Source organism: Actibacterium sp. MT2.3-13A (genome assembly GCF_018139985.1).
Lineage (GTDB): Bacteria > Pseudomonadota > Alphaproteobacteria > Rhodobacterales > Rhodobacteraceae > JAGSOU01.
The window spans coordinates 114,154-169,114 of record NZ_JAGSOU010000006.1 but is presented as its reverse complement, the minus strand read 5'-3'; the positions used below and the strand labels follow the sequence as shown (position 1 = coordinate 169,114).

General features: G+C 66.1%; 57 protein-coding genes, 1 pseudogene and 1 riboswitch (2 of these 59 running past the window's edge). Of the genes and pseudogenes, 34 read left to right on the top strand and 24 right to left on the bottom strand.

Features of this window, described 5'->3' with window-relative positions; translation table 11 throughout:
• From KCI33_RS07820 to KCI33_RS18035, 10 genes and pseudogenes are all read left to right on the top strand, one after another.
• A protein-coding gene (locus KCI33_RS07820) for a cobalamin biosynthesis protein (protein WP_212524210.1) crosses the window boundary here: on the top strand, positions 1–109 show its end. The gene continues 254 nt to the left of window position 1, outside the view; 109 of the gene's 363 nt are visible here — the last part of the coding sequence; its start codon lies beyond the left edge, outside the window; the stop codon is at positions 107–109.
• Positions 106–891, top strand: a complete 786-nt coding sequence (gene cobM / locus KCI33_RS07815; RefSeq protein WP_212524209.1) for a precorrin-4 C(11)-methyltransferase — start codon at positions 106–108, stop codon at positions 889–891. Before KCI33_RS07820 ends, cobM begins: the two co-directional genes overlap by 4 nt.
• On the top strand, positions 888–2,201 hold the full coding sequence (locus KCI33_RS07810; protein WP_249138965.1) for a cobyrinate a,c-diamide synthase: 1,314 nt from the start codon (positions 888–890) through the stop codon (positions 2,199–2,201). Before cobM ends, KCI33_RS07810 begins: the two co-directional genes overlap by 4 nt.
• Positions 2,198–2,923 carry a uroporphyrinogen-III C-methyltransferase gene (gene cobA / locus KCI33_RS07805; protein WP_212524208.1) on the top strand — a complete coding sequence of 242 codons (726 nt, stop codon included), beginning with the start codon at positions 2,198–2,200 and terminating at the stop codon, positions 2,921–2,923. The genes KCI33_RS07810 and cobA overlap by 4 nt, the downstream gene beginning before the upstream one ends.
• 18 nt (positions 2,924–2,941) lie before the next feature.
• Positions 2,942–3,161: riboswitch (cobalamin riboswitch) on the top strand.
• A 78-nt stretch (positions 3,162–3,239) separates the two neighbouring features.
• Entirely contained in the window at positions 3,240–3,917 is a 678-nt protein-coding gene (locus KCI33_RS07800; protein WP_212524207.1) for an energy-coupling factor ABC transporter permease, read from the top strand.
• A gap of 63 nt (positions 3,918–3,980) precedes the next feature.
• Positions 3,981–4,742, top strand: coding sequence for a precorrin-6A synthase (deacetylating) (gene cobF / locus KCI33_RS07795; protein WP_212524206.1), 762 nt, complete (start codon positions 3,981–3,983; stop codon positions 4,740–4,742).
• 634 nt (positions 4,743–5,376) lie between these two features.
• Positions 5,377–6,816 (top strand): PAS domain-containing protein, encoded by a 1,440-nt coding sequence (locus tag KCI33_RS18095; RefSeq protein WP_212524205.1) that lies wholly within the window; start codon positions 5,377–5,379, stop codon positions 6,814–6,816.
• A gap of 25 nt (positions 6,817–6,841) precedes the next feature.
• On the top strand, positions 6,842–7,198 hold the full coding sequence (locus KCI33_RS07785; RefSeq protein ID WP_212524204.1) for a hypothetical protein: 357 nt from the start codon (positions 6,842–6,844) through the stop codon (positions 7,196–7,198).
• Between the two features lie 265 nt (positions 7,199–7,463).
• Positions 7,464–9,905 carry an FAD-dependent oxidoreductase gene (locus tag KCI33_RS07780; RefSeq protein WP_212524203.1) on the top strand — a complete coding sequence of 814 codons (2,442 nt, stop codon included), beginning with the start codon at positions 7,464–7,466 and terminating at the stop codon, positions 9,903–9,905.
• A gap of 115 nt (positions 9,906–10,020) precedes the next feature.
• Positions 10,021–10,209: pseudogene (locus KCI33_RS18035) on the top strand (integrase core domain-containing protein); the annotation flags it as partial.
• A gap of 209 nt (positions 10,210–10,418) precedes the next feature.
• Here KCI33_RS18035 and lpdA read toward each other — a convergent pair.
• The 9 genes from lpdA to KCI33_RS07730 form a co-directional block, all read right to left on the bottom strand.
• A complete protein-coding gene (lpdA, locus tag KCI33_RS07770) occupies positions 10,419–11,798 on the bottom strand; it encodes a dihydrolipoyl dehydrogenase (protein ID WP_212524201.1) in 1,380 nt (459 codons plus the stop codon).
• A gap of 10 nt (positions 11,799–11,808) precedes the next feature.
• Positions 11,809–12,687, bottom strand: a complete 879-nt coding sequence (locus KCI33_RS07765) for a 2-oxo acid dehydrogenase subunit E2 (RefSeq protein ID WP_212524200.1) — start codon at positions 12,685–12,687, stop codon at positions 11,809–11,811.
• 10 nt (positions 12,688–12,697) lie between these two features.
• Positions 12,698–14,128, bottom strand: a complete 1,431-nt coding sequence (locus tag KCI33_RS07760) for an NAD-dependent succinate-semialdehyde dehydrogenase (protein WP_212524199.1) — start codon at positions 14,126–14,128, stop codon at positions 12,698–12,700.
• 15 nt (positions 14,129–14,143) lie between these two features.
• Complete coding sequence (locus KCI33_RS07755; protein WP_212524198.1) at positions 14,144–15,439, bottom strand: biotin/lipoyl-containing protein; 1,296 nt, start codon at positions 15,437–15,439, stop codon at positions 14,144–14,146.
• The gene (locus KCI33_RS07750) at positions 15,429–16,424 is read right to left on the bottom strand and encodes an alpha-ketoacid dehydrogenase subunit beta (protein WP_212524197.1); all 996 of its coding nucleotides are present in this window, start codon (positions 16,422–16,424) and stop codon (positions 15,429–15,431) included. The genes KCI33_RS07755 and KCI33_RS07750 overlap by 11 nt, the downstream gene beginning before the upstream one ends.
• Before the next feature lie 11 nt (positions 16,425–16,435).
• On the bottom strand, positions 16,436–17,437 hold the full coding sequence (locus KCI33_RS07745; protein ID WP_212524196.1) for a thiamine pyrophosphate-dependent dehydrogenase E1 component subunit alpha: 1,002 nt from the start codon (positions 17,435–17,437) through the stop codon (positions 16,436–16,438).
• Positions 17,438–17,494: 57 nt separating this feature from the next.
• On the bottom strand, positions 17,495–18,793 hold the full coding sequence (locus tag KCI33_RS07740) for a Xaa-Pro peptidase family protein (protein ID WP_212524195.1): 1,299 nt from the start codon (positions 18,791–18,793) through the stop codon (positions 17,495–17,497).
• A gap of 64 nt (positions 18,794–18,857) precedes the next feature.
• Positions 18,858–19,667, bottom strand: a complete 810-nt coding sequence (locus KCI33_RS07735) for an SDR family oxidoreductase (RefSeq protein WP_212524194.1) — start codon at positions 19,665–19,667, stop codon at positions 18,858–18,860.
• An 18-nt stretch (positions 19,668–19,685) separates the two neighbouring features.
• The gene (locus tag KCI33_RS07730) at positions 19,686–21,434 is read right to left on the bottom strand and encodes an extracellular solute-binding protein (RefSeq protein WP_212524193.1); all 1,749 of its coding nucleotides are present in this window, start codon (positions 21,432–21,434) and stop codon (positions 19,686–19,688) included.
• A 303-nt stretch (positions 21,435–21,737) separates the two neighbouring features.
• On the opposite strand from KCI33_RS07730, the gene KCI33_RS07725 reads away from it, so the two are divergent.
• From KCI33_RS07725 to KCI33_RS07685, 9 genes are all read left to right on the top strand, one after another.
• Complete coding sequence (locus KCI33_RS07725; RefSeq protein WP_212524192.1) at positions 21,738–22,691, top strand: sugar ABC transporter substrate-binding protein; 954 nt, start codon at positions 21,738–21,740, stop codon at positions 22,689–22,691.
• Positions 22,692–22,775: 84 nt separating this feature from the next.
• Positions 22,776–23,573 (top strand): SDR family oxidoreductase, encoded by a 798-nt coding sequence (locus KCI33_RS07720; RefSeq protein ID WP_212524191.1) that lies wholly within the window; start codon positions 22,776–22,778, stop codon positions 23,571–23,573.
• An 85-nt stretch (positions 23,574–23,658) separates the two neighbouring features.
• Complete coding sequence (locus tag KCI33_RS07715) at positions 23,659–24,633, top strand: ABC transporter permease (RefSeq protein ID WP_212524238.1); 975 nt, start codon at positions 23,659–23,661, stop codon at positions 24,631–24,633.
• A gap of 14 nt (positions 24,634–24,647) precedes the next feature.
• A complete protein-coding gene (locus KCI33_RS07710) occupies positions 24,648–25,649 on the top strand; it encodes an ABC transporter permease (RefSeq protein WP_212524190.1) in 1,002 nt (333 codons plus the stop codon).
• Positions 25,646–27,157 carry a sugar ABC transporter ATP-binding protein gene (locus KCI33_RS07705; RefSeq protein WP_212524189.1) on the top strand — a complete coding sequence of 504 codons (1,512 nt, stop codon included), beginning with the start codon at positions 25,646–25,648 and terminating at the stop codon, positions 27,155–27,157. Before KCI33_RS07710 ends, KCI33_RS07705 begins: the two co-directional genes overlap by 4 nt.
• A 666-nt stretch (positions 27,158–27,823) precedes the next feature.
• The gene (locus KCI33_RS07700) at positions 27,824–28,030 is read left to right on the top strand and encodes a cold-shock protein (RefSeq protein WP_212524188.1); all 207 of its coding nucleotides are present in this window, start codon (positions 27,824–27,826) and stop codon (positions 28,028–28,030) included.
• A 145-nt stretch (positions 28,031–28,175) separates the two neighbouring features.
• Positions 28,176–28,421 (top strand): DUF982 domain-containing protein, encoded by a 246-nt coding sequence (locus tag KCI33_RS07695; RefSeq protein WP_212524187.1) that lies wholly within the window; start codon positions 28,176–28,178, stop codon positions 28,419–28,421.
• 138 nt (positions 28,422–28,559) lie between these two features.
• The gene (locus KCI33_RS07690) at positions 28,560–28,895 is read left to right on the top strand and encodes a hypothetical protein (RefSeq protein ID WP_212524186.1); all 336 of its coding nucleotides are present in this window, start codon (positions 28,560–28,562) and stop codon (positions 28,893–28,895) included.
• On the top strand, positions 28,882–29,877 hold the full coding sequence (locus tag KCI33_RS07685; protein WP_212524185.1) for a fatty acid desaturase: 996 nt from the start codon (positions 28,882–28,884) through the stop codon (positions 29,875–29,877). The genes KCI33_RS07690 and KCI33_RS07685 overlap by 14 nt, the downstream gene beginning before the upstream one ends.
• 344 nt (positions 29,878–30,221) lie before the next feature.
• On the opposite strand, the gene KCI33_RS07680 is transcribed toward KCI33_RS07685, so the two are convergent.
• The gene (locus tag KCI33_RS07680) at positions 30,222–31,544 is read right to left on the bottom strand and encodes an MFS transporter (RefSeq protein WP_212524184.1); all 1,323 of its coding nucleotides are present in this window, start codon (positions 31,542–31,544) and stop codon (positions 30,222–30,224) included.
• An 8-nt stretch (positions 31,545–31,552) separates the two neighbouring features.
• Entirely contained in the window at positions 31,553–31,810 is a 258-nt protein-coding gene (locus tag KCI33_RS07675) for a metal-sensing transcriptional repressor (RefSeq protein ID WP_212524183.1), read from the bottom strand.
• A 253-nt stretch (positions 31,811–32,063) separates the two neighbouring features.
• Here KCI33_RS07675 and arsB point away from each other — a divergent pair, with 253 nt between their 5' ends.
• The 4 genes from arsB (at position 32,064) to KCI33_RS07655 (ending at position 36,250) form a co-directional block, all read left to right on the top strand.
• Entirely contained in the window at positions 32,064–33,083 is a 1,020-nt protein-coding gene (arsB, locus tag KCI33_RS07670) for an ACR3 family arsenite efflux transporter (RefSeq protein WP_349252190.1), read from the top strand.
• Positions 33,084–33,253: 170 nt separating this feature from the next.
• Positions 33,254–33,595, top strand: coding sequence for a metalloregulator ArsR/SmtB family transcription factor (locus tag KCI33_RS07665; RefSeq protein ID WP_212524181.1), 342 nt, complete (start codon positions 33,254–33,256; stop codon positions 33,593–33,595).
• 49 nt (positions 33,596–33,644) lie between these two features.
• Positions 33,645–34,982 (top strand): NAD(P)-binding protein, encoded by a 1,338-nt coding sequence (locus KCI33_RS07660; RefSeq protein ID WP_212524180.1) that lies wholly within the window; start codon positions 33,645–33,647, stop codon positions 34,980–34,982.
• Positions 34,983–35,059: 77 nt separating this feature from the next.
• Positions 35,060–36,250 (top strand): MFS transporter, encoded by a 1,191-nt coding sequence (locus tag KCI33_RS07655; protein WP_212524179.1) that lies wholly within the window; start codon positions 35,060–35,062, stop codon positions 36,248–36,250.
• Between the two features lie 42 nt (positions 36,251–36,292).
• On the opposite strand, the gene KCI33_RS07650 is transcribed toward KCI33_RS07655, so the two are convergent.
• Both KCI33_RS07650 and KCI33_RS07645 read right to left on the bottom strand, forming a co-directional pair.
• The gene (locus KCI33_RS07650) at positions 36,293–36,520 is read right to left on the bottom strand and encodes a DUF1150 family protein (protein ID WP_212524178.1); all 228 of its coding nucleotides are present in this window, start codon (positions 36,518–36,520) and stop codon (positions 36,293–36,295) included.
• Between the two features lie 16 nt (positions 36,521–36,536).
• On the bottom strand, positions 36,537–36,950 hold the full coding sequence (locus KCI33_RS07645; RefSeq protein WP_212524177.1) for an Hsp20 family protein: 414 nt from the start codon (positions 36,948–36,950) through the stop codon (positions 36,537–36,539).
• Positions 36,951–37,124: 174 nt separating this feature from the next.
• On the opposite strand from KCI33_RS07645, the gene KCI33_RS07640 reads away from it, so the two are divergent.
• Genes KCI33_RS07640 through KCI33_RS07625 form a run of 4 tightly spaced genes read left to right on the top strand, consistent with a single transcriptional unit; the run spans position 37,125 to position 39,414 of the window.
• Positions 37,125–37,346, top strand: coding sequence for a YdcH family protein (locus KCI33_RS07640; protein ID WP_212524176.1), 222 nt, complete (start codon positions 37,125–37,127; stop codon positions 37,344–37,346).
• Positions 37,347–37,398: 52 nt separating this feature from the next.
• Positions 37,399–37,887 (top strand): 5-(carboxyamino)imidazole ribonucleotide mutase, encoded by a 489-nt coding sequence (gene purE / locus KCI33_RS07635; RefSeq protein ID WP_212524175.1) that lies wholly within the window; start codon positions 37,399–37,401, stop codon positions 37,885–37,887.
• Complete coding sequence (locus tag KCI33_RS07630; protein WP_212524174.1) at positions 37,880–38,959, top strand: 5-(carboxyamino)imidazole ribonucleotide synthase; 1,080 nt, start codon at positions 37,880–37,882, stop codon at positions 38,957–38,959. Before purE ends, KCI33_RS07630 begins: the two co-directional genes overlap by 8 nt.
• A gap of 5 nt (positions 38,960–38,964) precedes the next feature.
• Positions 38,965–39,414 (top strand): NUDIX hydrolase, encoded by a 450-nt coding sequence (locus tag KCI33_RS07625; RefSeq protein ID WP_212524173.1) that lies wholly within the window; start codon positions 38,965–38,967, stop codon positions 39,412–39,414.
• Here the strand turns inward: KCI33_RS07625 and KCI33_RS07620 are convergent.
• From KCI33_RS07620 to KCI33_RS07595, 6 genes are all read right to left on the bottom strand, one after another.
• A complete protein-coding gene (locus KCI33_RS07620) occupies positions 39,384–40,232 on the bottom strand; it encodes a DMT family transporter (RefSeq protein ID WP_249138964.1) in 849 nt (282 codons plus the stop codon). The genes KCI33_RS07625 and KCI33_RS07620 overlap by 31 nt on opposite strands.
• Before the next feature lie 66 nt (positions 40,233–40,298).
• Positions 40,299–41,435, bottom strand: a complete 1,137-nt coding sequence (locus KCI33_RS07615) for an alpha-D-ribose 1-methylphosphonate 5-triphosphate diphosphatase (RefSeq protein WP_212524172.1) — start codon at positions 41,433–41,435, stop codon at positions 40,299–40,301.
• Positions 41,436–41,482: 47 nt separating this feature from the next.
• Positions 41,483–42,598, bottom strand: a complete 1,116-nt coding sequence (locus KCI33_RS07610) for a hypothetical protein (RefSeq protein WP_212524171.1) — start codon at positions 42,596–42,598, stop codon at positions 41,483–41,485.
• Between the two features lie 119 nt (positions 42,599–42,717).
• The gene (groL, locus tag KCI33_RS07605; RefSeq protein ID WP_212524170.1) at positions 42,718–44,364 is read right to left on the bottom strand and encodes a chaperonin GroEL; all 1,647 of its coding nucleotides are present in this window, start codon (positions 44,362–44,364) and stop codon (positions 42,718–42,720) included.
• A 48-nt stretch (positions 44,365–44,412) separates the two neighbouring features.
• Positions 44,413–44,700 (bottom strand): co-chaperone GroES, encoded by a 288-nt coding sequence (locus KCI33_RS07600; protein WP_212524169.1) that lies wholly within the window; start codon positions 44,698–44,700, stop codon positions 44,413–44,415.
• A gap of 129 nt (positions 44,701–44,829) precedes the next feature.
• On the bottom strand, positions 44,830–45,510 hold the full coding sequence (locus KCI33_RS07595) for a DUF2161 family putative PD-(D/E)XK-type phosphodiesterase (protein ID WP_212524168.1): 681 nt from the start codon (positions 45,508–45,510) through the stop codon (positions 44,830–44,832).
• 151 nt (positions 45,511–45,661) lie between these two features.
• Here KCI33_RS07595 and KCI33_RS07590 point away from each other — a divergent pair, with 151 nt between their 5' ends.
• The 6 genes from KCI33_RS07590 (at position 45,662) to KCI33_RS07565 (ending at position 50,868) form a co-directional block, all read left to right on the top strand.
• Entirely contained in the window at positions 45,662–46,582 is a 921-nt protein-coding gene (locus tag KCI33_RS07590; protein ID WP_212524167.1) for a manganese-dependent inorganic pyrophosphatase, read from the top strand.
• 288 nt (positions 46,583–46,870) lie between these two features.
• Positions 46,871–47,740, top strand: coding sequence for a TIGR01459 family HAD-type hydrolase (locus tag KCI33_RS07585; RefSeq protein ID WP_212524166.1), 870 nt, complete (start codon positions 46,871–46,873; stop codon positions 47,738–47,740).
• A gap of 150 nt (positions 47,741–47,890) precedes the next feature.
• Entirely contained in the window at positions 47,891–48,334 is a 444-nt protein-coding gene (locus KCI33_RS07580) for a MaoC family dehydratase (protein WP_212524236.1), read from the top strand.
• A 30-nt stretch (positions 48,335–48,364) separates the two neighbouring features.
• Positions 48,365–49,303 carry a bifunctional riboflavin kinase/FAD synthetase gene (locus tag KCI33_RS07575; protein WP_212524165.1) on the top strand — a complete coding sequence of 313 codons (939 nt, stop codon included), beginning with the start codon at positions 48,365–48,367 and terminating at the stop codon, positions 49,301–49,303.
• Positions 49,304–49,344: 41 nt separating this feature from the next.
• Positions 49,345–49,815: a YcgN family cysteine cluster protein gene (locus KCI33_RS07570; RefSeq protein WP_212524164.1), complete on the top strand. Its 471-nt coding sequence runs from the start codon at positions 49,345–49,347 to the stop codon at positions 49,813–49,815.
• 3 nt (positions 49,816–49,818) lie between these two features.
• The gene (locus tag KCI33_RS07565; protein WP_212524163.1) at positions 49,819–50,868 is read left to right on the top strand and encodes a beta-eliminating lyase-related protein; all 1,050 of its coding nucleotides are present in this window, start codon (positions 49,819–49,821) and stop codon (positions 50,866–50,868) included.
• Here KCI33_RS07565 and KCI33_RS07560 read toward each other — a convergent pair.
• The gene (locus KCI33_RS07560; RefSeq protein WP_212524162.1) at positions 50,865–51,461 is read right to left on the bottom strand and encodes a 2-hydroxychromene-2-carboxylate isomerase; all 597 of its coding nucleotides are present in this window, start codon (positions 51,459–51,461) and stop codon (positions 50,865–50,867) included. The two genes, KCI33_RS07565 and KCI33_RS07560, sit on opposite strands and share 4 nt — an antisense overlap.
• A gap of 107 nt (positions 51,462–51,568) precedes the next feature.
• On the opposite strand from KCI33_RS07560, the gene KCI33_RS07555 reads away from it, so the two are divergent.
• Complete coding sequence (locus tag KCI33_RS07555; protein ID WP_212524161.1) at positions 51,569–52,591, top strand: ribose-phosphate pyrophosphokinase; 1,023 nt, start codon at positions 51,569–51,571, stop codon at positions 52,589–52,591.
• Positions 52,592–52,597: 6 nt separating this feature from the next.
• On the opposite strand, the gene KCI33_RS07550 is transcribed toward KCI33_RS07555, so the two are convergent.
• From KCI33_RS07550 to KCI33_RS07535, 4 genes are all read right to left on the bottom strand, one after another.
• Positions 52,598–52,948, bottom strand: a complete 351-nt coding sequence (locus KCI33_RS07550; protein ID WP_212524160.1) for an H-type lectin domain-containing protein — start codon at positions 52,946–52,948, stop codon at positions 52,598–52,600.
• Positions 52,949–53,069: 121 nt separating this feature from the next.
• A complete protein-coding gene (locus KCI33_RS07545; RefSeq protein WP_212524159.1) occupies positions 53,070–53,489 on the bottom strand; it encodes a F0F1 ATP synthase subunit epsilon in 420 nt (139 codons plus the stop codon).
• Positions 53,490–53,498: 9 nt separating this feature from the next.
• A complete protein-coding gene (gene atpD / locus KCI33_RS07540; protein WP_212524158.1) occupies positions 53,499–54,923 on the bottom strand; it encodes a F0F1 ATP synthase subunit beta in 1,425 nt (474 codons plus the stop codon).
• Between the two features lie 18 nt (positions 54,924–54,941).
• Positions 54,942–54,961, bottom strand: partial view of a F0F1 ATP synthase subunit gamma gene (locus KCI33_RS07535; protein WP_212524157.1) — the 3' portion only. It continues 850 nt past the right edge of the window; the window shows 20 of its 870 coding nt (coding positions 851–870); the start codon falls outside the window, past its right edge — the gene reads right to left on this strand; its stop codon occupies positions 54,942–54,944.

Below are 54,961 nucleotides of genomic sequence, written 5' to 3'. Positions count from 1 at the left end.
GGCCGCCGCGCTGGCCGCCGCCGGACCCGGCGCGCGGCTGCTGGCGCCGCGCATGGCCTCGGCCGACGGAATGGCCACCGCGGCAATCGCAGAAGGACCCGACACATGACCGTGCATTTCATCGGCGCAGGCCCCGGCGCCGCCGACCTGATCACCCTGCGCGGGCGCGACCTGATAGCCGCCTGCCCGGTCTGCCTCTATGCCGGCTCGCTGGTGCCCGAGGCGCTGCTCGAACATTGCCCGCCGGGCGCGCGGATCGTGAACACCGCGCCGCTGTCGCTGGACGAGATCATGGCCGAGATCGAGGCCGCCCACGTGGCAGGCCATGACGTGGCGCGGCTGCATTCGGGGGACCTCTCGGTCTGGTCGGCCATGGGCGAACAGCTGCGCCGGCTGCGCGCGATGGCCATCCCTTATGACGTGACCCCTGGCGTGCCCTCTTTTGCCGCCGCGGCCGCCGCGCTTGGGGCCGAACTGACCCTGCCGGGCATCGCACAATCGCTGGTGCTGACCCGCACCTCGGGCCGCGCCAGCGCCATGCCCGAGGGCGAGACCCTGGCTAATTTCGCCGCCACCGGCGCCACGCTGGCCATTCACCTCTCGGTGCATGTGCTGGAGCGGGTGGTGGCCGAACTGACCCCGCATTACAGCCCCGACTGCCCTGTCGCCGTGGTCTGGCGCGCCACATGGCCCGACCAGCGGGTTGTCAAGGCCACGCTGGCCACTCTGATAGAGGCTACCGGCGGGGAGCGCGGGCGCACCGCGCTGATATTGGTGGGCCCCACCCTTCGCACCGAGGATTTCGACGAAAGCTGCCTCTACGCGGGCGATTACGACCGCCGCTTCCGCCCCGTGGGCACCGATCCGCGCTTCCCCGAGGGGTCCGAATGATGCTGCCCCCCGGCCTTCTCATCTCGGCCCCCGCCTCGGGGGCGGGGAAGACCACGCTGACGCTGGGGCTTTTGCGGGCGCTCGGCGATCAGGGATTGAAGGTGCAGCCGTTCAAGAGCGGCCCCGACTATATCGACCCCGGCTTTCACCACGCCGCCTCTGGCCGGGCCTCGGTCAACCTCGACAGCTGGGCCATGGGGCCGGGGCTGATCGGCCAGCTGATCGGGGCCGCCGAAGGGGCCGACCTGGTGCTGGCCGAGGGCTCGATGGGGCTCTTCGACGGCGTGGCCTGCCCGGGCGAGACCGGTAGCGGGGCCAGCGCCGACATCGCGGCGCTGACCGGCTGGCCTGTGGTGCTGGTGCTGGATGTCTCGGGTCAGGCGCAGTCGGCGGCGGCGGTGGCGGCGGGCTTTGCCGCGCTGCGCGAGGATGTGCACCTGGCGGGCGTGGTTCTGAACCGGGTGGCCAGCCCGCGGCACGAGGCGCTGGTGCGCGCTGGCATGCAGGCCGCGGGCATCCCCGTTCTCGGCGCCCTGCCCCGGCTGAAATCGGTCGAGATGCCCGAGCGTCATCTAGGCCTCGTGCAGGCCGAGGAACATGCCGCGCTGGAGCGCATCCTGTCCGAGGCCGGGCGCTTCGTCGCCGACCATATCGACCTGCGCCGCCTGCGTGCCTCCGCCCGGCCCACGGCCCGGCCTGGAAACGCCGCGCGCAGGACACCGCCCCCGGGCCAACGCATCGCGCTGGCCCGCGATGCGGCCTTTTCCTTCGTCTACCCGCATCTGCTGGAGGGCTGGCGCGCGGCGGGGGCCGAGATTCTGCCCTTCTCGCCGCTCGCCGATCAGGCCCCCGACCCGAGCGCTGATGTCTGCTGGCTTCCCGGCGGCTATCCTGAACTTCACGCAGGCCGGCTGGCCGAGGCCGAAAATTTCCGCGCTGCGCTCCGGGCTTTTGCCGAAACCCGCCCCGTCCATGGCGAATGCGGGGGCTACATGGCCATGGGCGCGGGGCTGATCGACAAGGACGGCCAGCGCCACCGGATGGCGGGGCTGCTGGGCCTCGTGACCTCCTACGAGAAACGCAAGATGCATCTGGGCTACCGCCTGGCCGAGCTTTCCGCCCCCCTGCCCGGCCACACCCCCGGCGCACGGCTGAGGGGGCATGAGTTCCACTACTCCACCATCCTCGACCAGCCCGACCCGCCGCTGGCGCGCGTCACCGATGCCAATGGCGCCGAGGTGGCCGAGACGGGCTCCTGCCGGGGACGGGCCAGCGGCACCTTCTTCCACCTGATCGCGGAGGCCACATGAGCGGTTTCGTCAGTTTCGTCTCTTCCGGGCCGGGCGATCCCGAGCTTTTGACGCTGAAGGCGGTCAAGCGGCTGCAGGAGGCCGACGCGGTGCTGTTCGACGACCTGTCCTCCGGGCCGATCCTGAGCCACGCGCGCGAGGGCGCCGATCTGGTGGGCGTGGGCAAGCGCGCCGGGCGGCCCTCGCCCAGGCAGGACCATGTCAGCCGGTTGCTGGTCGATTACGCCGCCAGCGGCGCGCGGGTGGTGCGGCTGAAGTCGGGCGACGCGGGCATTTTCGGGCGGCTGGAGGAGGAGCTGACCGCCCTGCGCGCCGCCGGGATCGCATACGAAATCATCCCCGGCATCACCGCCGCCTCGGCCGCGGCCGCCGCGGCGGGGCTTCCGCTGACCCGGCGCCTGACCGCGCGGAGGCTGCAATTCATCACTGGCCATGACGTGACCGGCGCGCTGCCCGAAGAAATGAACATGGCCGCGCTGGCCGATCCCGACGCCACCACCGTGATCTATATGGGCCGGCGCACCTTCGCCGGGCTGGCCGCGCAGCTGATCGAGGCAGGCCTGCCCGCGGATACACCGGCCCTGCTGGCCGAGGGGGTATCGACGCCTGAACAGGCGCTCAGCCACCACACCGTCGGCAGCCTTGCCGCATACTTGATCGAGCATTCCGGCGCGGCCCCCGCGCTGATCCTCTATGGCGCTCTGGCGGTGCCCGATGCTTGACAGCGCATCGGCCCGCATGGGATGCCAGACCATGACGGTTCCCAGCGGCCAGAAGCGCCAAGGGATGAATAGGGAACACGGTGCGGTGTAGCCATCAGGCGCCAATTCCGTGACTGCCCCCGCAACTGTAAGCGGCGAGCGTGCCCGGAACATGCCACTGACCTGCGACCAGGTCGGGAAGGCCCGGGAGAGCGACGACCCGCAAGTCAGGAGACCTGCCGTCAGGGACCGCAACGCGCGGCTCATCCCAACGCCGGCGCCCGCGCCGGTGCAACCTTCAACACGCCGTCGGGTGAGACGGCAGGGAGACACGACCATGCATATCGAACCCGGCCTCGTCGCCGGCGCCAAGATCGCGCTGAGCTATGCCACCGCCGCAGGGGCGGCCACTTACGCAGTGAAACGCACCTGGGAAACCCTGCGCCAGAGCGGACTGGCCTCTCTGGCGCTGCGCAGCGCCGCCACGACCGCGCTGGTCTTCACCTTCTTCGAGATCTTGCCGCATTACCCGGTGGGCGTTTCCGAGGTGCATTTCATCCTCGGCTCCACCCTGTTCCTGATCTTCGGCGCAGCACCCGCCGCCATCGGCCTGGCGCTGGGCGTGTTGATCCAGGGGCTGTTCTTCGCGCCCTTCGACCTGCCGCAATACGGCATGAACGTCACCACCCTGCTGGTGCCCCTCTACGTCCTGCAGGCGCTGGCGAAGAAGATCATCGCGCCCGATACCCCTTACGTCGATCTGCGCTACGGCCAGGCACTGGCGCTGTCCACCGCCTATCAGGGCGGCGTGGTGGCCTGGGTGGCGTTCTGGGCTCTCTATGGTCAGGGCTTTACGGCCGACAACCTGGCCTCGGTCGTGACCTTCGGCGGGGCCTACATGCTGGTTGTGATCGTCGAGCCGCTGGCCGACCTGGGCATGCTGGCCCTGGCCAAGGCGCTGCGTGGCCTGCGCGGCAGCGGTCTGCTGGAGCCGCGCCTCTACGACGCGGGCTGAGCGCCCCTTGTCCCCGCATCGCACGGCCTCTCACGGGGCCGTGCTGCATTTGAGGGCCACCACATGATCAAACTTGACCTTGTCGGTATCGGCACCGGCAATCCCCGGCACCTGACGCTTGAGGCAATCGACGCGCTGAACGCCGCCGATCTGATCCTCATTCCGCGCAAGGGGGCCGGCAAGGACGATCTGGCCGCGCTGCGCCACCGCATCTGCCGCGAGGTGCTGGACACCCCCGCCCCCCGCCTTCATGAATTCGACCTGCCCCTGCGCGATGCCGCCAACCCCGACTACCGCGCTGGCGTCGAGGACTGGCACGATGCCATCGCACAGGTCTGGGCGCGGGAAATCCGCGGCCAGCTGGGCGTTTCCGGCCGGGTGGCCTTTCTGGTCTGGGGCGACCCCTCGCTCTACGACAGCACCCTGCGCATCGCACAAAGGGTGACGCGCGAGCTACCGCTGATCATCAACGTCGTCCCCGGCATCACCTCCATCCAGGCGCTGACCGCGGGCCACGCGATCCCGGTGAACGAGATCGGCGAGCCCTTCACCGTCACCACCGGCCGCCGCCTGCGCGACAAGGGATGGCCCGCCGGGGCGCAGACGGTGGTGGTGATGCTCGACCACGGCGGCGCTTTCAAAGCGCTGCCGCCGGAGGGTATAACGATTTGGTGGTCGGCTTACGCCGGAATGCCAGAAGAGATCCGGATATCCGGGCCACTGAAAAAGGTCAGCCCGCAGATCATGGATACCCGCGAAAAGCTCCGTGCCCGGCACGGCTGGATCATGGATATCTACCTGTTGCGCCGTAGCAGCCCGAAGTGATGCGGCGCGCTGGCATTTTTTCGCCTCCGCGAACCGCGCGAGGACGGCCCGAACCAACTCAAAAAAGACCAAACGACATCACGACCGGCGGAAGACACGACCTTCGGCTCGGTGCCTGCCAAAGATGCCATGGCAAGAAGCGCGAAGGGCCGGACCGTGCAAATCATGGACACGTCCCTTGAGTGAGAGCAGCTCAGCGACAACTGAAATTGAAAAAGCAAAATGAGAACTTCCAGGATGAAAGCATCTGTCTGCTCGACACTGATCGCCCCGCCTCCCGCCACAACACCTCCCCGCATGACATAAGGTATAACGTCCATGGATCGCGACCTGCCACGGCATCGCTCTTCTTATTGAAAAAGATCGGCTCAGGTCAGTTTTCAGGCCTTCGCCACAAACTGAGCATCGGAATTCTCACTTAGCGAGCTGGCAGCCAGGCTATCTGGGGTAGAATGGCCACATTCGTTCTAGCGCCCGGTTGGCCCAGCTCCCATCGGCGATGCTGTTGACGTTTCGCGCGGCAATACCACCTTTCTGTTCAGAGAAAAGAGCCTCTTTCTTGCCGAAATATCGTCCTCGACAAGTGTAACATAGGGGATCGTGACAATTGGTCTTGTGATTAGGAGAATTTGCGGTGGCGGAGGAACGCAGGGAAACTCTTGGTAACAAATCGGATCGGCACGTCGAAGCCAAACAGTCAGAATGGGAGCAGGCGACTCCTTTGGCCTCGAAGGGCGCGGCATCGCATCCCGACGCCTCGTTAGAGCTTGCCCTCCTGAGCATAGCCTCGATCTCGGGAGCCGACCGTGTGACCCTCTATCGCCTCACCAGCGACACCATCGCTGAAAGGGCCGGCCAGTGGACGCACAAGGTCCGCCCGAGGGGAAAGGACGCCTGGCTGCGCCTTTCCGAGGATGACCGGCTGGTCTGGCTCCGTGCTCTGCGGAAAAACAAACCCGCCCAGGCACCACCGGCGAGCGGCGAGCAGCCGTCGGGAGAAGGCACAGACACCACCGCGCGGAACTTCGCCCTTCCAATCGGAACTCAGACCGATTTGCGCGGCTTCGTTCTTCTTGAATCCTTCTCGGGTGTCGCTACGCTCAGCAAGGGCCTTGTGGAGGAGTTGGCGCCAATCCTCACGCGCCTGCTTCCGGTCATGGAGAGACAGAAGCCGACCGCCGCAGCACCTGAACTTTCCTTACTGACGCAAGAGCACGCGCAGGCGGATAGCAGCCCCAATGCCATTCCCGACATCGTTTTCGAGATCTCGGAAGACGGCCGCTTGCTCTTCGCCAGTATGGGCGGAGCTGGAGAGTGGCTCTGCCTGGGCGAAGAGGACTGGCTTGGCCAGCGGCTGGAAAATGCCCTTCCGGCCGATATTGCGGCGCTCGCGCGGGAGATTATGGAAGCGGTTCGTCAGAATGGACAGGCCGTTTCGAAAATCTTTCCTCGGACCATCGAGGACGATCCGAGATGGTTCAGGGTAACAGCGGTCTGCCGGGAACAGGGAAAAGACAAGCGCAAGCCAACCTTTATCTTCACATTCCAGGACGTGACGGCCGAGTACTGGAACAAACGCCTGCTGGAACGGCTGAGAAACACGGCATTGCGTACGGGAATTCTCCTCATCATAACGGACCGCCAGCGCCACATCACTTGGTGCAACGAGGCCTTTGAGGCGCGCAGCGGTTACACGCTGGAGGAGGCGCGAGGCAAGACCCCGGCGCAATTGCTGCATGACGAGCAGACCGATCCTGAAACCACGGCCCGCATCCGCGCCGCGCTGGATGCCGGAGCGCCAGTCGAGGCGGAAATCCAGAACCGCGCCAAGGACGGCAGACATTACTGGGTGTCAACACCGTCTGCGGATGCGCCACAAGGACGGACACTGGGTCTGGATTCTGTCGCGAGGCCGCGTTTCCGAGCGCGACAAGGCCGGCAAACCGCAAAGTCTGTCCGGCATCCATCTCGACGTCAGCAAGCAGATGAAGCGAGAGGCAGATCTCGAGCACGCGCTGGCGGAGCGGGACGCGGCGGAGCGCCGGTTCTTCGACATCGCGGAAGTCAGCAGTGACTGGTTTTGGGAGCAGGACAGCGAGTTGCGTTTCACCTACGTCTCCGAGAGCTACTCAACGCATACGGGCCTGCCGACATCGGAGATCATTGGAAAGACACGCAACGAAATGAGGGCCGGCAAGCCCGCGGTAGAGCGCAGCGCCGACTGGGCCTGGCTGCATGAGAAGATCGCAGCGCGCGAGCCCTTCGAGGATTTCATCTTCCTGTCCTACGGCTGTCAGGATGAAGACGACCCCGTGTGGGTGCGGATCGCCTTAACCGCCAACGCCATGTCCCATCAGGTCAGCGAATACATCATGAACGGCTTTGACACCTATGTGTCCAAGCCGTTCCGCATGGACGAACTGATCCGAGCCATCGGAGCGCTTGCGGGTAGGTAGCGTTGTTGGGCCTTCGTCACGGACGCCAGCGGCTCGAGCAGTGGACACAAAGCCTGCGCTGGCTCGCCTGGAGGGGTACTTGCGTGTTCGGATCGGCGTATCTTGGCGACCCCATTTTTCCGAAGTCACGGATGGGCCGGGGCGCTTAATCGAAACACAAGCCAAGCCCGCGCTCCCGCGTGTGAAATCCTGCGAAAAAATTCATTGTTCTTATTGCGTTGTCGGTGCCACGTTATTGATGGGAATAATGCATGGAGATGGTCTGATGTCCGCAATTCCGTCCTCAGCACGCGTTGTGATTATCGGCGGCGGCGTGATCGGTGCTTCGGCTCTTTACCATCTGGCAAAGGCAGGCTGGCGCGATTGCGTGCTGCTGGACAAGAATGAATTGACCGCGGGATCGACCTGGCATGCGGCGGGCAATGTCCCAACCTTTTCCTCCAGTTGGTCGATCATGAACATGCAGCGCTATTCGACTGAACTCTACCGGCAGTTGGGCGACGCGGTAGACTACCCGATGAATTACCATGTCACCGGCTCCGTGCGCATCGGTCACAGCGCCGAGCGGTTGCAGGAATTCCAACGGGTCAAGGCGATGGGGCGTCACCAGGGCATGGATCTGGAGGTAATGACGCCGGAAGAGTTGCGCGAAGTCTATCCCTTCCTGGAAACCCACGGTCTCAGCGGCGGGCTTTACGATCCCTACGACGGTGATATCGACCCGGCACAGTTGACCCAGGCGCTGGCCAAGGGGGCGCGTATGGAAGGGGCGCATATCGAACGGTTCTGCCCTGTTACCGGCGTGCGCCGCGAGGGTGGCGAATGGATTCTCGAAACGCCAAAGGGCGAAATCCGCTGCGAATGTGTCGTGAACGCGGCGGGGTATTACGCGCAACAGGTCGGGCGATTGTTTGGCCGCGAGGTGCCGATGGTGGTGATGAGCCATCAATATCTGCTTTTCGATACGATCCCCGAGTTGGAAACGTGGTCGCGAGATGCCGGGCACAAGCTGCCGCTGCTGCGCGACGTGGACAGCTCCTATTACCTGCGGCAGGAAAAATACGGGCTCAACCTCGGTCCGTACGAGGGAAATTGCAGAGCGCACTGGGCGACGCCCGACGATCCGTTCCCCGAGGATTTCAGCTTCCAGCTCTACCCGGACGATCTGGACCGTCTGGAATGGCATATCGGCGACGCCATGGCCCGCGTGCCGCTTCTGGAAAAGGCCAATCTGGCCCGGGTGATCAATGGCCCGATTCCCTACACGCCCGACGGCAATCCCCTGATTGGTCCAATGCCGGGGGTTCCGAATGCGTTCGAAGCCTGCGTCTTCACCTTCGGAATCTGCCAGGGCGGTGGCGCCGGCAAGGTGCTGGCCGAATGGATCACCGAAGGGGCGACCGAATGGGACATGTGGTCCTGCGACCCGCGCCGTTTTACCGGCTTCGAGGACCACGAGTATTGTATCGCCAAGGGCATGGAGGTCTATGGCCACGAATACGCCATGCATTTCCCGCATCATTTCTGGCCGGAAGGGCGCGATAAGAAACACGGTCCCCTGCATGACCGGATGGCGGCCGCTGGCGCGGTCTTCGGCGCGTGGAACGGCTGGGAAAGAGCGGCCTGGTTCGCCCGCCCCGGCGACGACACCAGCGAAGAAGGCACCCAGACCTGGCGGCGCGACGGTCCATGGGAAGGGGCCGTTGCCGAAGAATGCGCGGCGGTGCGCGACGCGGCGGGCGTTCTCGACCTGCCGGGATTTTCACGTTTCCGGCTGCGCGGCGCGGGGACGGCGGCCTGGCTTGAGCGGCAGATTACCGGGCGGGCACCCAAGATCGGGCGCGTCGGCCTTGGCTATTTCGCAGACGTAAAGGGGCGGATCGTAACCGAGATGTCGCTGGCTCGGCTGGACGAGGATGAGTTCTGGCTGATCACCGCCGCAACGGCACAGCTGCATGACAAGGAATGGCTGCTGGCACAGCTGGATGCTGGGCTGGAGCTGAGCGACGAAACCGATGATTGGTCGTGCCTGATCGTCACCGGCCCCAAGAGCCGTGAGATCCTCGCCCCACTGACGGATGCCGATCTCACCCGCCCCTGGCTGAGCGTGCAGAATGCCCGGATCGCAGGCGCCGAGGCGAAGTTGATGCGGGTGAGCTACGCCGGTGAACTGGGCTGGGAAATCCACGCGCGGCTTGACGACATGCCAGCCATCCACGACGCGTTGACGCAGGCTGGCGCGCCGCTGGGACTGCGGCCCTTCGGCATGTTCGCGCTCGATTCCCTGCGGATCGAAAAGGGCTACCGTGCCTGGAAGCAGGACCTTTCGACCGATTACACGGTGCTCGAAGCGGGGCTGGACCGCTTCGTGGACTTCGGCAAGCCCGATTTCCGAGGCAAAGGGGCGCTGGAAGCGCAGGCCGCCAGCGGAGTGAGCAAACGCTTCGTCACGCTGAAAATCGAAGCGGGGGAGTTCGATCCGCCCTACATGGCTTCCCTGTTTCACAATGGCGAGGTCGTGGGAGAGCTGACATCGTCTGGCTGGGGGCACAGGGTCCAGGCCTGTCTCGGCCTGGGTATGCTTCGTGCCGATCTGGCCGAACCGGGCACCGAACTTGAGGTCTCCGGCTACGGACGAACGAGCCCTGCGATGGTCCTTCCCGAAGAACCTGCATGGGACCCGGACAACAGCCGCCTCCGGTCATGAGCCGGCGGCCTTGTGCCTTTACAACTCGGCTGCGCATTAACGCAAAGGAGCAAGTGTCGCTGAGGGCAAGTAGCATCAGCCCTTCGCATGCCAGCCATTGCCAATATAGGTCGCCGTGCCGTTGACGAAGCTCGCGTCGTCGGAAGCGAGGAAGGCGACGGTATTGGCGACTTCTGCGGGGTGGCAGACGCAGAACGGCCTCGTCGAGTGCTTCAACGGCAGCTACCGCGAAGAGCCCTTGAACAAGACGCTGTTCCCGTCGCTCGACGAGGCACGCGCCAAGATCACCGCATGGAAGGAGGATCACAGCCGGATCGAACCCACTCTTCCCCGGGCAATCTCACGCCCGAGGAATTCACCAGGAAAACGAGACTGGAAATGAAGGCCGCACGAGGCCAGAAACACACTGACGGATTCTCCCCATGGCTGGAGGAACGTCGGGTCTCAGATCATGACCTGTGCCATCTCACAGTGAAATGCCACAGGAGGAATTGGATCACTTCCAAGGCAGGGCTAAAGGTCAGTCAACGTGCCCATCGCCCGCTCTGCCGCAAACGCGACCGTTTCGGATACCGTCGGGTGCGCATGAACCGAGAAGGCGATGTCCTCAAGGGTCGCCCCCATTTCCATCGCGACCACGCATTCGGCCAACAACTCCCCGGCGTTATTGCCGATCAATGTCGCGCCGAGCAGCCGGTGAGTGTCGGGACAATAGACCAGTTTGGTCAGCCCGTCGCCGCCGCCGGAGCTGAGATTGCGCCCGCTGGCGGCCCAGGGGAAGCTCGTCACCTTATGCTTTATGCCGCGCGCCTCGGCCTGTGCCTGGGTCATGCCGGCCCAGGCGAGTTCGGGCGAGGTGTAGGCGACCGAAGGGATCAGATCGGTATCCAGCGCGGCGGCATGGCCCGTGGCCACCTCGGCCGCGACATGCCCCTGATGCGTGGCCCGGTGGGCGAGCATCGGGTTGCCGGTCACATCGCCGATGGCGAAGATATGCGGCCGGTTGGTTCGGCACGAGGGATCGACCGGTATGATGCCGCGCTCATCGGCCTCGACGCCGGCGGCCTCGGGCTTGACACGCGGTCCGTTCGAACGCCGCCCGACAGCCTGGATCGCGGCATCGGCCTTGATCTCTCCCTCGAAGGCGCCCTCGCAGGTCAGGGTCAGCGCCGCTTTCATTGCCTTGACCGAGACGACCCTGGTGGCGGTGTGCAGGGTGATGCCCTGCTGTTCCAGCGCCGCATGCAGGATGCGCACCGCCTCTGCATCCGCGCCCGGGGCGATCTGGTCGGCCAGTTCGATCACCGTTACCTGGGCGCCCAGCGCCGAGTAGACCGTGGCCATTTCCAACCCGATGATGCCGCCGCCGACGATGGTCAGCCGCTTGGGGATCTCGCGCAATTCCAGCGCGGCGGTGGAATCCCAGATGCGGTCATCCTCGGGCCAGCCGGGCAGTTGGATCGGGGCCGAGCCGACGGCGATCACCGCCTGGTCGAAGCTCCAGGCCGCGCCGTCGATGTCGAGACTGTTCTCTCCGGTGAACACGGCGGTGCCGCGCACCACCTCGACCTTGCGGCGCCGGGCCAGCCCGCTGAGCCCGCCGGTCAGCTGCGCAACGATGCCGTCTTTCTTGGCGCGCAGCGCATCAAGGTCGACCTTGGGCTTGCTCAGCGCAATCCCCCACGCGCCGATCTCCTGAGATTCACGGATCACTTCGGCGGCATGCAGCAGGGCCTTGGACGGGATGCAGCCCTCGTTCAGGCAGACGCCGCCCAAGGTGGTGCGGGGATCGACCAACACCACCTTGCGCCCCAGATCGGCGGCGCGGAAAGCGGAGGCGTAGCCACCGGGGCCTGCGCCGAGCACGATGAAATCAGCATGATTTTCGGCCATCTTCGCCTCCTCAGACCATCATCCGGCGCGGATCGGCCAGCAGGCCGCAGAGATAGGTCATGAACCGCGCTGCGTCGGCGCCGTTGATCACCCGGTGATCGTAGGACAGGTCAAGCGGCAGCATCGGCACCGGGCGCGGGGCGTCGCCGTCCCACACCGTGACGGTCTCAGTGCGGGTGATGCCGAGGATCGCCACTTCGGGCGGGTTGACGATCGGGGTAAAGGCCGTCCCCCCGATCCCGCCGAGCGACGAAATGGTCATCGAGGCGCCTCCCATTTCGTCAGGCCCGACCTTGCGGTCCTGCGCCCGCGAGGCGAGGTCCGCGATCTCGGCGGCGACCTGCCACAGACCCTTTTTGTCGACGTCGCGGATGACCGGAACCATCAGGCCATGGGCGGTGTCCACGGCGATGCCGACATGGACATAATTCTTGAGGATCAGGGTTTTGCCATCCGGCGACAGCGAGGCGTTCAAGCGCGGAAACTCGCGCAAGGCCCGCGCCAGCGCCTTCACATGGAAGGCCAGCGCGGTCAGCTTGACGCCTCGCGCCCGCGCCTCGGACTTGAGCTCTTGGCGCAGCGCCTCGATGGCCGTGACATCGGCGCGGTCGTGGTGCGTCACCTGCGGGATCAGCGCGTTGGCGGCCGCGAGGTTCGCGGCGGCGACCTGCGCGAAACGGCTCATCGGCTCTTCGCTGACCGGGCCGTAGACCGAATGATCCACATCCCAGTATGAAGTGTTGCCCGCGCGTCCTGCGGCGGGCTTGCTGCCCTCCAGATCCTCGCGCGCGATCGAGCTGCGGCCCAGGTCGCGGGCCAGTTTCTCAAGGTCGATGCCCTTTTGCAGGGCCAGCGCCCGGACCGAGGGCGGTGCGATGACGTCGCTCATGTCCGCCCCCTTACCAACTAGCCGAGATATATTGGGTTTCCATGAACTCGAGCATGCCCTCATGCCCGCCCTCACGGCCCAGACCCGACTGTTTCACCCCGCCGAATGGGGCCGCCGGGTCGCTGACAAGCCCACGGTTCAGGCCCACCATGCCGTACTCCAGCCGTTCGCAGACCTGCAGCGCGCGCTTCATGTCCTCGGAGAAGACATAGGCCACCAGGCCGTATTCGGTGTCATTGGCGCGGCGGATGACGTCCTCCTGATCGGTGAAGGTCTGGATCGCTGCGACCGGGCCGAATATCTCGTCATGCACGCAGTCGGCGGTCTCGGGCACATTCGACAGCACCGTGGGCGGGTAGAAGAAACCCTTGCCGTTCGGGGTCTGACCGCCGATCTCCACATTGGCGCCCTTGGCCACGGCATCGGCCACGAAGGCCGCCACCTTGTCGCGGGTGTCGGCATTGACCAGCGGGCCAACGTCGACGCTCGGATCGACGCCATCGCCGACCTTGAGCGCGCCCATGGCATCGGCGAGGCGGCGGGTGAACTCCTCGGCAACGTCCATGTGCACATAGATGCGGTTGGCCGCGGTGCAGGCCTCACCCAGGTTGCGCATCTTGGCCAGCATGGCGCCTTCGACCGCGACATCGAGATCAGCGTCTTCGAAGACGATCAGCGGCGCGTTGCCCCCCAGTTCCATCGCCGGTTTGAGCACCTGATCGGCGGCCGAATGCAGCAGTTTGCGGCCCACGCCGGTCGAGCCGGTGAAGGACACCACCCGCACGCGCGGATCATGCAGCATGTGATCGACCAGCGCGCCGGTGCGTTTCGACGGCAGCACGTTGACCAGACCCGGCGGAACACCGGCCTCTTCCAGCAGCGGCATCAGCGCCAACATGGTCAGGGGCGTTTCGGAGGCGGGCTTGATGATCACCGCGCAGCCGGCGGCCAGAGCCGGGGCGATCTTGCGGGTGCCCATGGCGGCGGGGTAGTTCCACGGCGTGACCAGCACGGCGAGACCTGCGGGTTTGTGCTGCACCATGATCCGCGCCCCCGAGCTGGGCGCATGGGTGATCAGCCCGTCGGCGCGCACCGCTTCTTCGGCGAACCAGCGGAAGAACTCGGCGGCATAGGTAGCCTCGCCCATCGCATCGGCGCGCGCCTTGCCGTTTTCCAATGTAATGAGGCGTGCGAAGTCCTCCAGCCGCGCGGTCATCAGCTCCCACGCCTTGCGCAGCACCTCGGAACGTTCGCGCGGGGTGCGCGCGGCCCAGTTGGCCATCGCGGCCTCGGCGGCGTCCAGCGCGGCATCGGCGTCGGCGATCTCGGCCGAGGCGACCGAGGCCAGAACCTCTTCGGTGGCGGGGTTCAGAACGTCGAAGCGCACGCCTGCCGCGCCCTTGCGCCATTCGCCGTTGATGTAGAGATCGGTGTATTCCATGTTGTGCTCCATGGCTCAAAGCAGGTGGCGGAGCGGCTGCTCCATCCGGCCTGCGAAATTGGAAAGAAGGCTGACGGCCTCGCCGGCGGACAACTGGTGGGCGGCGCATTCCAGCGTCAGCCGCAGCCCCGCGCCCGACGCGGCGACCGAGAGGACCGGGCTGTCCTCGGCCCCCAGCCGCACGGCCGTGATGCGGCTGAAGCGCAGGTCGCGCAGGCGCAGGTCAGGGGGCGTGCCGGGTTCGGCCTCGGCGATCGCGCCGAAGGGGCCGGCGGGCACGGTGTAGATCCGCGTCTCGCCGAAGCCTTCCACGGCCACCGCGGCGCGCTGGCGGCCAAGACTGGCCGCGGCCAGCCCGGCGAGCAGCGCATCGGCGTCCTTCAGCCCTGCGGTCTCGGCCGCCCACGCGGCGAAGGCGGTGAATCCTTCGCCCGGCAGGTCGGCCACGAGGTGACGCGCCGCCGCGGCCTGCGCGGTGCCGGCCCCCTCGTCAGGCAGGGATTTCAGAACCTCGATGTCGCTCACATGGTAGGGCTGCGGATGACCGGCCACGACCAGCCGGGCCAGGTCCAACCCCTGTTCAAGCGCCAGCCGTCGGGCCTTGGGCGAGGCCAGAATGCGCCCGGTTTCGGACTTTGCCGCAGGCTTGGCGGCCCCGGCCGGTTTTTCCGGGACAGGATCCGCTGCCGGTTGCGGCGGCGCCTCGGCGGCCGGTGCCGGCGCTGCTGCGGCGGGCTGGCCCTTGCGGCTCAGCTGCACCGGCGCGTCGGGTTTTGCGGCCGAGATGATCGCGATCAGATCGCCGACCGGGGCGTCTTCGCCGGCTTCGGCCAGAAGCGCGGCGACATAGCCGTCGTGCCCCGCCTCGACCTCCATGGTGGCTTTGTCGGTTTCGACCTCGAACAGGATATCGTCCGCGGCCACCGCGTCGCCGGGCGCCTTGTGCCAGGCCACGATCAGGCCGGTGTCCTGCGCCATGCCGAGGGCCGGCATGATGACCTCATTGCCGTCCGGCAGCGCCGCCGTGGCCGCGGCGCTGCCTGCGGGCGATTCCGCGGTGTGCACCGCCTCGGTCGTGTCGCCGATCAGGGCTATGACGTCCCCCACCGGGACCTCGTCGCCGGCGTGGGCGCGCACCTGGGTGAGGAAGCCGTCGGCCTGGGCCTCGACCTCCATCGTCGCCTTGTCGGTTTCCACTTCGAACAGCACGTCGCCGGTTGCGACCTCGTCGCCGGGGCTCTTGTGCCAGGCGACGATCAGGCCGGTATCCTGCGCCATGCCCAAGGCGGGCATGATCACCTCATGCGGCATGGATCATCTCCCCGCTCATCAATTTGCGTGCGTTCTCGGCCACGCCTTCGGGCGTGGGCACGGTGATGTCCTCAAGCGCCGGGCTGAAGGGCACGGGCACGTCCATCGCGCCCATGCGCAGCACCGGCGCGTCGAGGTGATAGAACGCCTTCTCGTTGATCCGGCTGGCGATCTCGCCGGTGATGCCGTAGCTCTGGTGGCCTTCGTCCACCACGATCACGCGCGAGGTTTTCCTGGCGGATTTCAGCAGCGTTTCCTCGTCCAGCGGCACGATCGTGCGCGGGTCGATGACCTCGGCGCTGATCCCCTCGGCGGCCAGGATGTCCGCGGCTTTCTCGCAGACCTGCACCATGGACGAGGTGCCGATGAGCGTGACGTCGTGGCCTTCGCGCTTGATGTTCGCCTCGCCGAAGGGGATCAGGAATTCCTCTTCCGGCACCGGCGCCTTGTCGTTGTACATTAGCTTGTCTTCGAAGATCACCACCGGGTTGTTATCGCGGATCGCGGTCTTCATCAGGCCCTTGGCCTCGTAGGCCGACGAGGGCAAGGCGACCTTGAGCCCCGGGATATGGGCCACCAGCGCGTGCAGGGATTGCGAATGTTGCGCGGCCGAGCGCCGGGTGGCGCCGAGATTGGTGCGCAGCACCAGCGGCACGTTCAGCTTGCCGCCCGACATGTAATGGGTCTTGGCCGCCTGGTTGCACAGCTGATCCATCACCAGAAAGATGAAGTCGCCGAACATCAGGTCGACCACGGGCCGCGTGCCGGTCATGGCCGCGCCGACGGCAAGCCCCATGAAGCCGGGCTCGGCGATCGGGGTGTCGACCACACGATCGGTTCCGAATTCCTCGACCAGCCCGCTGAGCACCTTGAAGGGGGTGCCGGCCTCGGCGACATCCTCGCCGATGATGAACACGGTCTCGTCGCGGCGCATTTCCTCGGCGAGGGCCTCGTTGACGGCCTGGGACAGGGTAATCTCTCTCATCTCTCTTCTCCTCAGGCCAGCGCGTGCTCGACGTCAGTGAACACATGCATGTCGACCTCGTTCGCGCCGGGGTATTTGGCATGCAGGGCGTATTCGACGGCGGCGGCGGCATCCTCCTTGATCTCGGCGTTCATCGCCTCGATCTCCTCCTCGCTGGCGATGCCCTGCTCGACCAGCCACGACCGGAACCGGATGATGGGGTCGCGGTTCACCTTCCAGTCCTGCTCTTCTTCCTTGGAGCGGTAGTACTCGCGGTTGATGTCGCCCACGTGGTGGCCGTGATAGCGATAGGTCATCAGCTCGATGAAGAAGGGGCCCTCGCCCTTGCGGGCGCGCTCGACCAGTTTCTGGGTCAGGGCGTTGACGGCCAGCACGTCCTGCCCGTCGACCTGGTGGCTTTCGATGCCGAAGGCCTCGGCCCGGGCGACGATCGAGCCGGCGGCGATCTCATCGGTCTTGGTGTATTCGGAATAGCCGTTGTTCTCGCAGGCGTAGATCACCGGCAGCTTCCACAGGGCGGCCATGTTCATGACCTCGTACCACAGGCCCTGGGCCGTGGCCCCGTCGCCAAAGAAACAGACGGTCACGTCATCGCGGCCCAGAAGCCTGGCGGTGAAGGCCGAGCCGGTCGCGATGCCCATCGACCCGCCGACAATGGCATTGGCGCCGAGGTTGCCGTTCGACTGGTCCGCGATATGCATCGAGCCACCCTTGCCGCGGCAATAGCCCTCTTCCTTGCCCAGAAGTTCGCAGAACATCTCTTTGAAATCGGCGCCCTTGGCGACGCAATGGCCGTGGCCGCGATGGGTCGACGTGATCTTGTCGGTGACACGGAGCGCCTCGCAGATGCCCACGGCGACAGCCTCCTCGCCGGAATACATGTGGGTCAGCCCCGGCATCTTGGCCGAGAGGTAGAGCTGGTTGGCGTTGTCCTCAAAGGTCCGGATGCGGACCATCTGGCGGTACATGCGCAGATAGTCCTCAGTGTTGGTTTTGGTCTTGGCGGGGCTCATTGGCGTCATCTCTACGAAAAGAGCCCGGCCCCGGGAGGCCGGGCAGTTTCAGGGAGGTTAGTAGCGGTTCGCGATCGGCAGTTCCTGCGCCGGGAAGAGCGAGATGACCTCGCAGCCGGTGTCGGTCACGACCACCTCTTCCTCGATCCGGGCGGCCGAATAGCCGTCGGCGGCAGGGCAGTAGGTTTCCAGCGCGAAAACCATGCCGGTCTGGATTTCCATCGGGTTTTCCAGCGATACCGCGCGGCTGATGATCGGGCGCTCATGCAGCGCGAGGCCGAGGCCGTGGCCGAATTGCAAGCCAAAGGCGCTGAGTTCGTCGGGGAAACCGAATTCCTCGGCTTTCGGCCAGGCCTGCGCCACGACATCGGTGGTCACGCCGGGACGGATCAGGTCGATCGAGGCGTCGATCCACTCGCGCGCCTTGGTGTAGGCATCCACCTGCGCCGAGGTCGAAGTGCCGATGTTGAAGGTCCGGTAGTAGCAGGTCCGGTAGCCCTGGTAGGACTGCAGGATGTCGAAGAACGCCTGGTCGCCCGGTCGGAACAGCCGGTCGGTGAAGTTGTGCGGGTGCGGGTTGCATCGCTCGCCCGAGATGGCGTTGATCGCCTCGACATCGTCCGAGCCCATTTCGTAGAGCATCTTGTTCGACAGCGCGACGATCTCGTTCTCGCGCACGCCCGGCTTCAGCTCTTCGTAGATCATGTGGTAGACGCCATCGACCATGCTGGCGGCCTGGGTCAGCAACTGGATCTCGTCCCAGTTCTTGATCTCGCGGGCCGACAACATGATCTGCTGCCCGTCGACGATGTTCAGGCCCGCTTCCTTCAGTGCCTCGAACATCGCGGTCTCGGCATAGTCAACGCCGACGGGCATGTCGGCCATGCCGGCGTCGCGGATCAGGCCCGCGATTTCTTCGGCATATTTCTTCATCAGGCCAAAGGACGGCGGGATGGTGCCGCGCATGCCGACGACCCCTGCGTGGCAGTTCTCCGGCAGCAGCCAATCGGAATACTTGCGATGGTGCACGGCGGCCGATCCGAAGTCCCAGACATGCGGCGCGTCATCGCCGGTCAGCAGGCAGAAACGGCACATCTTGTCCCGTTCCCATTCGCCGATCTTCGTGGCCGAGACATAGCGGATGTTGTTCACGTCGAAGAGCAGCAACGAACCGGCGCTGCTCTTCTTCAGCGCTTCGCGGGCACGGCTGAGGCGATAGCGGCGCAGGCGATCGTGATCGACCCGGCGCTCGAAATCGACCGAGGTGTGGCCCCAGGCAGGCAGGCGGCCCTCCCATTTCCAGTTGGGGTCGAGGTCCTGAGGGGTTAGGACGTTGGGGGTCAGTGCGCGAGACATGGCTTTCTCCTTCGGGCGCGAAGGGGTGCGCCCGTTTATTGATGAAATTCAATTTGTTAGGTCGTTACTGCATGATCATGCCGCCATCGATCATGATGAGCTGGCCGGTCATGTAGTCGCTTTCGTTCGAACACAGGAAGGCGGCTGTGCCCTTCACGTCGTCCGGGGTGGAAAGCTTTTTCATCAGGATCATGGTCTGGGCTAGGTGATCCATCGACTGGCCCTCTTCCTCGAACATTCCGATCTCGACCAGATCCTTGTCGAGTTGTTCCCAAAGCTCGGTCTTGACCACGCCGGGTCCATAACCGTTCACCGTGATCTTGTGTTCCCACAGCGCCTTGGCGCCGCCGATGATCATGGCCAGCGTCGCGTATTTCGAGCAGCTGTAGGGCACGACGTCGAGGAAGGCGGTGCGCGACACGATCGAGCCCACGTTGATGATCTTGTAGGGGTGATCCTCCATCGGCCCCTGCTTGATCATCTGCTTGGCCGCCTCCTGCATGCCAAAGAGCTGGCCCTTGGCGTTCACGTTCATGATCATGTCCCAGTTTTCCTCGTCGATATCGAGGAACATCTTGGGCTTGTTGATGCCGGCATTCAGCAGGGCGACGTTGATCGAGCCGAATTCTTCGGCGGTGGCGGCCACGGCGGCGGCGTTGTCTGCCCGCTTGGTCACGTCCAGTTTGACGGCGATTGCCTTGCCGTTGCCGGCGGCGTTGATCCGCGCGGCCACCTCCTTGACCCCATCGACATTGATGTCGCCAAGGCAGACATTCGCGCCCTGAGCGGCGAAATACTCTGCGTTGGCCGCACCCATGCCCTGAGCGGCACCGGTGATAAGGATGTTCTTACCTTTCAGGCGATTGGGGTCCATCGTGTTCTCCTCCTGATGTCATGTAAACCCGTTTGCTCGCATCACTGCGTCCGCCCGTTCCTGGGCCTTGCGCAGTGCCTCGCGCGGGGATGCGATCCCGCGCAGCATGTCGTGGAATTCCTCGCCGCAGATCTGGATGATGTCGCAGATCTCGGGCACCGGCGGGCGCGGCCAGAATTGCAGCTCGTCGCGCCAGGACATCCCGTCGACCGCTTCGAAGATGGGCGACGTGCGCCGAACCTCCGGATCGGCGCCGACGGAATAGCGCGGATTGGTGCGGCTGCCGTTCTGGACGTAGAGCTTCTGCGCCTGCGGCGACGTGAAGACGATCAGCGCCTCTACCGCGGCTCTTACCCGTTCGGGCGGCAGATTGGCCGGAATACCCATCACATAGCCGCCCACGGGCGCGACCGGGCTCGCCCCGGGGCCGGCAGGATGCGGCAGATATCCGGTCTGTCCGGCGGCGGGCGAGGAGGGGTCCAACTCGAAATACGGCGCCAGCAGGGTATAGCCATAGGCCATGGCGATGTTGCCCGCCGCATAGGGGCGCACGCGCTCGTACCACGACATCGACAGGATGTCGGGCGGCGAGTATTTCAGCAACTCCATCAGGAATTCAGCCGCGCGCAGGCCGGCCTCGGTGTCGATCGTCGGGCGATAGTCGCGCTCGGCGAGGTGATCGGTATCGAAGCCGCCGGCGATCTCGGGCAGGTTCAGTATCGGCTGGCCAAAATCGGCCAGGGTCATGAGAACGGTGTGGCCCAGGGCCGTGCCGCGCGCGGCGTTCCACGCGATTCCATGACGGCCGCGCTGCGGGTCGTGCAACACGCGTGCCGCGTCCAGCAGGGCGTCGGTCGTTGCCGGCGGCTCCAGTCCCGCCTCGGCGAAGAGATCGCGGCGATAGAACAGCAACTCGGGCGTGGTCTGCGCCGGCACGCCGTAGGGGCGACCGGCCCAATGCGCAGCCTTCCAGCCTGCGGTGTGAAAATCGGCGGGATCGAGCCGGGCGATGTCCATCGCCTCATCCAGTGGCATCAGGACGCCACGTTCGGCAAAGCCGCCCACCCAGGGCAGGTCCACCGCGACGATGTCATAGCGGCTGACCTTGCGCTCGGCATTGCGGATTGCCTCTTCGCGCAAACGGTCGATGGAGAAGGCCCGCTGGTGGATCTGAGTGCCGATGACCTGCTCGAACTGGCGCTTGAGGTTCTCCATCACCATGAAGGTCGGATCACCATGCACAAGCACGCGGATGCCGCCGGACACCTTGAGCGGTTCAGCTAAGATCTGCAGCGGCGGGATCGACTGAGCCGCCAGATACGAGCCGCCATAGTAATAGTCGGCCGTGTCCGGCGCCTGCTCGCGGCCACCGAAACTCGCTTCACCCTGGCGGCGGACCCGGCCCGAGAGCTGCATCCACTGCTCCAGGAGTTTTTCGCTGGGATGCATCGAGACGCTCTTGCCGGACTTCGTGCGCGGGCGCTGTTCGATTAGCCCCGCCTCGATCATTTCCTTCATGCGGCGGTTCGCGGTGGCATAGGGAACCCGCGATGCGCCAATCAGCGAGGTCGGCGTGATGATCTTGCCTTCCAGATGCCCACGGATCAGGTGAAGTGCCATGCGATAGAACGGGTTGGGCGCAAAAAGCTCGAAGGTGTCCTCAAGCTCACCGCCGAAATCCTCCAGAAAGGATACAATCCGGAGCATTTCGGTCTTCGCCTGGGGCGACACCGTCTGGCTGGCCTTATATGCACCCATCACGTTCATGAGCTCCGTCTGTGCCTTTCTCTCGCTTGGGCGCGATCGTGTCGCTGATTTGTTCGATCTGGACGAATCTGAATCGGGCATTGCGCCAGTCCTCCGCAAAATGTTCAAAGTGGCATCCGGTTCGTACTGCCAAGTAATCCGATTTGGATATTCAAATGTCCAATATGGATTTTTTATGTGCGTTTCGGATGATTGAAAACCAGCATGGTCTTGGCATTCGTCCGAAGTAGCGGATGATGATTCCCCGCCGGGAGGACAGCGGGAATTGGACATGAAACAGGGAAATTTCGGGAGGAGACCCAAATGAAACTGCGCAACGCTCTGGCTGCGACGACTGCCGCCACCCTGGTTTTCGCCGGCGCTGCCTCGGCAGAGACCTTCAAGATCGGCATCACCCAGAACAACGTGGGTGTGGACAGCTATCAGACCACCTATGAAAAGGCCTTCATCGCGGCCGCCGAGGCCAACGCAAACGTCGAAACCGTGGTTCTGGATGCCGGCGGCGACGTGGCGCGCCAGATCGCCCAGATGGAGGACCTGATCCAGCAGGAAGTCGACGCCATCATCATCTGGCCGACCAACGGCGAGGCCGTGATCCCTGCCGTGCGCAAGGCCCACAAGGCCGGCATTCCCGTTATCGTCACCAATTCGAACATCGCCGAGCAGGGCTTCGACTTCGTCGCCTCGTTCTCGGGTCCCGACAACATCACGCAAGGCGCGCGTTCGGCCGAGATCATGTGCGACAAGTTCAAGGAGATGGGCATCGAGAACGAGGCCAAGATCGTGCAGATCTCGGGCCAGCCGGGCTACACCACCGCGATCGAGCGCCAGAAGGGCTTCGATGACCGTCTGCCCGAGGTCTGCCCGAATGTCACCCTGATGGAGACCCAGCCGGGCGACTGGAACCGCGAGAAATCGCAGAAGGTCATGGAGGCCTTCCTGGTCAAATACGACGACATCGACGGTGTCTATGCCGGCGACGACAACATGGGCGTGGGCGCCCTGAACGCCGCCAAGGCCGCCGGCCGCGATGGCATCATCTTCGTCGGCGCCACCAACTTCGCCGTGGGCTACGAGGCGATGGAGCGCGGAGAGTACTGGGGCTCGATCTACCAGTCGCCGGTGGATGATGCCGAGGCCGCCCTGCAGACCGCCATCGACGTTCTGGAAGGCAAGGACGTGCCGTTCCTGAACTACTTCGACACTCCGAAGATCACCCAGGACAACATGGGCGACTTCACCAAGCCGGTGTTCTGAGACACGGGCTGCGCGCGGGGCGGCCACGGGGCTGGCCCGCGCATCTTCAATCACAACACGATTTCAATAAACGGGGGGAAGGTCATGGGCCGTGTCTCTGGACGCTCCTGCATTGTGACCGGTGCAGCACAGGGAATCGGGCGCGCCATCGGCGAGGCCCTGCTCGACGAGGGCGCGGATGTCTGCTTTGCCGATATCAATGCGGACAAGGTGAAACAGGTGGCCGAGGCCAATGCCGGGCGGGCCGCGCAAGCGGGCGGCAAGGTGACCTGGGCCGAGGTGGACGTGACCGACCGCGCGCAGGTGCGCGCCATGATCGCCAAGGCCGTGGCCGCGTTCGGCAAGCTGGACGTCAAGTTCAACAACGCCGGCGTCAACAAGCCGATGAACTTTCTCGACGCGACCGAGGAGAACTGGAATTTCATCATGGGCGTCAACGGCCTGGGCTGCATGATCGGCATGCAGGAAGCGGCCAGGCAGTTCATCCGCCAGGGCAGCTTCGGCAAGATCATCAACACCGCCTCGATCGCCAGCCGCCAGGGCTTTGACAATGTCGCCCCCTATTGCGCGAGCAAATGGGCGGTGGTGTCGCTGACCCAATCCGGGGCGCGCGATCTCGCCAAGCATGATATTACCGTGACAGGTTTCGCGCCGGGCGTCGTGGCCACCGAGATGTGGGAGCAGGTCGACCAGGATCTGATGGCGATCGGCGCAGCGGAACGGCCCGGCCAGGCCATGGAGGAGTTCTCGGCCGAGATCCTGAAAGGGCGCGTGGCGCGGCCCGAGGATATAACCGGGACGACGACGTTCCTAGCGTCCAGGGACAGCGATTACATGACCGGCCAGATCGTCATGATCGATGGAGGCATGACGCTGGTCTGAATAGCGCCATCGGATTGGGGAGGATCAGATGTCGGATATCACGCGCAACCAGGCTGGCCGAAAAAGCGGCGGGCGGGAGGAAGGCATGGCAGGATTGTCGAAATCAAGTATCGGGGGCTTTCTGGCCCGGCAGGGCATTCTGGTGGCCTTTGCGGTGTTCATCATCGGCTTCACGATCGCCAACGAACGCTTTCTCGACCCAGACAACATCATGGGCGTGATCCGCTCGTCGGCCATTCTCGGTGTCATGGCACTGGGAGTCACCTTCGTGGTGATCAGTGGCAATCTCGACCTGTCCGTAGGCTCGATGATGTCGTTCTCGACCATCGTGGTGCTGGACCTGCACGACACGATTGGCCCGACCCTGGCCATCCCGGCCATGTTCGCCATGACGCTCGCCCTTGGCGCCGTAATCGGCTTTCTGGTGGGGTATCTCAAGCTCAATTCGCTGATTGTGACCTTGGGCATGCTGTCGGCCATTCACGGGCTGACGCTGACCTATTCGGGCGGCAAGAACATGGACATTGCCGACAAGGAAGGCACCTGGTTCGGCGTCTTCGGCCAAGGTGACGCTCTGGGGATTCCCGTGCCGATCCTGGTGTTCGTGCTGCTCGCCGCGCTCCTCGGCGCCGTGCTGACCAAGACACCTTTCGGACGCAAGGTCTATGCCGTGGGCGGCAATGGTGTCGCGGCCACCTTTTCCGGCATCCGCCGGCCTCGGGTGGTTTTCACATGTTACCTGATCTCGGCCTTCTGCGTGGCCACCGCCGGCCTGATTCAGGCCAGCCGCAGCCTCGGCAGCCAGAACACGGTCGGCCAGGGGTTGGAGTTGGAGGTTCTGGCCGCGGTCATCCTGGGCGGGGCCTCTCTGCTGGGCGGGTCCGGCACGATCTTCAAGACGGTGATCGGCGTGCTGATCCTGGGCTTCATCCAGAATGGCCTGCTGCTCGTCGGGCTGCAGTTCTACGTCCAATACGTCGTGACCTGGATCATCATCATCCTTGCTGTCTGGCTGGATATCGCGGCCAAGCGCGGCAGGCTCTGGTCCCCCATCGCGTGACATAGGAGGCGCAAATGGCACCCGGCACTCTCAGCACATTCCTGAAACGCGGCGCGATCTGGGGCTTCATCGTCCTCGAGCTGGTCTTCTTTTCGGTCGCGGGCGAGTTCCTGTCCCTCAGTGACAAGGCGTTCATGGATCTCGACAACATGCTGCTGCTTTTCAAGCAGTCCGCGCCGATCGGGATCATCGCGATGGGCATGACCATCATCATGATCAACGGCAACATCGACCTTTCCGTAGGCGCCACCTTCGCGCTCAGCGCGATCGTGTTGCTGGATTGCATGACTTGGCCGGTCTTTGCGGGGCTGGGCGACGGGGTGATCCCGGTCGCCTGGGGGTTGGCGCTGCTGACGGGCGTCGTTCTGGGCGCGATCAACGGGCTTATCGTGTGGAAAACCGGGGTCGATGCCTTCATCGTCACGCTGGGCGCGATGCTGGGCTATCGCGGTCTTGTCTTCATGTATAACGGCGAGCAGCCCACCTCGCATTTGAACTGGACGCTGGTGGATTTCGCCGAGGCGCAGTTCCTCGGGCTGCACACGGCCACATGGTTCCTGCTGGCGGTCACCGCGGCGATCTGGTTCCTGATGAACCGCACCGTGCACGGCCGCAACGCCTATGCCATCGGCGACAACCGCGATGCGGCGGTGAATGCGGGGATCCGTGTGGGGCCGCACATCGTGGTCAACTTCATGATCATCGGTTTCCTCGCCTCGCTGTCGGCGGTGGTCTTCTACTCGGAAAGCGGCTCGGTGAACCCCAATGACGGCGAGTTGTACGAGCTTTGGACGATCACCGCGGTCGTGCTGGGCGGCACCAAGCTGACCGGCGGTTCGGGTTCGGTGATCTCGACCTTTGGCGGGGTTCTGGCGATCCAGCTTCTGCGCAAGGGGCTGGGCCATATCGGCGCCGATACCGAAACGGTCAATCTGGTGATCGGCCTGATCCTGATCGCGGTTCTGTTCCTCGATCGGCAGCTCAACATCAAGGGCAAAGAGGAGTTGAGAGTATGACGACACAAACACCAGCCCTGCGCCTGGAGGGGATCGTCAAGACCTTCCCCGGCGTCCGCGCCCTCGACGATGTTTCCTTCACCGTCATGCCCGGCGAAGTGCACGCGCTGATGGGCGAGAACGGCGCCGGGAAATCGACCCTGATGAAGGTTCTGGGCGGAATCTATCAGCCCGATGAAGGCCGGATCGTGGTCAGCGAAGCCCCCGCGGTGATGGCCTCGCCGCTGGAGGCCAAGGCCAAGGGCATCGTTTTCATCCACCAGGAACTGAGCCTGGCCGAGGAGCTGTCGGTCGCCGAAAACATCTATCTGGGCGAGTTGCCGCGCAAGCGCTTTGGCCTGGTGGACTGGGAAACGCTCTATGCCCAGACCAACGCGATCCTCGAAAAGCTCAAGGTCGGGTTCGACGCCCGGACGCGGGTGGGCGACCTGTCCATCGCCAACCAGCAGATGGTCGAGATTGCCCGCGCCCTGACTGTCGACGCAAAGGCGGTGATCTTCGATGAGCCGACGGCCTCGCTGACCGACGCGGAAAAGGTGGTGCTGTTCGACGTGATCGCCGACCTCAAGGCGCATGGCGTGGGGATCATCTACATCTCGCACCGTATGGAAGAGATCTTCAAGATCACTGACCGCATCAGCGTGCTGCGCGACGGCCAGTACACGGGCACCCTGACCACGGCCGAGACCACCGAGGACGAGGTCACCCAGATGATGATCGGGCGCAAGCTGGATCTGTCGCGCAACGTCAGCCACCACGAACTGGGCGATGTGGCGCTGGAGGTCCGGGGCTTGTCCTGCGGCCACCTGTTCGAGGATGTCAGCTTCGAGGTGCGCCGCGGCGAGGTGGTGGGCTTTTATGGCCTCGTCGGCGCCGGCCGCACCGAGATCGCCGAAACTCTTTTCGGTTTGCGCGAGCCCAGCGCGGGGAAAATCCTGCTCGACGGCGTGGAAACCCGCATTCATTCGCCGGCAGACGCGATCGCCAAGGGAATCTCGCTGGTTCCCGAAGACCGCAAGGGGCAGGGGCTGGTGCTGGGCATGAACTGCCGGGACAACATGACCCTGCCGCAGATCGACGCTCTGACCGCCGGCCCCTTCGTGGCCGATGGCGCCGAGATCGCGATCTTCGACCAATACCGCGACAAGCTCGATATCCGCACCCCGGGCTGGAAGCAGCTGGTCGGCAACCTGTCCGGCGGCAACCAGCAGAAGATCGTGATCGGCAAATGGCTGTCGATGCGTCCCAACGTGCTGATCGTGGACGAGCCGACGCGCGGCATCGACGTCGGCTCGAAATCCGAGATCCACAACCTGATCCGGGAACTGGCCGCGCAAGGCTACGCGGTGATCGTCATCAGCTCGGAAATGCCCGAGGTGCTTCATGTCAGCGACCGGATCGTCGCCATGTATCACGGGCGGATCATGCGCACCTTTACCTCGGACGAGGTGACCGAGGACAACCTGATTCAGGCGATCTCGGGCATTAATGGCGAAAAGGTCGCCTGACGCGGGTGGGGTTTTCCAGTCTTGGCCGGATGCCTTGCGCAACCCGCTGAGCGCAGCTCATGTCGTGTGGCGTTGCCAGCCCAGCCTTTTGTTAACCACCGCGACGTCCGCTCCGGCCCTGGCGCTCAGCATGCTGATGAACTGCGTCTTTTGATGACCCGGGCCGTTTTCAGCTTTGACCTGAAGGCTCACTTCGCTTTCCCGGATTTGGCTGTCGTCATCGTCGTCTCCTTGGCCTTGAGGCAGGAGCACCTACCCCTGCTACGGGGCAGAGTCCGGCCTTCCGGGCGCGAGACGCCGAAAGGCGTGTTTCGCTGCAGAAACAAACGCACTCAAGAGCCGAGAAGCCCAGCCGGAAGAGACAGCAGCACGGGCAACTGCGCGCGCGAAAACTGTCCGAACCGGGCGGGAACCGAACATTCGCTGCGCCCCGCACAGAAGCGGATCCAGCGGGCCGAGCGGACCTCCGAAGTGAAAAGCTCCAATACCCTTTTTTCCGTCTCCCCGGTCTTCCCACCTTGAACTGCTGTCGATGGGTGACTACCTGAGTTGTGCAAAGCATCTTCTTTCGACCTTCTGTTTCCTAACGGCCTCAGTTGATCTTATGACGACACTGAGCCGGGCCATCGCGTTTTGTGGATGGCAACTAGACCAGGAGACAACACGATGGCCAATGGCACCGTGAAATGGTTCAACACTCAAAAAGGCTTCGGCTTCATCGCCCCGGAACATGGATCGAAGGACATCTTCGTCCATATTTCCACGCTTGAGCGCGCCGGGATCCAACAGCTGGACGACGGCCAAGCCGTGACTTTCGACATCGAAAGTGGCCGGGACGGCCGCGAATCCGCGATCAATCTCGTACTGGCGTAAGCCTGTGAAGATCTGACCAGTGAGGCGGGGGCGGCATTCGGCTTGTCCCCGTCTTTTCATTTAATATGGCTCTCCTGCACTTCAGGCATGGCCATCCCGAAAATTAACGGAACAAGACTTGATAGAAATTAACTGGGGAAATCCCATGACTCTCGTCGTCTCACCGCAGGGCGAGACGCAAAAGATCGGCACGATTGAACAGGCCTTTTACTGGCTTCGCAAAAAGTGGCCGGTCACGGATCATGACCGGGATCTCGCGCTCGATTACGTTGATGCCGCGATGCATTGCCTGGTGACGGTTGGCACGGCCCGCAACGCGTTCCTCTCGGCCGCGAAGACCGCCGGCTTCATGCCGGGCCATACGAGCGCCGAAACGCCTGCCACTTTCTGATCCCGAAGGCCCGACATCCATTTTTAAGCCAGTCGATGCGCGCGATCCGGGCGCTACAAGATCCCCCTTCCCCTGGCACCATAGCCTTCAAGCGATTGGCAAGGTCGTGCCCATCCAAACCTTCAAGGAGATCTAGAGATGGCGAAACTCACGAAAAACACGTTGTTCAAGACCGACAGGCCCCGCGCGGAAACACTTATCGACCGGACCACGCGCGCCGCGAGGGAGATCCTCGAAGACCAAGCGGAACAGCGCGAACTCAAGACCGCGCGCCTTCGCAAGGCGCGGCTCGAGAGAGAGGCCTGCACGCCAGGCAACGCGCCCGGGGCAACCTCCAAAGGGGCGCGCAAGAAATCTCGATCCAGCTTGGCCAAGAAAGCTGAAGGGCCGGGCGGAACAACCACGGCAGGCACCTCGACAGCAGGCGGTGCCTCAGTCAACCCAAAGGAAAAATCGCCCTTTGCAGCCCTATGAATGGACCCGTATCCTCGCCCAATACCGCGAGCCGATCCTCTCGCGTAGCATTTTCGAACTGACCGTGACACTGGTGCCCTTTGTGGCCATCTGGGGCTTGGCCTGGTGGGCGCTGTCGATTAGCCCCTTTCTGGCGATGGCCCTGGCATTGGTGAATGCGTCCTTTCTGGTGCGCCTGTTCATGATCCAGCACGATTGCGGCCATGGCGCGTTCTTCAAGAACCGCCGCCTTGGGGACTGGATCGGCCGCGTGCTGGGTGTCCTGACGCTGACGCCCTATGACGTCTGGCGCAAAAATCACTCGATTCACCATGCCACGACCGGCAACCTCGACCGGCGCGGCACCGGCGACCTGCCGACACTGACGGTCCGGGAATACCGGGAAAGGAGCTGGACCGGCCGGGCCTTGTATCGCCTGGTCCGCAACCCGTTCTTCCTGTTCGGCATTGTCCCATTTTACATGTTTTTTCTGCAGAACCGGCTTCCGGTCGGCCAAATGCGGGCGGGCTCGCGCTATTGGTTCAGCGCACTGGCGACCAACGCCGCGATCGCGGCCGCGCTTGGCGCGATCGGCTGGCTGGGCGGTCTGGATGTGCTGCTGTTCGTGTTCCTGCCGACGGCGCTCCTGGGAGCGGTCACCGGGGTATGGTTTTTCTACGTCCAGCATCAGTTCGAAGACACTGTCTGGGATCATGAGGAACACTGGAACGTGCAGGAGGCTGCCCTCAAGGGGAGTTCGTATTACGATCTGCCAGGCATTCTGCGATGGATCACCGCGAATATCGGCATACACCATGTGCATCACCTGGCCTGCCGCATCCCCTTTTATCGCCTGAGCGAGGTGGTCCGGGACCATGACATCCTCGCGCGATCCACACGCCTCACGATACGGGAAAGTTTCCGCTGTGCGCGGCTTCACCTTTGGGACGAGAACAGCCGCAAACTGTTGTCGTTTTCGGATGCACGGGCTCTTCCCAAGTAAGACTTGGCGAAATCCGCGTCTCAAGGCGGAGCGCGGTCATTTGCAGCTGGGGACCGCGTAAGAATGGCGCAATCACTGGCACCCGGTGACCTGCTCCCCCTGGGAGTCGTCGTTTATCGGTTAGCCCTGTTCAGGGTGTTCTCCTTTCTCGACCGTTGGTGACACTCTCCCGGGGGTGAGCCAGTCGCACCCCGCACGCAGCGACACTGGCGCCATGTCCAGAACACCCGGCAAGGGCGCCCGGCACGTTCTGGTTGCGCTGTTCCACCAGCGCGTCCCCAAGAAACAGGGGGCACGCGGCGGCGTGATCCGCCTCCGCCTGTCCCCCGCCGGCCAGCTGCGCCTCAGCGCAGCCCCGGGCTCGGCGCGGGCCAGCGGCGGTGCAGGTCGTCGATCACGATCGCATGCGAATGATCCCGCCCGCCATGTTCCTTCAGATGCGGGTGATCGGGCGGCAGGTCGGGATGCGCGTGCGGCAGTTCCGCGGGCGCGTTCGCCGGCCAGAGCCGGCTGGCGGCAACGATGCCCAACGCCGCGAGCGCCGCCATGACGAGGAAGGTGGTGTCGAGCCCGAAAGCGGCGCCGAACCGTCCGGCTAGCGGATAGGTCAGCAGCCAGCAGGCATGGCTCAGCGCGAATTGCGCGGCGAAGATCGCCGGGCGGTCCTCGGGCTGGGCCGAGCGCCGCAGCAGTCGGCCGGTGGGCGTCTGCGTCAGGCTGTAGCCGAAACCAAGCACGAGCCAGAGGGCCATCAGCGCCGGCAGAGAATCCGGCAGCGGACCGATCAGCGTGCCGGCGGCCAGCAGCACGGCGCCTGTCATCATGGCGGCGCGGTCGGGGATGCGGGCCAGCAGCCGCGGCAGGATCAGCGCGGCGGCCATCGACCCGCCGCCGAAAGCCGCGAGCGCCAGCGCCACCTGCGGCGCGCCCAGCCCGAGGCGCGCCTGCACGATCACCACCGTGTTGACGACGACCATCGCGCCGGCCGCCGCGACAGCAAGATTGAGGGCGAGCAGCCCCCTCAGCCGCGGGGTGGCGAGGTAGATGCGGAGGCCACGCGTCGTGCGGTCCCCGATAGCGCGCGGCGCGGCGGGCTTCGGCGAGGGCAGCGCCACCGTCAGCACCAGGGCCGCCGAGGCCAGGAACCCGATGACGGTGCCGCCGAAGAGGACCGGAAAACTCACCACCGTCAGCAGCGCCGCCGCAAGCATCGGCGACAGCAGGTTCTCCAGGTCGTAGGCAAGCCGCGAGAGCGACAGCGCGCGGGTGTAGTCCCCCTCGTCGGGCAGGACGTCGGGGATCGTGGCCTGAAAGGCCGGGGTGAAGCCCGCCGAGGCGGCCTGAAGCAGGAAGATCAGCACATAGACCTGCCAGACCTCGGCCACGAAGGGCAGCGCAAGCGCGACCGTCGCCCGGATCAGGTCGAGCGCGACCAGCATCGCGCGGCGCGGCACCCGGTCGGACACCGCCGAGGCAACGGGCGCGAGCGTGACATAGGCCACCATCTTGATGGCGAGCGCGGTGCCCAGCACCAGCCCCGCATCCTCCTCCGCGATCTGCCAGGCCAGCAGGCCGAGCGCCACAGTGGCCAGCCCGGTGCCGATCAATGCGATCACCTGCGCGGCGAAGAGGTGGCGATAGGTGCGGTTGGCGAGAACGCCCAGCATGGGTCCCCTCAGAGAAGCTTCGCCATCGCACGCGGCGCGGCGCGATCGTCCTCGCCGCCGCGCCCGAGGCAATGGTCGATATGATCGTGGATCAGCGTCCGCTTGGCGGCCGCGGCCGCCCGCTCGACCGCCTGAGGATGCACCGCGATAGAGGCGCAGGGCTTGCCGCCTTCGATCATCTCGATGACATGGCGCAGGTGCCCGTCGGCGCGTTTCAGGCGCCGGACGAGCTCGGGCCGGGCTGCGTGCAGATGCGGTTCCGTCATGGACGCCATGTATCTCCCCACCGGGGGGATCTGGCAAGGCCGCGCAGGCGCGGCGGGCCACCCTGCCCCAGCGCGCCGGGGTGTCAGGGTGGCCAGACAGGCGGCGGCGCGAGCCGAAAGACCCGGCATCCATCCGTCACGGGGACGGGAAATACGATGTTCGGCCGGATAGGGGCTTGCCTCCATCCGCCGATGCCGGATCATGCGCGACCAAGGAAATCTGACTGAAAATCCGGTAACAAGGGGCATACAGGTGTCAATCTTCGAGCGTTTTCTTTCGATTTGGGTCGGGCTTGCCATTCTTGCCGGCCTGACCCTTGGGGCGGCCCTGCCCGGCCTCTTTCACGGCCTCGCCGCGCTGGAATACGCCAGCGTCAATCTCGTCGTCGCCGTTCTGATCTGGGCGATGGTCTATCCGATGATGGTCGCGGTCGATTTTTCCAGTCTCGGTGACGTCGGCCAGCGCCCCAGGGGGCTGATCATCACATTGGTGGTGAACTGGCTGATCAAGCCTTTCACGATGGCCGCGCTCGGCATCCTTTTCTTCCATCATGTGTTCGCCGGATTCATCGCGCCGGACCGGGGCACCGAATATGTCGCGGGGCTGATCCTGCTGGGGGCCGCGCCCTGCACCGCGATGGTCTTCGTCTGGTCGCATCTGACCAGGGGCGACCCGAACTACACGCTGGTTCAGGTGTCGTTGAACGACCTGATCATGGTTTTCGCCTTCGCCCCGATCGTGGCCTTCCTGCTCGGGGTGACCGAGGTTGCGGTGCCCTGGGATACGCTGCTGCTGTCGGTGGGGCTTTACGTCGCGATCCCGCTTCTGGCCGGGGCGCTAACGCGGCGGCGGCTGGCGGCGCGCGGCGGCGAAGCCGCGGTGGCGGGGTTCACGGCGCGCCTCAAGCCGGCGTCGGTGGTGGGGCTGCTGCTGACCGTCGTGCTGCTGTTCGGCTTTCAGGGGCCGGTCATCCTTGCCCAGCCCTTTCTGATCGTGCTTCTGGCGACGCCAATCGTGATCCAGTCCTACAGCATTTTCGCAATCGCCTACGGCTGGGCCTGGGTCTGGCGCGTGCCGCATCCGGTTGCCGCCCCTTGCGCCCTGATCGGCACCTCGAACTTCTTCGAACTGGCGGTGGCGGTTGCCATCGGCCTGTTCGGGCTCGACTCCGGCGCGGCGCTCGTCACTGTCGTCGGCGTTCTGGTCGAGGTGCCCGTCATGTTGTCGCTTGTCGCCTTAGCAAACCGGACCAGGGGGCGTTTCCCGCAGTGAACGCGCGCCGGAGCTGCGGCGTGCCGGGTGTCGTCAGAAAGCAAACAGAGATCTGCAGCGCCCCTTCCCGGCGCGGTTGAAGCGACAGGGGCTTCAGAAAGCCAGGCCATATTTCGACTATTGTCGAAATATGTGTTGACTCGGCTGGCCTGCGCGCCCATCCTACTTCCATGAATATCGAAATAGCATCCCGTCAACTTGAAGCCATCGGCAACGCCACCCGTTTGACCATCTACCGCACCCTTGTCCGCGCCGGGCGAAACGGGCTGGCCGTCGGTCAGTTGCAGGAGCGGCTGGGCATGCCGGCCTCGACCCTGTCGCATCACCTGAAGCGGCTGGTGGACACCGGACTTGTCCGGCAGGAACGGGCCGGGACCAGCCTGATCTGCCATGCCGAATACCCGGCGATGCAGGCCCTGCTGGGGTTCCTGGCTGACGAATGCTGCGCCGACGAAAGCGCATGCAGCGCCGGCGACGCGGCAGAGGCGGGGTCTCCGGACGGTGCCGCCTAAGAATTGCGGCCTTTATTTCGAAATTACCGGAAAGATGGAAGGAAAAGACATGACCCTGAAATCCCCCCTCCCTGTCGCCGTCATCGGGGCAGGCCCCGTGGGCCTTGCCGCCGCGGCCCGGCTGCTTGAGCGCGATGTGACGCCGCTGATCTTCGAGCGCGGCGCCCGGGCCGGCGCGACAATCGCCGAATGGGCACATGTGCGTGTGTTCTCACCCTGGGAATTCAATGTCGATGGCGCCGCGCGCAGGCTGCTCGAAGCGGGCGGCTGGCAGATGCCCGACCCCGAACACCTGCCCACCGGTGGCGACCTGATCCGGGATTACCTCGCCCCCCTGGCAGCCCATCCCGCGATCGCGCCGCATCTGCGTCTGAATTCCGAAGTAACCGCGATCACCCGGCAGGACCGCTCCAAGCTGACCTCGGAGGGCCGCGATGACGCGCCCTTCGTGATCGTCTGGCGCGATGGCGAGGGCGCGCGGCACCGGACGCTTGCCCGCGCCGTGATCGACGCCTCGGGGACCTGGGTGCGTCCCAACCCGATCGGGCGCGACGGCCTCCCGGTCGAGGGCGAGGTGGAGAACGCAGAGCGCATCGCCTACGGCATCCCCGACGTGCTCGGCTCCGAGCGGGCGAAGTATGAAGGGCAGCATACGCTGGTGATCGGCGCCGGTCATTCGGCCATCAATGCCGCGCTCGACCTGATCGAGTTGCAGGATCAGGCACCCGACACGCGGATCACATGGGCGACCCGCTCGGGCGGCATCGACCGTCTGGTGGGGGGCGGGCTCAACGATGCGCTACCGGGCCGGGGCCTGCTGGGCCTGCGCGCGGCCGAGGCGCTGCGCGACGGGCGCGCGACCCTGCTGTCGCCCTTGGCCGTTCGCCGTCTGTCGGCGCATGGCGCCGCGCTGCGGGTCGAGGGTAAGGCGGCCGGCGCGGACAGGCGCTTCGACGTCGACCGGATCATCGTGGCCACGGGGTTCCGGCCCGACCTGACGATGCTGTCGGAACTGCGGCTGCGGCTCGACCCGGTCGTCGAAACCACCCCCAAGCTTGCCCCGCTGATCGACCCCAACCTGCATTCCTGCGGCACGGTCCGCCCGCATGGCGTGACGGAACTCGCCCACCCGGAAAAGGAATTCTTCATCGTCGGGATGAAAAGCTATGGCCGGGCGCCCACCTTCCTGATGGCGACCGGATATGAGCAGGTCCGCTCGGTCGTGGCCGAACTGGCCGGCGATCCGGCCGCGGCGCGCGAGGTGCGGCTGGAATTGCCCGAGACCGGCGTTTGCCGGACCGGGGCGTCACAGCCGGCGGCGGCGGGAAGCACCTGCTGTGGCGAACCGCGCCAGGGCCAGATCGAGCGCGCCGCCTGCTGCGCATGACGCGGACAGGCGCAGGCCGTGGCCAAAGCAAGCGGCAGATGCGACACTGAATTGGCTATCGAAGGCACGACACGCTGATGATCCTTTCCGAACGCATGCGGGTGATCTCCGCCCTTGGCATCGTCATGATCCTGACCTGGGGCAGCACCTTTTACCTGCTCGCCGTGCTGTCCGGCCCAATCCTGGCCGAGACCGGCTGGACCGCGGGAGAGGTCACCGCGGGCGTGTCGCTGGGCCTGCTGGTGTCGGGGCTCGCGGCCGGCCGGATCGGCCGCCTGATCCAGCGCGAGGGCGGGCGGCGCGTGCTGGTCGCGGGCATGTTGCTGATCGCCGCCGGATTGATTCTGTTGGGGCTTTCCCGGTCATTGCCGGTGTATATGGCGGCCTGGGGCCTGCTCGGCCTCGGAATGGCGGCCGGGCTGTACGATGCCGCGTTCTCGACGCTGGGGCGGATCTACGGGCGGCACGCCCGGTCGGCGATCACGGCCCTGACGCTCTGGGGTGGGTTCGCCAGCACCGTCTGCTGGCCGATCTCGGCCTTTCTGGTCGAGGCTGCCGGATGGCGCGCCACATGTTTCGCCTATGCGGCGCTGCATCTGACGGTCACCCTGCCGCTGTGCTGGTTCGCCCTGCCGCGGGTTCCGCCGGTGCCGGCCGGGGCGCAACCGGACGGGGACGCGCCGTCCCGGCCGCCGCGCGCCTTCGACATCCGGTTCTGGTGCATCGCGGTCGCCGGGGCGACGCTGGCGATGATCGCCTCGATCTGGTCGGTCCATCTGATCACCATCCTGACGGCGCGGGGTTACGCGCTGGCCGCGGCGGTGGCCCTTGGCACGCTGATCGGCCCCGCCCAGGTGGCGGCCCGGGTGATCGAGATGCTGGGCCGCGGCCGGCACCATCCGATCTGGACCATGATGGCGGCGGCATCGCTGGTTCTGCTCGGGTTCCTGGGGTTGACGCTCGGCAGCCCGGCCGGCGCGGCGCTGGTGGCCTATGGCGCGGGGAACGGGCTGTGGTCGATCGCACGCGGCGCGTTGCCGCTCGCCGTCTTCGACCCGGAGGATTACGCCTGGATCATGGGCCACCTCGCCAGACCGATGCTGATGGCCTCGGCCGCGGCGCCCATGCTGGGGGCGATGCTGATACAGGGCTACGGCCCGCGCGCGACCCTCACGGCGCTGACGCTCGGCGCGCTGGTGCCCCTGGCGGCGGCAATCGTTCTCGCCATTGACCTCGCCCGGCGGAACCGCGACCCGGCGCTTCGCTGAACCTGAGGCCCAAGGGCCCCAGGTCGAGCACCGGCGAAAGGCTCAGTGCACGCTTACCGGCGCGAGGTCGTTCTGGCGGGCCAGCACGAAGGCCAGCTTGCGGTCGCGCACCAGCGCCAGCCGCTCGCCGCTGGAATCATGCACGGCGTAAAGCCGCTCGATCCCCGCTGTCTGACGCCGCAGTTCCTCCGGCAGATCCTCGGGCTTTACCGGGCGGACATAGACGATCTTGTCCTCGCCGCCGGGCAGGAAATCGTATTTCGTGTTCATCGCGTCTCCCTCTCGTTCAGGCCCGCCGGATCTCGATGCGCTGGACCACGGCATCGGGCAGCGCGCGTTCCAGGTCGATATGCAGCAGTCCGTTCTCCATCTCGGCGCCGGCCACCTCCACGCCGTCGGCCAGCACGAAGCTGCGCTGGAACTGCCGCGCGGCAATGCCGCGGTGCAGGAACACGCGTTCGTCGCTGTCGTCGCGCTGGCGGCCGCGGATCACCAGCTGGCGGTCCTCGACGGTGATCGAGAGGTCCTCCTCGCGGAAGCCCGCCACGGCAAGCGTGATCCGATAGCCCCGTTCGCTGGTCTGTTCGATATTGAAGGGCGGATAGCCCTCGTTGCCGGACTTGGCCGTCCGTTCCACGAGGCGCTCAAGCTGCTCGAATCCAAGTAGAAAGGGATGCGAGCCGAGGGTCAGTTTCGTCATGTCTCAAGTCCTTGCGTCAAGCGACCTGTCAGCGTCCGGCCCCTTGGAACAGGCGGCCTGCCGAAAATATGGGGCGCGGGGATGCGACCCGCAAGGGCGCCGCTTCCCGCAAGCCCCCAAGAAGGCTATGTTAACGGTCTGCCCAGTTGGTGCCGACTCACTCAGGGAATGCCGATGAACATCCCAAGCGAAATGAACAGCGAAGAGGTCCTGCGCGTGAAGCTCGAGGTGCTGCGCCGCGAGCACCGCGACCTCGACGATGCCATCCGCGCGCTGGAGGCCCAGGGCGGCGTCGCCTGCCAGTTCACCGTGAAACGGTTGAAAAAGCAGAAACTGTCTCTGAAGGACCAGATCGCCCTGATCGAAGACCTCCTGACCCCCGATATCATTGCGTAAGCGGGCCATCCGGCTATAGTGCCGCCTCCGAAAGCGAGAGGCGGGAGCAGCGATGAGCGACGTGAAAGTGGGCATCATCATGGGCAGCCAGTCCGACTGGCCGACCATGAAGGGGGCAGCCGAAATCCTGGATGAGTTGGGCGTGGCCTACGAGGCGAAGATCGTCTCGGCCCACCGCACCCCCGACCGCCTGTGGACCTACGGCAAGACCGCCGTCGAACGCGGGCTGCAGGTGATCATCGCCGGCGCCGGCGGGGCGGCCCACCTGCCCGGCATGATGGCCAGCAAGACCCGCGTGCCGGTGATCGGTGTGCCGGTGCAGACGCGCGCGCTGTCGGGGGTCGATTCGCTCTATTCCATCGTGCAGATGCCCAAGGGGTTCCCGGTCGCCACCATGGCCATCGGGGCTGCGGGCGCGGCCAATGCCGGGCTGATGGCCGCCGGCATCCTGGCGCTGAACGACGCCGTGCTGGCCGGCCGGCTGGACGCCTGGCGCGCGGCGTTGTCGGCCTCGATCCCGGAGGAGCCCTGCGATGAGTGACGTTCTGCAAGCCGGCGCGGTGATCGGCATCCTGGGCGGCGGCCAGCTGGGCCGGATGCTGTCGATGGCCGCGGCGCGGCTGGGCTTCCGCTGCCATATCTTCGAGCCCGGCGCCAACCCGCCCGCCGGCCATGTCGCCGACAGCGTGACCACCGCTTCCTACGAGGACGCCGAGGCGCTGCGCGCCTTCGCCGCCGGGGTGGACGTGATCACCTACGAGTTCGAGAACATCCCCACCTCGGCGCTGGACCTGCTGGAGCAGCATTGCCCGATCCGCCCCAACCGCCGCGCGCTGGCCGTCAGCCAGGACCGGCTGGTGGAAAAGGCGTTCCTGTCCGATCTGGGGCTCGCCACCGCGCCCTTCGCCGCCGTGGACGACGCCGAGGATCTGGCCGAGGCGATCGAGGAGATCGGCACGCCCGCCATCCTCAAGACCCGCCGCTTCGGCTATGACGGCAAGGGCCAGGCGCGGATCATGGTGCCCGCCGACGCCGCGCAGGCCCTGGCCGAGATGGCCGGCGCCCCGGCGATCCTGGAGGGTTTCATCGAGTTCAGCCACGAGATCTCTGTCATCGCCGCGCGTGGGCTGAGCGGCGAGATCGCCTGTTTCGACCCCGGCGAGAACGTCCACAAGGACGGCATCCTGCACACCACCACCGTCCCCGCCCGGCTGACCGCCGCGCAGCGCACCGACGCCGTGCTTCTGGCCGGCAAGATCCTGAACGCGCTCGATTATGTCGGCGTGATGGGGGTGGAGCTGTTCGTCACCGCGCAGGGCCTGCTGGTCAACGAGATCGCGCCTCGGGTGCACAACTCCGGCCACTGGACGCAGGACGGCTGCATGATCGACCAGTTCGAGCAGCATATCCGCGCCGTGGCGGGCTGGCCGCTGGGCGACGGGCAACGGCACTCGGACATGGAGATGCTGAACCTGATCGGTGATGACGTGGCGCAGGTGCCGGAGCTGGCCAGGGACAGCGCCAACGCCATCCACCTCTATGGCAAGGCCGAGGTGAAGGCCGGGCGCAAGATGGGCCATGTGAACCGCCGCCTCGGCCCGGCGGCGGGCTGACGGCGATGCCGCGCCGCAGCCCGCGCCTGGCCGCGCGCGCGGTGATCCTGCACCAGGCGCGGCTGCTGCTGGTCAACGCCTATCCCGACGGGATGAGCGACCTGTGGTGCGTGCCCGGCGGCGGGGTCGAGCGCGGCATGTCCCTGCCCGAGAACCTGGCGCGCGAGGTGCACGAGGAAACCGGACTGGAGATCGCCGTGGGCGATCCCTGCCTGGTGAACGAGTTCCACGATCCCGCCTCGGGCTTTCACCAGGTGGACATCTATTTCCGCTGCACGGTGCGGCACGGCGCGCTGGACCCGGCCTGGCGCGACCCCGAGGGCATCGTCAGCCGCCGCCGCTGGTTCTCCCGCGAAGAGATGGCCGGCATCCGCTACAAGCCCGACAGCCTGCCCCAGGCCGCCTGGGACGAGGGCCGCATCCTCTACGACCCGCTGGAGCCGATCGTGCGCTGACGCGGGCGCACCACCCCCAGCGCGACGCCCCCCAGCACCAGCCCCGCGGCCAGCAGCGCGCGCAGACGCAGCGGCTCTCCCAGCAGCAGCACGCCGGCCGCCACCGCCAGCACCGGCGCCGACAGCTGCGCCACCGCCGCGACCGAGACCCCCAGCCGCGGCAGCAGGCTGTACCACATCGCATAGCCCAGCCCCGAGGTGACCGCGCCCGAGATCACCGCCAGCAGGATGCCGGGTGCGCTCGCCTGCGTGGCGTCGGGCAGCGCCAGCGCCAGCGCCACCGCCGCCGGCAGCGCGTAGAGGAAATTCGCGCCCGTGGCGTGCAGCGGGTCGGCCACGGCACGCCCGACCAGCGAATAGACGCCCCAACTCGCCGCCGCGAAGGCCATCAAGGCCGCGCCAAGCGCCGGCGGCGCGCCCGCGCCCGCCGGCCAGAGCAGCAGCACCAGCCCGCCGAAGGCCAGCCCCGCCCCCGCCCAGCGGCGCGGCGGCAGGGCCTCCCCCGCCGCCAGGACACCAAGGAACATGGTCATCTGCACGCCGCCGAACAGGATCAGCGCACCCAGTCCGGCATCAAGCGCGACATAGGCGTAGGAAAAGCCCAGCATATAGCCCGCAAGCCCGGCCACGGCGCCCAGATTGGGCGCACCGGGGCGCGGCAGGCGGCGGTCGCGCAGTGCCAGCAGCAGCCCCAGCATCACCGCCCCCGAGGCCAGCCGCAGAGCGGCAAAGCTGCCCGGCCCGATCGCCCCCTCGGCCAACGCGGCGCGGTTGAGGATCGAGTTCGCGGCAAAGGCCACCATGGTCAGGGCTGTCATCAGGAACAGGCGCATGCGCCACGCTACACGCGCCTGCATCCGGGCGCCAGACAGGGCGGCGCGCAATCAGTGCAAAAAACGCTCGGCCACCGTGCCGGCAAGATAGGCGATGCGCCCGCCGCTGATGGTGGCGCCGACCCGGCCGCTGTCGCGCTCCAGCACCACCAGGTCCGCGCGTTTGCCCGGCTCCAGCGTGCCCCGATCCGTCAGCCCCAGCAGCCGCGCCGGGCGACTGGAGACCAGCGCCCAGGCATCGGCCAGCCCGGCCGCGCCGGCCAGCGCCAGCGCCGCCTGGCGTGGCGCGGGATAGTGGTAATCGGAGACCAGCGCATCGCAGCAGCCCTGCGTCACCAGATCCGCCGCGCTGACCTTGCCCGAATGCGAGCCGCCGCGCACCACGTTGGGCGCGCCCAGGATCACCGGATCGCCCGCCGCCCGCGCCGCCTGCGCGGCCTCGCGGGTCTCGGGGAATTCGGAGATGGTCGCCCCGATCGCCCGGTAGAAGGCGCGGGTCTCGGGCGTTGCATCGTCATGGCTACCCATCGCCACGCCGCGCGCGGCCAGCCGCCCGGCGAGGTCCGACAGCGCCTGCGGAACCTCGGCGCCGCGGGCGTGGAGGCGTTCCAGAACCGCCAGATGGGCCTCGGGGCTGCGGCCGCTTTTCAGGGCCTGGCCGGTCAGGCGCGGCGGGCGCTTGCCCTCGGCCAGCGCCTTGTGCGGCAGATGATCGTTGAACACGACATAGCCGATGCCGGCGCCCTCGATCAGCGCCTCGGCGCGGGGATAGTCATCGAGCAGGTGGGTCTCCAGCCGCAACTGAAGCCGCATGTCACACAGCAGCCGCGACCCCGCGGCGGCCAGCGCCCCGGCCAGCCCTTCGGCGAAATCCGGGCCGCGCATGCCCGCTTCCCAGCTGAAGAATTGCGCCAAGACGGCGGTTGTGATGCCATTGGCGGCCAGTTCCGCATCCAGCGCCGCCAGCCCCTCGCCCAGATCGCGCATCGCGCCGCGCCGCGGGGCGAGATGGCGCTCGAACCCGTCGCCATGCATATCGACGATTCCGGGCAGCACCAGACAACCCGACAGGTCCACCGCGCGGCCCGCGGGCGTCGGTGCGATGCGTCCACCCTCGATGGCCAGCTTCGCGCCGATCAGTCCGCCCGGCATCAGGATATCGGCGTTGGTCAGGGTCAGGCTCAGCATCGCGCGGTTCTGCCACGGCGCCCGGAGGAAGGAAAGCCCAAGGAGGATCAGTTGCTGAAGAAGGCCGGGCGGAGCCAGCGCAGGATCAGCCCGCCCGCCCCGGCCAGCGCCAGCGCGAAGACGAACAGCCAGCCCAGCAACGGCACCAGCCCGATCAGCCCGGCGGCAAGCGCGCCCAGCGCGCCCGCCAGCGCGCGGTCGGCCAGGCTGTCCGGCTCGGCCCGGCCGGCGGCCATCATCAGCCCGACGCCGAAGGCGTAGACGGCGATGAAATAGCCCGCCACGCCAAGCAGAACCGCCAGCAGCAGCACAGCCGAACTCAGCACCATGCCGATCAGGGTCATGGCCAGCAGCACGGCCGCACCGGTCATGGTCGACAGGCCGAGAAAGCCGAACCACAGCGCGCGCCAGGGCGCCGCCAGCAGCCGCCGCCGCATGCCGGCCAGGGGGCCGGGCAGCACCGCCGCGATCAGCGCCACCAGCGCCGCCGTGACCACCACGCCCACCAGGGCGCGCCAGATCACCTGCCCCCAGCTGATCGCGCCCATCGGCGGCATCTCGCGCTGCCAGCCCGCCATCTCGCGCCGCGTGATGCGATCCTCGGGGAGGACATGCGCCGGCACCTCGATCTTTTCCGGCGCGTCGCTCACCAGCGTCAGGGCCCCTCCGATCCGCGCCTCCGGCCCGAACTCGACCTGCCGCCCGGACAGGTAAACATCGCCGCTGATGACGCTTTCCAACCGAACGATGTCGCCCGCCAGAAGGGCCGTCCCCGCGACCGGGCCGGCGATCGTCAGGTTCGCGCCCGAGGCCCGCAGGTCTTCGCCGACCGCATCGCGGATTTCCACCGAATAGCCCGACACGGTGGCATCTCCGCCCAGCGCGCCGCGCATAACGACATCCATGCCGGCGGCGTAGAGGTCGCCGCCGATGCTCTGGCCGATCTCCACCCGTCGGCCCGCGAGATGGGCCGAGCCGGAAATCGGGGCCGCGACGCGGACGGTTTCGCCGGCCATGAACAGATCGTCGGCCCCGTCGCCGCTGTGGACGACCGTCGATCCGGCGATGAAGGCGTCATTGCCAATGCGGAAGGTTTCGGCCTCTTCGGCCTGGGCGATGGCGGGCAGGATGGAAAGGAAGAAAGCAAGAAATATGCGGGTCATGGAAACGATCCCCCGTCGCTGAGACGGAGCCATGATAGCGCCAATTCCCGCCGCCGCCCATAGGGCGAAAAAAAGGGCCCGCCGAAGCGGGCCCTTTCCCAAGATCGTCGCGGGGGCGATTACATCATGCCGCCCATGCCGCCCATGCCGCCCATGTCGGGCATGCCGCCGCCGGCGCCCTTCGGCTCGGGCTTGTCGGCGACCATCGCCTCGGTGGTGATCAGCAGGCCGGCCACCGATGCGGCGTCTTCCAGCGCGGTGCGGGTCACCTTGGCCGGATCGATCACGCCGAACTTGAACATGTCGCCATATTCCTCAGTCTGAGCGTTGAAGCCGAAGTTGACGTCGTTGCTTTCGCGGACCTTGCCGGCCACGACGGCGCCGTCGACACCGGCGTTCTCGGCGATCTGGCGCAGCGGAGCCTCCAGCGCGCGGCGCACGATGGCGATACCAGCGTCCTGATCGGGGTTGGCGCCTTTCAGGCCTTCCAGCGACTTGCCGGCCTGAACCAGAGCGACACCGCCGCCCACGATCACGCCTTCCTGCACGGCTGCGCGGGTGGCGTTCAGGGCGTCATCGACGCGGTCCTTGCGCTCTTTCACCTCGACCTCGGTCATGCCGCCGACGCGGATGACGGCCACACCGCCGGCGAGCTTCGCCACGCGTTCCTGCAGCTTCTCGCGGTCGTAGTCCGAGGTGGTTTCCTCGATCTGGGTGCGGATCTGGGAGACGCGCGCCTCGATCTCGGCCTTCTCGCCGGCTCCGTCGACGATGGTGGTCTCGTCCTTGGAGATCTGGACCTTCTTGGCGGTGCCCAGCATGTCCATGGTGACATTCTCGAGCTTCATGCCCAGGTCTTCCGAGATCACCTGGCCGCCGGTCAGGATGGCGAGATCCTGCAGCATGGCCTTGCGGCGATCACCGAAGCCCGGCGCCTTGACGGCGGCGATCTTCAGACCGCCACGCAGCTTGTTGACCACCAGGGTGGCCAGCGCCTCGCCTTCCACGTCCTCGGCGATGATCAGCAGCGGCTTCTGCGACTGGATCACGGCCTCGAGCAGCGGCACCATCGGCTGCAGCGACGAGAGTTTCTTCTCGTGCAGCAGGATCAGGCAGTCGTCGAGTTCGGCGATCATCTTGTCGGGGTTGGTCACGAAGTAAGGCGACAGGTAGCCGCGGTCGAACTGCATGCCTTCGACGACCTCGACCTCGGTGTCCATGCCCTTGTTCTCTTCGACGGTGATGACACCCTCGTTGCCGACCTTCTGCATCGCGTCAGCGATGAAGCGGCCGATCTGGGCTTCGCCGTTGGCCGAGATGGTGCCGACCTGCGCGACCTCGTCGCTGTCGGTCACGTCGCGGGCGGCGGCCTTGATGGCCTCGACGACCTTGTCGGTGGCCAGGTCGATGCCGCGCTTGAGGTCCATCGGGTTCAGGCCGGCAGCAACCTGCTTGAGGCCTTCCTTGACGATGGCCTGGGCCAGAACGGTGGCGGTGGTGGTGCCGTCGCCGGCCTCGTCATTGGTGCGCGAGGCGACTTCTTTCACCATCTGCGCGCCCATGTTCTCGAACTTGTCCTCGAGTTCGATTTCCTTGGCGACCGACACACCGTCCTTGGTGATGCGGGGCGCGCCGAAGGATTTCTCGATCACGACGTTACGGCCTTTCGGGCCCAGGGTGACCTTCACCGCGTCGGCGAGGATGTTCACGCCTCTCAGCATGCGATTGCGGGCATCGGTGTCGAACTTGACGTCCTTAGCAGCCATTTTGCTTGCTCCTGAATCTTCTGTGTCTGGAAAGGGATTGCGACCGGCTTAGGCGATGATGCCCAGGATGTCGCTTTCCTTCATGATCAACAGCTCTTTGCCGTCGACGGTGACCTCGGTGCCCGACCATTTGCCGAACAGGATCTTGTCGCCTTCCTTGACGTCCATCGCGATGCGCGCACCGCTTTCGTCCTTGGCGCCGGCACCCACGGCAACAACGATGCCTTCGGCGGGCTTTTCTTTGGCGCTGTCGGGGATGATCAGACCACCGGCGGTTTTCTCGTCGCTTTCAACGCGTTCGACCAGAACCCGGTCGTGCAGCGGAGTAAATGCCATTTCGGAACGCTCCTTCGTTCGAGGTTTTGCGTGACTGTTAGCACTCACCTACATCGAGTGCTAATGTGCCGTAGCTAGGCAAGCCTGCCCGGGCTGTCAACTGCCCGTCCGGCAAAATTTTCACGATCCTCAGAGCCCGCGCAGGACCTCGGCATACTGGCCCAGCGCCGCGCGCCCGGCCGGGGTCAGGTCGTAGATGCCGGTGGCGACGCGCGCGAACCAGCCATAGTGATCGTCGGCCATGATCCGGGTCGCGCGCGGCACACCGGCGGCGGCGGCGACCGCCGCCCCTTTCGTTGGCCCCGCCTGCCCCAGATGCGCCGCGCAGCGCAGGGCGTCCTGCCGGTAGGCGGTGACCAGCCGCGCCCGCGAGGCGCCGCCCGTGTTGGGGTCGCCCGCCCGGCGCGCGAATTCGCGCAAAAGCCGCGCGCGTTTCGGAGTCGAAATGCGCGGGCGATAGGGGCCGGGGTCGAGATGCGGCTCGACGAAGCCGTCGCGCAGCCGCACCGTCAGCAGGCCCAACCCCAGCCGCCGGCACAGCGCCAGGTTCGCCGCCAGCGCCTTGTCGAAGCGCCGCCCCGCCCCGCGCGGCACCGCCAGGTAGACGCAATCGCTCAGCGCCTGCCGCTCGACCCCCTGGTGCACCAAGGCCAGCGAGAAGGCGGTCTTGAGCTCGACGATCACCGGCTCCTCCCCGTCCCGGCAGGCCACCAGGTCGGCGGCGCCGATCTCGGCTTTCACCTCGTAGCCCTGCCCCTCGAGGAAGGTCTTGATCGGCGGATAAAGGTCGGTCTCTTTCAGCGTGGCCATGCCCCACTTTTCCCTGCCCGGCGGCCGGACGCAAGCCGGGTGATGCTGCATTGCAGCAACGCCTTGCCGGCAAGGCCAGTGCCCGCGTGACAAGCGCCCCCCGCGCGCCTATAAGGGCCGCGATTTACGCAGCTTGAGACGGAATATCCCCATGACCATCAAAGTATTCGGCCACAAATCCCCCGACACCGATTCCACCGGCTCGCCGCTGATCTGGGCCTGGTACCTGTCCGAGATCAAGGGCACCCCCGCCGAGGCCAAGCTGCTGGGCGAGCCCAACACCGAAGCCAAGTTCGTGCTGGAGCGCTGGGGCTTCGAGCAGCCCGCGATCATCGCCGATGTCAGCGCCGGGGATGACGTGGTGATCGTGGACACCAACAACGTCGCCGAACTGCCCGCCTCGATCAACGAGGCCAATGTCCAGGCGGTGATCGACCACCACCTGCTGCAGGGCGGCCTGAAGACCAAATCCCCGATCGAGATCACCATCCGCCCGGTCGCCTGCACCGCCACCATCATGTATGACCTGATGGGCGACGATGCCGCGAAAATGCCGGAAGCCATCAAGGGCGCGATGCTGAGCTGCATCCTGTCCGACACGCTGGAATTCCGCTCGCCCACCACCACCGACGTTGACCGCGCCGTGTCCGAGAAGCTGGCCGGCGAGCTGGGCGTCAGCATCCCCGACTACGCCGCCGAGATGTTCGCGGCGAAATCCGACGTCTCGGCCTTCTCGGACGCCGAACTGCTGCGGATGGATTCGAAGGAATACGAGGTCGACGGCACCAAGTTCCGCGTCAGCGTTCTGGAGACTACCTCGCCCGCGACGGTGCTGTCGCGCAAGGACAGCCTGATGGACAGCATGATCACCGTCGCCGAGGAAGACGGCGTCGATCAGGTGCTGCTTTTCGTCGTCGACATCCTGAACGAGGAATCGACCCTGCTGGTGCCGAACGAGCTGGTCAAGGACGTGGCCACCAAGTCCTTCGGCGCCGATGTGACTGGCGACACGGTGGTCCTGCCCGGCGTCGTCAGCCGGAAAAAGCAGATCATCCCGAACCTCAAGGTCTGATCCCCCACGCCGGAAATGTTGAGAAAGGCGCCCGCCGGGGCGCCTTTTTTGTTGGCCATCCCCATCCGGTATCCGAGCGGGGAAACGAGCGCGGCGCCCGACCCTGGCTGGGCGCGAATGGCGCCCTCTCGGGGAGAGGGTCAGGCGCTGCCGGGGCTGGCGCCCGGGCGGCAGGCGCCGGGCCGCCGCCCCCCGCTTGGCCTCACCCCAGTCGCGCCCCGGCGCCGTTGCACGCCTTCCGAAGGAAGTGTTATGTGCCGGTGACAGCCGCCCGGAGGACCCTTTCCCATGACCCGCATCATCGACTCCCTCGCCGAGGTCTCCTCGCAATACGATGCGCTGTTCGTCGATCTGTGGGGCTGCGTGCACAACGGCCACACCGCCTACGCCGAGGCGGTGGCCGCGCTGCAGGACTACCGCCGCGCCGGCGGCATCGTGGTGCTGCTGACCAACGCGCCACGCCACCGCGCCAGCGTGGCGCGGCAGCTCGAAAAGCTGGGCGTGCCGCAGGACAGCTACGACACCATCACCACCTCCGGCGACAGCGCGCGCGCCGCGATGTATCAGGGCGCGGTCGGGCGGAAGGTCTATTTCATCGGCCAGCCCCACGACCTGAGCTTCTTCGACCCGCTGCATATCATCAAGAACCCGGTGGAGATCACCCGCGTGCCGCTGGACGAGGCCGAGGGCATCGTCTGCACCGGCCCCTTCGACCCGAACGCCGACCCGGCGGTGATGCGGCCCGAATTCCTGCTGGCCAAGCAAAAGGGGCTGAAGCTGCTCTGCGCCAACCCCGATATCGTCGTGGACCGCGGCGAGACGCGGGAATGGTGCGCCGGCGCGCTGGCCAAGCTCTACGCCGACATGGGCGGCGAATCGCTCTATTTCGGCAAGCCGCACCCGCCGATCTACGATCTCGCCCGCCGCCGGCTGGCCGAGATCGCCAAGGTCTCGGACGACAACATCCTGTGCATCGGCGACGGGCTGCACACCGATGTGGCAGGCGCCCTCGGCGAGGAGCTGGACGTGCTGTTCATCACCGGCGGGCTGTCGGCCGCCGAGACCCGCACCACCCGCCAGCCCGACCCGGAGGCGCTTGCCGAGCTTCTGGCGGAGGAGAAGCTCTCTCCGACCTACGCGATCGGCTTCCTGCGTTGAGCCCTCTCGAAAATTCTCATCGCAACAAAATTGCGCCACATTGACCTCATTGGGTCCCAAAATTGCTTTCACAATTGAACCGCCCCGCCCGTTCCCCTATGCTGCACCGCAACATCACGCCGAGGGGACGCCATGACGAAGGGGGAGCCCATGCTGGACAACATGCCTCGCGGAACGATCTGCATCGAGGATATCGAGATCGGAATGCGCCGCCATATCCGCAAGCGGATCACCGACCGCGACATCGAACTTTTCGCCGAGGTCTCCACCGACCGCAACCCGGTGCACCTGGACGAGTCCTACGCGCAGGACACGATCTTCGAGGGGCGCATCGCGCATGGCATGCTGACCGCGGGGCTGATCTCGGCGGTGATCGGCGAACAACTTCCGGGCCACGGCACGATCTACATGAAGCAGTCGCTGACCTTCCTCGCCCCCGTGCGTCCCGGCGACGTGGTCTTCGCCGAGGTGGTGGTCAAGGATATCGAACACGCCAAACGCCGGGTCGCCCTTGATTGTCACTGTCTGGTGGGCGATACGGTCGTCCTGAAGGGCGAGGCGCTGGTTCTGGCGCCCAGCCGCAAGTTTGACTGACGGTGCCGGGCCCCGGCACGCCGGGAGCCGATGAAGACCTACACCAAATGGACGGACCTGCCCCCCGAGGATCGCGGCGCCAGCGCCGCGATCGGCAATTTCGACGGGGTGCACCGCGGCCACCAGGCGGTGATCGACATCGCCCGCGAACAGGCCGGAAAAGCCGGCGCGCCGCTGGGCATCGTCACCTTCGAGCCGCACCCGCGCGAATTCTTCGCCCCCGACGCGCCGCCCTTTCGGCTGATGAATGCCGAGGCCAAATCGAACCGGCTGGCCAAGCTCGGCGTCGACCACCTCTACCAGTTGCCCTTCGACGCCGAACTCGCCGGGCTCAGCGCCGAGGAGTTCGCCCGCGAGGTCATCGCCGGGGGGCTGGGCCTGAGCCATGTGGTGGTGGGCGCCGACTTCTGCTTCGGCAAGGGGCGCAAGGGCACCGCGCAGGACCTGGCGCGTTTCGGCCGCGAGATGGGCTTCGGCGTGACGCTGGCCAAGCTGCTGGAGCATAACAGCGGCGCGGTGTCCTCCACCGCGATCCGCACTGCGCTGAGCGAGGGCCGCCCGCGCGACGCGGCGGCCATGCTGGGCCACTGGCACCGGATCGAAGGCGCGGTTATCGACGGCGACAAGCGCGGCCGAGACCTGGGCTTTCCCACCGCCAACATGTCCATCACCGGGCTGCACCCGCCGCGCTTCGGCATCTATGCGGTGCTGGTCGACGTGCTGTCCGGCCCGCACAAGGGCAGCTATCGCGGCGCCGCCTCGGTGGGGGTGCGCCCGATGTTCGGGCACACCGTGGCCAATTGCGAGACCTACCTGTTCGATTTCGATGGCGATCTCTACGGCACCCACCTGTCCGTCGCCCTGGTCGAGTTCCTGCGCCCGGAGGAAAAGTTCGACAGTCTCGATGCCCTGATCGCCCAGATGGAGGCCGATTGCGCCCGCGCCCGCGCGATCCTCGCCAGGCTCTGATCCCCCTTTCCTTTCCACCGCAAACCGCTAGGCTCCGCCCCATGAAAGACCCCATCCAACGCGACGGGCTGCGCCCCGATTTCTGGGAGCGCGTGCCGCTGAAGAACCTCACCCCAAAGGAGTGGGAGGCGCTGTGCGACGGCTGCGGCAAATGCTGCCTGAACAAGCTCGAGGACGAGGAGACCGGCGAGGTCGTCTTTACCCGCGTCGCCTGCCGCCTGCTGGATGACGAGACCTGCCGCTGCGCCCATTACGAGGTGCGCAAGCAGATCGTGCCCGAATGCGTGGTGCTGACGCCCCGCAACATCGGCGAGATCGCCTATTTCATGCCCGCCACCTGCGCCTATCGGCTGCTGCACGAGGGCAAGCCGCTCTACGACTGGCACCCGCTGATCTCGGGCGATTCGGAAAGCGTGCACAGGGCCGGCCAGTCGGTGCGCGGCTGGACCGTGCCCGAGATGGACGTGCCGGTCGAAGACTGGGAAGACTACCTGATCGAAGAGGAGCTTTGATTCATGTTTTTCGCCTCGGACAATTCCTCGCCCGTGCCGCCGCAGGTGCTGGCGGCACTGACCCGCGCCAACGAGGGCTACGCCATGCCCTATGGCAACGACCCCATCATGGAAGGCGTGCGCGCCCGAATCCGCGAGGTGTTCGAGGCGCCCGAGGCGGCAGTCTATCTGGTGGCGACCGGCACCTCGGCCAACGCGCTGGCGCTGGCCTGCCTCTGCCCGCCCTGGGCCACGGTCTTCTGCCACCGCCACGCCCATATCGAAGAGGATGAATGCGCCGCGCCCGAGTTCTACACCGGCGGCGCCAAGCTGACCCTGCTGGAGGGCGACGACGCCAAGATCGCCCCCGCGCATCTGGAGAAAGCGCTGGCCACGGCCGCCGCCGCCGGGGTGCACAACGTTCAGAAAGGCGCGCTGTCGCTGACCAACGCGACCGAGGCCGGCGCCGTCTACACCGCCGCCGAGGTGGCCGAACTCTGCGCCATCGCCAGGGCCGCCGGTATCCCCTGCCACATGGACGGGGCGCGCTTTGCAAATGCGCTGGTCTCGACCGGCAGCACCCCGGCCGAAATGACCTGGAAGGCAGGCATCGACGTGCTTTCCTTCGGCGGCACCAAGAACGGGCTGTTGGGCGTCGAGGCGGTGGTGATCTTCGATCCCAAGCGGGCTTGGGAGTTCGAACTGCGGCGCAAGCGCGGCGGGCACCTGTTCTCGAAGCACCGCTACCTGTCGGCGCAGATGGCCGCCTATCTGGAAGACGATCTGTGGCTGACGCTGGCCGGTCAGGCCAATGCCGCCGCGCAGCGTCTGTCGCAGGGGCTGCAGGCCGCGGGGGCCAGCCTGATGCACCCGACCCAGGCCAACGCGGTCTTCGCAAGCTGGCCGCGCGCCGGCCACGTCCGGGCGCATGAGGCCGGGGCCGCCTATTACTTCTGGCCATTCAACCAGTCGCTGGAGGGGCCGGGCGAGGAAAACCTGTCCGCCCGGCTGGTCTGCTCCTGGTCCACGACCGAGGCCGACGTGGACCGCTTCCTCGATCTGATCCGAGGCTAGAGCTTGCCCTGGAGGTGCAGGTCCAGATCATCGAGCCGGTCCTGCCCCCAGAATTTCTCCTCGCCCACGATGTAGAAGGGCGCGCCGAACACGCCGCGGCCCACCGCCTCCTCGAGGTTGGCGGCATAGGTCTCCGCGCCCAGCAGCAGCCCGCTGCCGGCAAGCGCCGGATCGAAACCGGCGGCGGCCAGGCAGTCGCGGATCACGGCATCCTCGGCCACGTCCCGTTCCTCGGCCCAGCAGGCGCGCAGGATGCCGTGCACCAGCCCGCCCAGATCGCCCCCGCCGGTCGCCTGCGCCGCGATCACCGCATAGGAGGAGGGCGCCGCGTTGGTCGGGAAATGCGCCGGGCGCAGGTTGATCGGCAGCCCGGTCCGGGCCGATTGGCGGCGCAGTTCCTGCAGCCGGTAACTCTGCCGGCTTTCGTGCCGCTGCGCGGGCGGGGTGCCGCCGGTGCGGGAAAACAGCGCGACAATGTCCAGCGGCTTGTAGGCGATCGTGGCCCCGTTGCGGCGCGCGATTTCCTCCAGCCGCTGCCCCGCGAGGTAGGTATAGGGGGAAATCGTGGAAAAATAGTAGTCGATCTGCGTCATCTCAGGCCCTCCCGCCGCCATGCATGTTTGCAAAACTTGGGCCGGGTGGTAAGCGGTGTCAACGTCACGATTCTGTCATCCAGACCACACTTTGGGGACTTGCTGCCATGCCTTCCGTCACCGAGCCGAAACTGATTTCGGGCAATGCCAACCGCCCGCTGGCCACCGCAATCGCCCGCCGCATGTCCCTGCATCGCGGCGTGAACGTGGGGCTGGTCGATGCCCGGGTCGAACGCTTCAACGACGGGGAGATCTTCGTCGAGGTTTTCGAGAACGTGCGCGGCGAGGATATGTTCATCATCCAGCCGACCTCGAACCCGGCCAACGACAACCTGATGGAGCTGCTGGTCATCGCCGACGCGCTGCGCCGGTCTTCGGCGGCGCGGATCACCGCCGTGATGCCCTATTTCGGCTATGCCCGGCAGGACCGGCGCTCCAAGGCGCGCACGCCGATCACCGCCAAGCTGGTCGCCAACATGCTGACCGAGGCCGGGATCGAGCGGGTCCTGACCCTTGACCTGCACGCCGCCCAGATCCAGGGCTTCTTCGACATCCCCGTGGACAACCTCTATGCCGCGCCGATCTTCGCGCTGGACATCGAGCATCACTTCAAGCGGAACCTCGACAAGATCACGGTGGTCTCGCCCGACGTCGGCGGCGTGGCCCGCGCCCGCGAACTGGCGCAGCGCATCGGCTCGGGACTTGCCATCGTCGACAAGCGCCGCGTGCGCCCCGGCGAGGTGGCCGAGATGACGGTGATCGGCGACGTGAAGGGCCAGACCTGCATCATCGTCGACGACATCTGCGACACCGCCGGCACGCTGTGCAAGGCCGCCGAGGTGCTGATCGAGAACGGCGCCAAGGAGGTGCACTCCTACATCACCCACGGCGTGCTTTCGGGCCCGGCGGTGGAGCGCATCACCAATTCCAAGATGAAATCGCTGGTGATCACCGATTCCATCCGCCCCACCGATGCCGTGAAGGCCGCCAAGAACATCCGCATCGTGCCCACCGCGCCGATGTTCGGGCAGGCGATCATGAATATCTGGCACGGGACCTCGGTCTCGTCGCTGTTCGACCGCGAGACCCTGGCGCCGATCTACGAGGGGCTCTATTCCCCGGGCGCCTGAGGCGCCTCAACTTACCTCCCAGTCATCCGGGTTCGGCAGGGCGCCGATGGCCATCCAGTCGGCCCGGATGCGCGCCACGCGCGTGTCGCCCCAGGTGTTGAACACGATGTGGAACCCTTCGCGTGTGATCGCCTCGGCCCGGATGTCGGCGCGCGCGTTGGTGCCGTGGTCGATATCCCACAGCGACATGCCCACCGTCACCGCCGGCACCGCCCGGAACGGCCGGGAAAACCGCACCTCGTAGCGGATCGCGCGCGGCCCCTCCCCCGTCCACATCACCCCGTCATGCTTGAAATCCTGGAACAGCATGGCCGAGCCCTGGTCGATTCCGATTTCACTGGCGTTCAGATGCAGCATGGTTCCGTCCCGTTGCCCAGACGCATAACAGCGCATTTCGGGCGGCCGGCGCAATGCCAAAGCAAAGGCCCCGGAGAGCATCCGGGGCCTTCGCCTGTTCTTCTGTAACCGGTCCTTCGGTTCAGCCGTTGGGCAGGTTCGGCTCCAGTCCGATATGGCCGCCCATGGCCACCATGTCGGCCAGCAGCTTGGCCGCGGCGTCCACGACGTCCGGGTGGGCCGCCTTGTGCGCCTCGTGCGCCTCGGCCACCATCTCGTCGATCATCGCCTGGGTGACCTCCTCGACGGCGTGGGCGCGTTCGGCCAGGACGGTGGTGCCTTCGCCGGTGATCTCGGCGAAGCCGCCGGTCACCAGATACTTGGTCTCACCTTCCGGGCCGTGCACGGTCAGCACGCCGGGGCGCAGCGTCGTGATGGTCGGCGCATGCGCCGGCATCGCGGTCAGGTCGCCCTCGGCCCCCGGGATCTGGACCGAGGTGGCCTGAACGGAGGCAAGCCGCCGCTCAGGGGACACCAGGTCGAATTGCATGGTCTCAGCCATTTGGCCTCCTTAGGCCGCTTCCGCGGCCATTTTCTCGGCTTTTGCGATCACTTCGTCGATGTCGCCAACCATGTAGAAGGCGGCCTCGGGCAGGTGGTCGTATTCGCCGGCCACGACAGCCTTGAACGAGGCGATGGTCTTCTCCAGCGGAACCTGCACGCCGTCCGAGCCGGTGAACACCTTGGCCACGTCGAAGGGCTGGCTGAGGAAACGCTGGATCTTCCGGGCGCGGGCCACGGTCAGCTTGTCCTCTTCCGACAGTTCGTCCATGCCGAGGATGGCGATGATGTCCTGCAGCGACTTGTAGCGCTGGAGGATCCCCTGCACGTCACGGGCGACCTGGTAGTGCTCGTCGCCGACGATCGCCGGATCGAGGATCCGCGAGGTCGAGTCGAGCGGGTCCACGGCCGGGTAGATGCCCAGCTCCGAGATCGCGCGCGACAGAACGGTGGTGGCGTCGAGGTGCGCGAACGAGGTCGCCGGCGCCGGGTCGGTCAGGTCGTCCGCAGGCACATAGATGGCCTGCACCGAGGTGATCGAGCCGGACTTGGTCGAGGTGATCCGCTCCTGCAGGGCGCCCATGTCGGTGGCCAGCGTCGGCTGATAGCCCACCGCCGAGGGGATACGGCCCAGCAGCGCCGACACTTCCGAACCCGCCTGGGTGAAGCGGAAGATGTTGTCGACGAAGAACAGAACGTCGGTGCCGGACTGGTCGCGGAACTGCTCGGCCAGGGTCAGGCCGGTCAGCGCCACACGGGCACGCGCCCCCGGAGGCTCGTTCATCTGGCCGTAGACCAGAGCCACCTGCGATTCCGACAGGTTGTCGGGCTTGATAACGCCCGATTCGATCATCTCGTGATAGAGGTCGTTGCCCTCGCGGGTCCGTTCCCCGACGCCCGCGAACACCGAGAAGCCCGAGTGCACCTTGGCGATGTTGTTGATCAGTTCCATGATCAGAACGGTCTTGCCCACGCCGGCGCCGCCGAACAGGCCGATCTTGCCGCCCTTCGAGTAGGGCGCCAGCAGGTCGATGACCTTGATGCCGGTGACGAGGATCTCCGACTCGGTCGACTGCTCGGCGAATTCCGGCGCTTCCTGGTGGATGGCGCGGGTCTCGTCGGCGTTGACCGGGCCCTTTTCGTCGACGGGCTCGCCCACGACGTTCAGGATGCGGCCCAGGGTGGCGTTGCCCACGGGAATGGTGATCGGGCCGCCGGTGTCCGCCACCGCCTGGCCGCGGACCAGACCTTCGGTCGCGTCCATCGCGATGGTGCGGACGGTGTTCTCGCCCAGGTGCTGCGCAACTTCCAGAACCAGCTTCTTGCCGTTGTTGTCGGTGGTCAGCGCGTTCAGGATCGCCGGCAGCTGATCCTCGAACTGCACGTCCACAACGGCGCCAATCACCTGAGTGATCTTGCCTTTTGCGTTTGCCATATCGTTTCTCCGGTTCCTTTAGAGCGCCTCGGCGCCCG

Coding starts and splice junctions, on each gene's coding strand:
- KCI33_RS07705 (WP_212524189.1), top strand. CDS start 25,646: ATGACGACACAAACACCAGCCCTGCGCCTGGAGGGGATCGTCAAGACC.
- KCI33_RS07555 (WP_212524161.1), top strand. CDS start 51,569: ATGCCTTCCGTCACCGAGCCGAAACTGATTTCGGGCAATGCCAACCGC.
- cobM (WP_212524209.1), top strand. CDS start 106: ATGACCGTGCATTTCATCGGCGCAGGCCCCGGCGCCGCCGACCTGATC.
- KCI33_RS07585 (WP_212524166.1), top strand. CDS start 46,871: ATGACCCGCATCATCGACTCCCTCGCCGAGGTCTCCTCGCAATACGAT.
- atpD (WP_212524158.1), bottom strand. CDS start 54,923: ATGGCAAACGCAAAAGGCAAGATCACTCAGGTGATTGGCGCCGTTGTG.
- KCI33_RS07735 (WP_212524194.1), bottom strand. CDS start 19,667: ATGGACCCCAATCGCCTGAAAGGTAAGAACATCCTTATCACCGGTGCC.
- KCI33_RS07630 (WP_212524174.1), top strand. CDS start 37,880: ATGAGTGACGTTCTGCAAGCCGGCGCGGTGATCGGCATCCTGGGCGGC.
- KCI33_RS07760 (WP_212524199.1), bottom strand. CDS start 14,128: ATGGAATACACCGATCTCTACATCAACGGCGAATGGCGCAAGGGCGCG.
- cobA (WP_212524208.1), top strand. CDS start 2,198: ATGAGCGGTTTCGTCAGTTTCGTCTCTTCCGGGCCGGGCGATCCCGAG.
- KCI33_RS07780 (WP_212524203.1), top strand. CDS start 7,464: ATGTCCGCAATTCCGTCCTCAGCACGCGTTGTGATTATCGGCGGCGGC.
- KCI33_RS07800 (WP_212524207.1), top strand. CDS start 3,240: ATGCATATCGAACCCGGCCTCGTCGCCGGCGCCAAGATCGCGCTGAGC.
- KCI33_RS07745 (WP_212524196.1), bottom strand. CDS start 17,437: ATGAGCCCCGCCAAGACCAAAACCAACACTGAGGACTATCTGCGCATG.
- KCI33_RS07720 (WP_212524191.1), top strand. CDS start 22,776: ATGGGCCGTGTCTCTGGACGCTCCTGCATTGTGACCGGTGCAGCACAG.
- KCI33_RS07570 (WP_212524164.1), top strand. CDS start 49,345: ATGAAAGACCCCATCCAACGCGACGGGCTGCGCCCCGATTTCTGGGAG.
- KCI33_RS07580 (WP_212524236.1), top strand. CDS start 47,891: ATGCTGGACAACATGCCTCGCGGAACGATCTGCATCGAGGATATCGAG.
- KCI33_RS07615 (WP_212524172.1), bottom strand. CDS start 41,435: ATGCTGAGCCTGACCCTGACCAACGCCGATATCCTGATGCCGGGCGGA.
- KCI33_RS07700 (WP_212524188.1), top strand. CDS start 27,824: ATGGCCAATGGCACCGTGAAATGGTTCAACACTCAAAAAGGCTTCGGC.
- groL (WP_212524170.1), bottom strand. CDS start 44,364: ATGGCTGCTAAGGACGTCAAGTTCGACACCGATGCCCGCAATCGCATG.
- cobF (WP_212524206.1), top strand. CDS start 3,981: ATGATCAAACTTGACCTTGTCGGTATCGGCACCGGCAATCCCCGGCAC.
- purE (WP_212524175.1), top strand. CDS start 37,399: ATGAGCGACGTGAAAGTGGGCATCATCATGGGCAGCCAGTCCGACTGG.
- KCI33_RS07645 (WP_212524177.1), bottom strand. CDS start 36,950: ATGACGAAACTGACCCTCGGCTCGCATCCCTTTCTACTTGGATTCGAG.
- lpdA (WP_212524201.1), bottom strand. CDS start 11,798: ATGGCCGAAAATCATGCTGATTTCATCGTGCTCGGCGCAGGCCCCGGT.
- KCI33_RS07715 (WP_212524238.1), top strand. CDS start 23,659: ATGGCAGGATTGTCGAAATCAAGTATCGGGGGCTTTCTGGCCCGGCAG.
- KCI33_RS07600 (WP_212524169.1), bottom strand. CDS start 44,700: ATGGCATTTACTCCGCTGCACGACCGGGTTCTGGTCGAACGCGTTGAA.
- KCI33_RS07765 (WP_212524200.1), bottom strand. CDS start 12,687: ATGAGCGACGTCATCGCACCGCCCTCGGTCCGGGCGCTGGCCCTGCAA.
- KCI33_RS07660 (WP_212524180.1), top strand. CDS start 33,645: ATGACCCTGAAATCCCCCCTCCCTGTCGCCGTCATCGGGGCAGGCCCC.
- KCI33_RS07565 (WP_212524163.1), top strand. CDS start 49,819: ATGTTTTTCGCCTCGGACAATTCCTCGCCCGTGCCGCCGCAGGTGCTG.
- KCI33_RS07550 (WP_212524160.1), bottom strand. CDS start 52,948: ATGCTGCATCTGAACGCCAGTGAAATCGGAATCGACCAGGGCTCGGCC.
- KCI33_RS07545 (WP_212524159.1), bottom strand. CDS start 53,489: ATGGCTGAGACCATGCAATTCGACCTGGTGTCCCCTGAGCGGCGGCTT.
- KCI33_RS07690 (WP_212524186.1), top strand. CDS start 28,560: ATGGCGAAACTCACGAAAAACACGTTGTTCAAGACCGACAGGCCCCGC.
- KCI33_RS07730 (WP_212524193.1), bottom strand. CDS start 21,434: ATGAACGTGATGGGTGCATATAAGGCCAGCCAGACGGTGTCGCCCCAG.
- KCI33_RS07725 (WP_212524192.1), top strand. CDS start 21,738: ATGAAACTGCGCAACGCTCTGGCTGCGACGACTGCCGCCACCCTGGTT.
- KCI33_RS07675 (WP_212524183.1), bottom strand. CDS start 31,810: ATGACGGAACCGCATCTGCACGCAGCCCGGCCCGAGCTCGTCCGGCGC.
- KCI33_RS07620 (WP_249138964.1), bottom strand. CDS start 40,232: ATGACAGCCCTGACCATGGTGGCCTTTGCCGCGAACTCGATCCTCAAC.
- KCI33_RS07810 (WP_249138965.1), top strand. CDS start 888: ATGATGCTGCCCCCCGGCCTTCTCATCTCGGCCCCCGCCTCGGGGGCG.
- KCI33_RS07610 (WP_212524171.1), bottom strand. CDS start 42,598: ATGACCCGCATATTTCTTGCTTTCTTCCTTTCCATCCTGCCCGCCATC.
- KCI33_RS07755 (WP_212524198.1), bottom strand. CDS start 15,439: ATGCCGCATGAGGTGATCATGCCCGCCTTGGGCATGGCGCAGGATACC.
- KCI33_RS07640 (WP_212524176.1), top strand. CDS start 37,125: ATGAACATCCCAAGCGAAATGAACAGCGAAGAGGTCCTGCGCGTGAAG.
- KCI33_RS07750 (WP_212524197.1), bottom strand. CDS start 16,424: ATGAGAGAGATTACCCTGTCCCAGGCCGTCAACGAGGCCCTCGCCGAG.
- KCI33_RS07665 (WP_212524181.1), top strand. CDS start 33,254: ATGAATATCGAAATAGCATCCCGTCAACTTGAAGCCATCGGCAACGCC.
- KCI33_RS07590 (WP_212524167.1), top strand. CDS start 45,662: ATGACCATCAAAGTATTCGGCCACAAATCCCCCGACACCGATTCCACC.
- KCI33_RS07655 (WP_212524179.1), top strand. CDS start 35,060: ATGATCCTTTCCGAACGCATGCGGGTGATCTCCGCCCTTGGCATCGTC.
- KCI33_RS07695 (WP_212524187.1), top strand. CDS start 28,176: ATGACTCTCGTCGTCTCACCGCAGGGCGAGACGCAAAAGATCGGCACG.
- KCI33_RS07680 (WP_212524184.1), bottom strand. CDS start 31,544: ATGCTGGGCGTTCTCGCCAACCGCACCTATCGCCACCTCTTCGCCGCG.
- KCI33_RS07575 (WP_212524165.1), top strand. CDS start 48,365: ATGAAGACCTACACCAAATGGACGGACCTGCCCCCCGAGGATCGCGGC.
- KCI33_RS07650 (WP_212524178.1), bottom strand. CDS start 36,520: ATGAACACGAAATACGATTTCCTGCCCGGCGGCGAGGACAAGATCGTC.
- KCI33_RS07710 (WP_212524190.1), top strand. CDS start 24,648: ATGGCACCCGGCACTCTCAGCACATTCCTGAAACGCGGCGCGATCTGG.
- KCI33_RS07595 (WP_212524168.1), bottom strand. CDS start 45,510: ATGGCCACGCTGAAAGAGACCGACCTTTATCCGCCGATCAAGACCTTC.
- KCI33_RS07625 (WP_212524173.1), top strand. CDS start 38,965: ATGCCGCGCCGCAGCCCGCGCCTGGCCGCGCGCGCGGTGATCCTGCAC.
- KCI33_RS07740 (WP_212524195.1), bottom strand. CDS start 18,793: ATGTCTCGCGCACTGACCCCCAACGTCCTAACCCCTCAGGACCTCGAC.
- KCI33_RS07560 (WP_212524162.1), bottom strand. CDS start 51,461: ATGACGCAGATCGACTACTATTTTTCCACGATTTCCCCCTATACCTAC.